Source organism: Streptomyces sp. NPDC048565 (assembly GCF_040650935.1).
Taxonomy (GTDB): domain Bacteria; phylum Actinomycetota; class Actinomycetes; order Streptomycetales; family Streptomycetaceae; genus Streptomyces.
The window spans coordinates 171,857-228,969 of record NZ_JBEZIH010000003.1; the positions used below are offsets into that span (position 1 = coordinate 171,857).

The window sequence follows — 57,113 nt, forward strand, 5'->3', positions numbered from 1 at the left end:
GCCGTACAGCGACAGCGCCTCCACCGCCGCCAGCCAGTTGTCCAGCCCGGGGCCCCCGCCCCGCAGCGCCCGGACGGCCAGCTCCTCGAACGGTGCCCGCACGCCGAGCTCGCCCTCCAGGAGCGTCGCTATCGCGGCGTGCCCCGTCTGCAGGTCCTGAGAGGCGAACGGCTCCCCGCCCCGCAGCAGTTCGACCGTGACGGTCACCCCGCCGTCCACCGGTGCGCGGCGCACCGCGCTCTCGTGGCCCTCGTCCCCGTACATCCGGCGCAGCGCCGCCAGCAGCTCCTGCTCCACGTCCAGCGTGAGCATGCGTCCGGCCTCCTCCAGCGCGGGAGACAGATCACGGGCGCCGTGCCGCAGCAGGGCCCGGACGGTGCGCAGCGACCCCCGCCTCGCCGCGACCACCAGCGGGACCTCGCCCTGCGGTCCTGGCTGGTCCGGGTCGGCGCCGTGCGCCAGGAGGACCTCCGCGACCCGCGCGTGGCCGAGGCCCGCCGCCCAGCGCAGCGCGGTGAAACCGAACTCCTCGCTCAGATCCGGCCCGGCCCCCGCGGACAGGAGCGCCCCGACGACCTCGGCGTGACCCCCGCACGCCGCCCCGCACAGCGGCAGATCGCCCGCCTCGGGGCCGCTCGCCCGGTTCGGGTCCGCGCCCGTGGCCAGGAGCAGCCGGACCGCGCCGGGCAGGTCCTGCACGGACGCCAGATACAGCGCGGTCGTCCCCTCCGTGTCGCTCGACTCGGCGGACGCGCCCGCGCGAAGCGCCCGTACGACGGCGTCCTCATCGTCGTGCAACGCCTCGAAGAGGGCCCTGGCGCCCTCCGTCGGACCATGCGTCATACACCGACTCTACGACTTTCCCGGTCCGGGACGGTTTGTCAGGTGTCGCACTCCAGGACCGTGCGGCACAGACCGCACCTGGCCCTGGTCCGGCCCTTGACCGGGACCCGGACGCGCTGGTGGCAGACGGGGCAGGCGAAGGAGACCCGCAGCCCGTCCGCCCCGCCCTCGAAGGCGTACGGAAGGGACGGGTCGCGGGCGGCGCCCGGGTGGTCGCCCGCGTAACGGCGGTCCTTGGCGTAACGGCGCCTGCCCGCCCACCCCGCGGCCGTCAACGGCGGCCGTTGCAGATCGCGCAGGGCCTCGGCCCGCCCCTTGGTGTACGCCGTGTACGCCTGGGGGCTGGTGAACCACACCGAGGGGTCCTCGTCGAAAACCAGTGCGCGCTTGGCGAGCACGTAACCGAACTCCTCGGGCGTGAGATAGCCGAGCTTCTGGCTGGACACCGCGTCCTGACGGAAGGCGTCCAGCAGCAGCCAGCCCGCGCCGAGGTAGGCCGTCACCGTGTCAGTGAGGATCTCGTTGTCGCGGGTACCGGGGAGCTCCAGGCCCAGCCGGTGCAGCAGCACATGGGTGATCTCGTGCGCGAGGGCGGCGCCGATGTCCCTGCGGTGCGTACGGAAACGGTCGTTGAGCTCGATGAAGTACTCGGGCCCTGCGGTGAGTTCGACGCTCGCGGCGTGTTCCATCCGCCGGAAGCCGACGACGATACGGGCCTGCGGCAGACGCAGGTGCTGCACCAGGGCTCCGGCCACGCGCTGGGCGCCGAGATGCAGATCGTCCACGTCGGAGAACGCGGCGTCGACCGGAGCGAGGCTCGTGGCGTAGGCGTGCACACCGTCGGGGGAGACCCGCCGGTAGAGCGAGGTGATCGCCGAACGGACGGCGTCGAGGTGCGGGAACCCATGCACGACCGGGCCGCCGTCGCTGCCGTTACCGCCCCTGCTGCCGTTGCCGCCGTCGCTCACGTCCGAACCCCCATCGATGACGCTCAACGAGACCTCACTCTAACGACCTGGTGCGCGATAGCGAGCGGATCAGGTCGTAAGGGCTGTCCGAGCGGGACCGGCCGATTCAGGCGCGATGATCTTGGCCGAAAACCATGCCTTGTGTGAGCGGTGATCGTTTCCCGATAATCGGATCGTTCTTGTCGCGGGCATGCCGAGAGTGGTCGGTCGGTGCCCCTGACCAGGACAACGCATGCCTGCACACGGCCACCCCCCACACCAACGGCCACCCCCCACATCACCCCCCCCACGAAAGCAGACACTCCTGTGAAGCAGCTTCTGCGCACGCTCAAGAGATGTTCCGTCATAGCCGCGGTGGCCCTCGCCACCTTCAGCCTCCAGCCGTCGAACGCCTCCGCCGCCCCCGCCCCCATCGTCGGCGGCACCCGCGCGGCCCAGGGCGAATTCCCCTTCATGGTCCGGCTCTCCATGGGCTGCGGCGGCGCGCTCTACGCCCAGGACATCGTCCTGACCGCCGCGCACTGCGTGGACGGCTCCGGCAAGGACACCTCGATCACCGCCACCGGCGGCACCGTCGACCTCCAGTCGTCCTCCGCCGTCACGGTCCGCTCCACCGAGGTCCTCCAGGCGCCCGGCTACGACGGCGCCGGCAAGGACTGGGCGCTGATCAAGCTCGCCGAGCCCATCGACCAGCCCACCCTGAAGATCGCCGACTCCACCGCCTACGACACCGGCACCTTCACCATCGCGGGCTGGGGCGCCGCCACCGAAGGCGGCGGCCAGCAGCGCTACCTGCTGAAGGCCACCGTCCCCTTCGTCTCCGACGCCACCTGCCAGCAGGCCTACGGCGGCGACCTCGTACCCGGTGAGGAGATCTGCGCCGGAAACGTCAGCGCCGGCGGCGTGGACTCCTGCCAGGGCGACTCCGGCGGCCCCATGTTCCGCAAGGACGACGCAGGCGCCTGGATCCAGGTCGGCATCGTCAGCTGGGGCGAGGGCTGCGCACGGCCCGGCTACCCCGGCGTCTACACCCAGGTGTCGGCCTTCGCCTCCGACATCGCCTCGGCCGCGTCGAACCTCTGACCCGGCTCACCCCGCACCACCCCCTGGGGGCACCCGTCCTGACGGGTGCCCCCAGGGCCGTCCCACGAACGGGCCCCGCCGTCGATCACCCCATGCGCCGTACCCTCTAAGCTCGCTGACCATGACCACGAGCGACATCGACGAGTACGTCACCACCGAACTGAACCGGCTGCGCGAGAGCATCGACAACATCGATGCCGCTGTCGTCCACATGCTCGCCGAGCGATTCAAGGCCACCCAGCAGGTGGGTCACCTCAAGGCCGAACACCACCTGCCGCCCGCCGACCCCGCCCGCGAGGCCCGCCAGATCGCCCGCCTGCGACAGCTCGCCGAGAACGCCAAGCTGGACCCGGCCTTCGCCGAGAAGCTGCTGAACTTCATCGTGGCCGAGGTCATCCGCCACCACGAGCGCATCGCCGAAGAATCCGCGGGCCCCAACGCCTGACCCCACCACGAGGGCCGGCCCCGGCCCGCGTGCGGACACCCCGGCCCCCGTGCAGACATCCCGGCTTCGCGCCCGGCCCCCGGTCCCGGCACTTCGCGCCCCCTCGCGCCCCCGCCGTGCCGCCTCGTCGTCAGCCCTGCGAGAACCTCACTGCACAGCCCCGGACCCGTACGGCAGCATGGGCCCATGTCCGTACTGACGCGCAACGAAGCGCAGACCCGCGCCCAACTCCTCGACGTACACCGGTACACGGTCGACCTCGACCTCACCACCGGCGACGAGACCTTCGACTCCAGGACCGCCATCCGGTTCACCGCCCACGCGGCCGGAGACACCTTCGTCGAGATCAAGCCGGACACCCTGCGCTCGATCAGCCTCGACGGACACCCCCTGGACCCCCAGCGCCTCGACCGGAACCGCTACCCCCTGGACCGCCTCACCCCCGGCCCCCACGAACTCACCGTCGACGCCACCATGCACTACTCCCGCACCGGCGAAGGCATGCACCGCTTCACCGACCCGGCCGACGGCGAGACCTACGTCTACACCCAGCTCTTCCTGGACGACGCCCCACGCGTCTTCGCCGCCTTCGACCAGCCCGACCTCAAGTCCGTGTTCGACGTCACCGTCACCGCCCCCACCGGCTGGACGGTCCTCGGCAACGGCACCACCACCCAGGCAGGCGAAGGCCGCTGGACCATCGCCCCCACCCCGCCCATCTCCACCTACCTCGCGGCCGTCGCCGCGGGCCCCTGGCACTCCGTCACCACCCACCACGCCGGCCTCCCCTTCGGCATCCACTGCCGCCGCTCCCTCGCACCCCATCTGGACGCCGACGCCGACGAGATCCTCGGCATCACCCGCGCCTGCTACGACCGCTACCACGAGAAGTTCGACGAGCCCTACCCCTTCGACTCCTACGACCAGGCCTTCGTCCCCGAATTCAACGCAGGCGCCATGGAGAACCCCGGACTCGTCACCTTCCGCGACGAATACATCTACCGCTCCGCCGTCACCGACACCGAACGCCAGACCCGCGCCGTCACCATCGCCCACGAGATGGCCCATATGTGGTTCGGCGACCTCGTCACCCTCACCTGGTGGGACGACATCTGGCTCAACGAGTCCTTCGCCGAGTACATGGGCTACCAGACCCTCACCGAAGCCACCTTTCCCCGAGCCCTCAACTCCGTCCGACCAGGGGAGACCCCGTTCCCCGGCACCTGGACCGACTTCGGCGTCGCACGCAAGGGCTGGGGCTACGACGCCGACCAACGCCCCACCACCCACCCCGTGGCGCCCGACCCCCACGCCGTGCCCGACACCGCGTCCGCCCTCCTCAACTTCGACGGCATCTCCTACGCCAAGGGCGCCTCCGCACTCCGCCAACTCGTCACCTGGCTCGGCGAGAAGGACTTCCTCGCCGGCATCAACACCCACTTCGCACGCCATAAATTCGCCAACGCCACCCTCGACGACTTCATCGACAACCTCGCCGGCGCCACCGACCGCGACGTCCACGCCTGGGCCGCCACCTGGCTCCGCACCACCGGCATCGACACCCTCACCGCCCACGTCGAAAACGCCGGCAACAGCTGGAACCTCACCGTCGACCGCGCCGGCAACCGCCCCCACCGCATCACCGTCGGCACCTACGACCACAGCCTCGACACCCAGACCGGCGCCGACCAGCTGACTCCACGCAACCGCTTCGAACTCGACATCCCCCAGGACCACACCGCCACCACCCGGCCCGGCCACCGCCCCGACCTCATCGTCCTCAACGACCAGGACCTCACCTACGCCAAGATCCGCCTCGACCCCGACTCCTGGAACACCGCCCTCACCCACCTCTCCGGCATCCCCGACGCCCTCACCCGCGCCGTCATCTGGAACACCGCACGCGACATGGTCCGCGACGGAGACCTCCACCCCACCGTCCACCTCACAGCAGCCCGCACCCACCTGCCCTACGAAACCGACCTCGCCCTCGTCCAAGGCGTCCTCGGCTTCGCCACCACCCACATCGCCGACCGCTACCTCACACCCCAGGACCGGCCCACCGCCCTCGCCACCCTCACCTCCCTCAGCCGTGACCTCCTCCGCCGCACCGAAGGACTCACCGCCAAGGACTGGGAACAAGGCCCCGGCACCACCACACCCGGCACCCCCGACCCCGGCCTCCGCCTCACCGCCGTACGCCACTTCATCAACGCCGCCACCCAGCCCGACACCATCCAGGACTGGCTCCGCGAAGGCACCGCCCCCGGCGGACCCGAACTCGACCCCGAACTCCGCTGGCGCATCCTCACCCGCCTCGCCGTCCTCGGCGCCATCGACGAGACCGCCATCGCCCACGAACTCGACAAGGACCCCAGCGCAACCGGCCAGGAAGGCGCAGCCCGCTGCCACGCCGCCCTCCCCACCGACCAAGCCAAAAAAGCCGCCTGGAAAGCGATGTTCAGCGACGACAGCCTCTCCAACTACCTCTTCACCGCCACCGCCCAAGGCTTCTGGCAGCCCGAACAGACCGAACTCCTCCACCCCTACGTCGCCCGCTACTACCCCGACGCCATCGAACTCGCCGCCCGCCGCGGCCCCGCCATCGCCGACGCCGCCGGACGCCACGCCTTCCCCGCCCACGCCATCGACCCCGACAGCATCCACCTCGGCGAACAGGCCCTCCACAACCCCGCACTCACCCCCGCACTACGCCGCAAACTCACCGACCAACTCGACGACGCCCGCCGCGCCCTCGCCGTACGCAACGCCCACTGAACCCGGCCCGCCCCACCCCACAGCACCACGACAGGCCCGGCCCTCAGCCCTCCAGAGGAGCCGGGCACAGCCATACGGACAACGAACACCGACACCAGCCCCCCGACCCCCAACACCCCCGCACCAGGCCGCAGTACCCCTTTCGGGCCGAAATCGTTGGGCTCTTCGGCCGCCCCCTCCGCAACCCGGACACGCCGGTGCCTGCCGAGGCACCAGTGCTCCCGCGCACCCGAAGGACCACACCACCCATGCCCACCCCGCCCCTCGCCGGAGGCACCGCAGGCCCCGCCCACCTGCGCCCCCTCATCGACACCGTCCTCACCGCACTCCACGACGGCGCCACCCGCCGCAACGGCCCCCTCCCCGCCGGCGGCCCCGACACCGTCACCGAAAACCTCCACCGCACCACCGGCCCCCTCATCCCCGACCACGGCACCGGCGCCCACCACGCCCTGCGCACCCTCGTCACCGCACTCACCGAAGGCGCCGCAGACCCCGCCCACCCCCACTGCGCCGCCCACCTCCACACCCCGCCACTCGCCCTCGCCGCGGCGGCCGACCTCGCCGCCTCAGCCCTCAACCCCTCCATGGACTCCTGGGACCAGGCCCCCGCGGCCTCCGCCCTCGAAACCGCCCTCACCACCGCACTCGCCGCCGAGATCTACCCCCACACCCCCCGACCCGACGCCCTCATCACCACCGGCGGCACCGAAGCCAACCAACTCGCCCTGCTCCTCGCCCGCGAACGCCACGGACCCGTACAGACCATCTGCGCCGCCAACGCCCACCACAGCATCACCCGCGCCGCCTGGCTCCTCGGCCTGCCCCGACCCATCGTCATCCCCGCCCCCACCGGCGTCATGAACCCCACCGCACTCCACGACGCCCTCACCCACCACCACGGCCCCCTCCTCGTCACCGCCACCGCAGGCACCACCGACACCGGCCAGATCGACCCCCTCACCGAAATCGCCGACCTCACCACCACCCACCGCGCCGACCTCCACATCGACGCCGCCTACGGCGGACCCCTCCTCTTCAGCCCCACCCACCGCCACACCCTCCGCAGCCTCCACCGCGCCGACAGCGTCACCCTCGACCTCCACAAACTCGGCTGGCAACCCGCATCAGCCGGCATCCTCGCCGTCCCCCACCACCACCAACTCGACCCCCTCCACCACCACGCCCCCTACCTCAACGCCGACGACGACACCGACGCAGGCCTCCCCGACCTCCTCGGCCGCTCCCTGCGCACCACCCGCAGGCCCGACGCCCTCAAAATCGCCGTCACCCTCCAGGCACTCGGCCGCGACGGACTCGCCGACCTCATCGACCGCACCATCACCGCCGCCCACCACCTCGCCGACCTCATCGAAAAAGACCCCGCACTCGAGCTCTACGACCGCCCCACCATCAGCACCGTCCTCTTCCGCCCCACCCACACCGACGACACCACCGTCGCCACCATCCGCCGCACCCTCCTCAACCAAGGACACGCCGTACTCGGCCGCGCCCGCACCCACGACCGCCTCTGGCTCAAAGCCACCCTCCTCAACCCCCACACCACCCCCGACGACCTGCAACAGCTCCTCACCCTCATCACCCACGCCCACACCCGCACCACGGAAGGCAGCACCCCCCGATGACCGACCGGACCACCCCCGAAGGCCACCGGACCCACGACCTCATCGGCATCGGACTCGGCCCCTTCAACCTCTCCCTGGCCGCACTCGCCGACGGCATCCCCACCGCCCCCGGCACCACCCCCCTCGCCACCGCCTTCTACGAACAACGCCCCGCCTTCAACTGGCACCCCGGCCTCCTCATCGACGGCGCCACCCTCCAAGTCCCCTTCATCGCCGACCTCACCACCCTCGCCGACCCCACCAGCCCCTGGACCTTCCTCAACTACCTCCGCACCCGCGACCGCCTCTACCCCTTCTACTTCGCCGAGCAATTCCACATCCACCGCGCCGAATACGACGCCTACTGCCGCTGGGTCAGCGAACAACTCCCCACCACCCACTTCAACCACCAGGTCGACGCCATCCACTGGAACGCCGACCACGCCCACTACGAGGTCGACTACACCCGCATCGACCCCGACGGCGAAGCCCACACCACCGGCCGCGCCCACACCCGCCACATCGCACTCGGCGTCGGAACCGCCCCCTACATCCCCGAACCCCTCCGCCCCCTCGCCGAAGCCCCGGACGCCCCCGTCCTCCACTCCGCCGACTACCTCCACCACCGCGAAGAACTCCTCCGCGCCGACCACATCACCGTCATCGGCTCCGGCCAGTCAGGCGCCGAGATCTTCCTCGACCTCCTCCGCGCCCGCCCCCACGGCACCGAGAAGATCCACTGGCTCGCCCGCACCCAGGCCTTCGCCCCCATGGAGTACTCGAAGCTCGGCCTCGAACACTTCACCCCCGACTACACCCGGTACTTCCACGCACTCCCCGAACACGTACGCGACACACTCGTCCCCCAGCAATGGCAGCTCCACAAAGGCATCGACACCGACACCATCGCCGCCATCCACGACGAGCTCTACCGACGCACCCTCCACGGAGGCTGGCCCGACGCCACCCTCACCCCCGGCGTCAGCGTCCGCACCGCAGGCCGCCTCTCCGGCGCAGGCACCCGCATCGAACTCCACCTCGAACACACCCAGCAGGCCACCCGCAGCCGCCTCACCACCGACGCAGTCGTCCTCGCCACCGGCTACCGCGAACGACCCCTCGACACCCTCCTCACCGGCATCGCCCCCCACATCCGCCGCGACACCCAAGGACGCCCCCGCATCCACGACGACTTCCGCCTCGACCTCGACCCCGCCCTCACCGGCAACATCTACGTACAGAACGCCGAACGCCACACCCACGGAGTCGGCGCCCCCGACCTCGGACTCGCCGCCTGGCGCAGCGCCACCATCCTCAACAACCTCACCGGCACCAACCCCTACCCCCTCCCACAACGCACCGCCTTCACCACCTTCGGCCTCACCCCCCACCCCACCCCGGCCGTCCCCGGACAGAGCGGCCCACCCACGCCCCTCACACACGAACGCTGACCACCGGCCAGCCAGCCACCGACCACACGAAAAGGCGGCCGCCCCCCGAAAGGAGAACGGCCGCCCCGCACCGACCAGCAGAAGCCAGGTCAGAACACCGGCTCACCATCGCGCGTCAGACGCCAGTCAACCGAAGCGAACTCCGCCGGATCCACCGAACCCTTCTCCTGAACCCACTCGATGATCGTGTTCCGGATCTCGTCCGAATTCGCCCACAACTGCTTCGCACCCGGCACATGCGGGAAGTTACCGCCACCGCTGGCCCGATAATTGTTCACCGCGAACACGAACTCCGCCGCCGGATCCACCGGCGCACCATCAAACGAAAGATCCACAATCCGCGAACCCGCCGGCTGCGCGATATCGATGTCGTACGTCACACCCGACACCACATCATAGTTGTAATCCGGAATATCCTCCGCGTTCGTCAGCTTCGACGTATCCACAGGACCACCCGCAGCCGTCTGCACGTAATACCGCGCCGAATACTCCAGATACTCCTTCAACTGGGCACCCGTCAGAAGCCGCGCCTCCAGCGTGTTCTCGAACGGATAAAGACCCGCCGCATCCTTGATCGTCACATCGCCCGCAGGAATCACCGCAGTACGCGAGAAACACGCCGCCTGCGACAACACCGGCAACTCCGCGTACTCACCACCCGCCAACGCCGCCCCGACCGTCTCCGCCTGCACCAGATTGATCAGATCGATGACCGGCTCGTCCTTCCACGGCGCATCCGCCGTCGACATCGCCACCACCGACGTACCGATCACCTGATTCACATACGCCACCACCTTCGCGTGCTCATCCCCGAGCAGCGACGTGATCCGCGGGTCCTCCTCCACCGTGTTCGAGTTCAGCACCGAAGCACCGGCCCTCTCGACCACCCAGCGCCCCTTCTCCCACACCAGATCGAAATCGAACAAAGTCAGCCGCTGCCCCCACATCAACGGCTCCGAGAGAACAACCCGCTTCCCCGTCTCCTTGTTCGTCACGAACTGCTCAGGAATCTCCTGATGCGCATGACCCACCAGAATCGCGTCGATCCCCGGCACCTGCTCAGCCACCAGAGCCGCCGCATTCTCGACATACGGCAACTGATCCCCGTACGACGACGTACCCGACGCACCCGAATGCGCCGAAACGATCACCACATCCGCACCCATCGAACGAAGCTTCGGCACCCACTTCGCCGCCTGCTCCTCAAGACCCGGGAACACCAACTTCCCGCCCACATTCACCTTGTCCCAAATCGCGACACCAGGATTCGTCAACCCCAGCACCGCCACCCGCACATCACGACCGAACGGCGTACGCACCCGCTTGATCACATACGGAGCGAACGCCGGCCGCAACGACTTCGCATCCAGCGCATTCGCACCCAGCAGCGGAAAATCACACTGCTCCTCGAACTTCCGCAACACCGGAATGCCGTAGTTGAACTCATGATTCCCGAGCGCCGCCGCGTCATAGCCGATCTTGTTCATCGCCTGCGCCATCGGATGCACCGGACCACGCTTCGCCGTGATCGGATCGATCTTCGCGTAGTAGTACGACAGCTGAGTGCCCTGGATCGTGTCACCCGCATCGATCAACAACGTGTTCCGACGGCCACGGTCCGCACGGATCTGATCCACCAGCGTCGAGATCTTCGCCAGCCCCACATCGTTGCCGGCCGCGTCGTCGAACTCCTGATCCGTGAAGTAGTCCCAGTTGAAGACGTTCCCATGCAGGTCCGTCGTCCCCATCACCGTGAACGAGTACCGCTTCGACGGGCGCCCATGACCGTGCCCCCTGGCCGCCTCCGAGGCCGCCGCGGGGCCCACCCCGACGCCTCCCTCCAGGGCCACACCCGCACCGGCGGCAGCCGAACTGCCCAGAAAGGTCCTACGGTTCAACGGCATCCTTGACTCCTTGTTCGAGCGAACAACGCGCGTAGATTCTGGCCCAGCCGACCCTGGCCGCAACACCCCCAACAGGTTTCGATCTGGTGACCAGCCGCCACACCCCACCCCGCACACGCTCATCGGAGCGCCCTGCCGCACAATTCAACAGTTAGCAATAACCCTTCACCCAAAGGCTGTTGCACAGTCATACAGAGACAATTACCTACCCACAGGTAAGGTCTAGGCTCGAACCATGCGCCGAGCAAAAATCGTTTGTACCCTGGGACCCGCAACCGACACATACGAGCAGATCAAGGCACTCGTCGAAGCGGGAATGGACATCGCCCGCCTCAACCTCAGCCACGGCACCTACACCGAACACGAAGAGCGATACCGCCACGTACGCAAAGCATCCGAAGAAACCGGCCGCAGCGTAGGAATCCTCGCCGACCTTCAAGGCCCGAAGATCCGCCTCGGCCGCTTCGCCGAAGGACCCGTACTCCTTGAACGCGGCGACGACTTCACCATCACCGTCGAACCCAAGGAAGGCGACCGCACCACCTGCGGCACCACCTACGACGGCCTCGCCACAGACGTCACCGCCGGCGAACGCATCCTCATCGACGACGGCCGCGTCACCCTCGAAGTCACCGAAGTCGAAGGCCCCCGCGTCCACACCACCGTCATCGAAGGCGGCATGGTCTCCGACCACAAGGGACTCAACCTCCCCGGCGTCGCCGTCTCCGTCCCCGCACTCTCCGAAAAAGACATCGAAGACCTCCGCTGGGCCCTCCGCACCGGCACCGACATCATCGCCCTCTCCTTCGTACGCAGCGGACACGACATCGACGACGTCCACCGCATCATGGACGAGGAGAGCCGCCACCTCCCCGTCATCGCCAAGGTCGAGAAGCCCCAGGCCGTCGACAACATCGACGACATCGTCGCCGCCTTCGACGGCATCATGGTCGCCCGCGGCGACCTCGGCGTCGAAATGCCCCTGGAACAGGTCCCCATCGTCCAGAAGCGCGCCATCAAGCTCGCCAAGCGCAACGCCAAGCCGGTCATCGTCGCCACCCAGATGCTCGACTCGATGATCGACAACTCCCGCCCCACCCGCGCCGAAGCCTCCGACGTCGCCAACGCCGTCATCGACGGCACCGACGCCGTGATGCTCTCCGGCGAGACCAGCGTCGGCAAATACCCCGTCGAAACCGTCCGCACCATGGCACGCATCGTCGAAGCGGCCGAGGAGGACATCCTCGCCAAGGGCCTCCCGCCCCTCACCGACCGCAACAAGCCCCGCACCCAGGGCGGCGCGGTCGCCCGCGCGGCAGCCGAGATGGGCGACTTCCTCGGCGCCAAGTTCCTGGTGGCCTTCACACAGAGCGGCGACACGGTCAAGCGCCTCTCCCGCTACCGCTCCCCGATCCCGCTCCTCGCCTTCACCCCGGACACGGCCACCCGCGCCCAGCTGAACCTGACGTGGGGCGTCGAGACGTTCCTCGGGCCGCACGTGGAGTCGACGGACGCGATGGTGGCGCAGGTGGACGAGGAACTGCTGCGGATCGGCCGCTGCCAGAAGGGCGACACCGTGGTCATCACGGCCGGCTCCCCGCCCGGGGTCGCGGGCTCCACGAACCTGGTACGGGTGCACCACATCGGCGAGGACGACAGCCCGAAGTGAGGGTCGTCAGTACTTCGGCCCGACGTGAGCGTCCATGAGGGCGACGGACGCGCGTCGGGCTACGGAGATGTTGAACGGGTCGCTGCCACGAGCGAGGGTGGTCCACTCGACGCCTACGGCGGTGAGCGTGTCGCTGAAGAGCTTGCGGATGTCGTCCGACTTGTTGGTGAAGAAGTACCGGGGGTACTCGTAACGCTTGCGCTCGCCACGGACGAGGCGAGTGGTCCAGCTGGTGATGCGGCAGCCGTCGGAGTGGATGAGACCGCGGATGAAGTCCCAGGGGTGGGCGTTCACGATCTGTTGTTGCCACGGTTCGAGCGTGATCGCGCGGTTGTGCTTCTTGCCCGGCCCATGTTGAGGAAAGAAGCAGGGCCAGTGCTTGCTGAAGCTTGTGACGTACTGGCAGCCCTGACTCTGCACTCGACAGACTTTGTTGACGGGCCGCGTGATCTGTACGGCCCGGACGCAGGCGTCGATGAGCCCCGGCCACGCGTCGGCGCACGCGATGCGAAGGGAGTACACGCCCCGCTTGGCGGAGCTGACACATCCGTCGCCCAGGTAGAGGCCGAGCAGGTACGAGTACGCGGCAGGGTCATCCGGGAGTCTCGGGGTGTCACTGCACCGAGGGCACTCGGTGCCCCGGTTGTACCCGAGGGGCTCTATTCGCTTCAACCAGGAACGGATGGCAGCTCGAGAGATCCCCATCTGCTGGCTGACGGAGTTTTGGCTGAAGCCCTGAGCGACCAGTGCCAGGGCGCGCTTGCGAGTGTCGAGGTCGTACACGCTCTCGACTTTGACGCACAGTGCTGGAGCGGTGACACGAATCCGGGAAGGTGATCACCTGATCGCGTGAAGTCGCCGCAATGTGCTGTGGCTTTAGAATCGAAGGAAAAGTGCCCCAGGTGGGATTCGAACCCACACTGTCCGCTGTTTGAGAGCGGCCTCTCTAACCATTGGAGTACTGGGGCCTTAGAAAGGAAGGTGCATCGCTGCCCTGCGCGTCACTACCTTACAGGAGCTAGGTAGGCTCGTGGGAGCAGTATCTGCCCCATACCGAGGAGCCCCGTGACCACCCCCGAGTCGCCCCAGCCCGAAGACGCCGTCGACGACGACAAGTCGCACGTCCCGCCGCTGACGACCCGCGTCGTCATCGCCGAGGACGAGGCGCTCATCCGTCTCGACCTCAAAGAGATGCTGGAGGAAGAGGGCTACTCGGTCGTCGGCGAGGCCGGTGACGGGCAGCAGGCCATCGAGCTGGCGCGGGAGCACCGGCCCGACCTCGTGATCCTGGATGTGAAGATGCCGGTGCTCGACGGGATCTCCGCCGCCGAGAAGATCACCGAGGAGTCCATCGCCCCGGTCCTGATGCTGACGGCGTTCTCGCAGCGGGATCTGGTCGAGCGGGCCAGGGACGCCGGGGCGATGGCGTATCTGGTGAAGCCGTTCAGCAAGAGCGATGTGGTGCCGGCCATCGAGATGGCCGTGTCCAGGTTCGCGGAGCTGAAGGCGCTGGAGAGCGAGATCGCGGACCTCTCGCAGCGGCTGGAGACCCGGAAGCTGGTGGACCGGGCGAAGAGCATCCTGCAGACTGATTACGGGCTCTCCGAGCCGGCCGCGTTCCGCTGGATCCAGAAGACGTCGATGGACCGCCGGATGTCGATGCAGCAGCTGGCGGAGGCGTTGATCGAGGACGCCGAGGAGAAGAAGAAGTCGGCGGAGTAGTGGCGTAACGCGTATACGAAGAAGGGCCCGCCGCCGGAAGACATCCGGCGGCGGGCCCTTCCCGTGTGCGGGCTGTTCAGTCCTCGCCGAGGTAGGCCTTGCGGACCGACTCGTCGTGGAGGAGGTCGGCGCCGGTGCCTGAGAGGACGACCTTGCCGACCTCCATGACGTGGCCCTGGTCCGCGAGGGAGAGGGCTGCCTGGGCGTTCTGCTCGACGAGCAGGATCGTGGTGCCTGAGGCCTTGAGTTCCACGATGGTTTCCATGATCTTCTGCATCATGATCGGGGAGAGGCCCATGGAGGGCTCGTCGAGCATGAGCAGTTTGGGCTGGGACATGAGCGCGCGTCCCATGGCGAGCATCTGCTGTTCCCCGCCGGAGAGGGTTCCCGCGGCCTGCTTCCGGCGTTCTCCGAGGATGGGGAAGAGGTCGTAGGAGCGCTGGACGTCCTTCTCGATGCCTGCCTTGTCGTTGCGGAGGTAGGCGCCGAGGAGGAGGTTCTCGGCGATCGTCAGCCGGGGGAAGATGTGGCGTCCCTCGGGGGAGTGGGCGATGCCCAGGGAGACGATCTTGTGTGCGGGGATGCCGGTGAGGGGTTTGCCGTCGAAGAGGATGCGGCCGCCGGAGGGCTTGAGGAGCCCGGAGAGGGTGCGCAGGGTGGTGGTCTTGCCCGCGCCGTTGGTGCCGATGAGGGTGACGACCTGGCCGGCTTCGACGGTGAAGGAGATCCCCTTGACGGCTTCGATCTTGCCGTAGGCGACGTGGAGGTCTTCGACCTCGAGCAGTGCGGTCATCGGGTGTCCTCCTCCTCGGTGGCGGTTGCGGTTGCGGTGGCTTCGGCGGCTTCGACCTCGGCGGCTTCTTCGGCGCCGGGGGCGCCTTCGAAGGGGGTGCCGAGGTAGGCGGCGACGACGCGTTCGTCGCTCTGGACGACCGGGGCGGTGCCTTCGACGAGTTTTTCGCCTTGGACGAGGACGGCGACCCGGTCGCAGAGGTTGAAGATGAACCGCATGTCGTGCTCGATGACGAGTACGGCGGTGCCCTGGTCCCGGATGGCGAAGATGAGCTCTTCGGTGACGCGGGTTTCCTGGGGGTTCATGCCGGCGGTGGGTTCGTCCAGGAGGAGGAGGCCGGGGTCGCTGGCGAGGGCGCGGGCGATCTCCAGCTTGCGCTGGTCTCCGTAGGGGAGGTTGCGCGCGAGGTGGTCGGCCTTGTCGGCGAGGCCGATGAACTCGAGGAGTTCCATGCAGCGTTCGCGGCTGGCGTTCTCGGCCTTGTTGTAGCCGGGGAGGCGCAGGAGGGCGGACCAGAGGCCTTCTTTGGTCCTGGTGTGGCGTCCGACGAGGACGTTTTCCAGGACGGTCATGTTGGCGAAGAGCCGGATGTTCTGGAAGGTGCGGGCGATGCCTGCCTGGGTGACGAGGTGGGGCTTGGGCGGCAGGACGGTGCCCTTGTAGCTGACCTTGCCCTCGGTGGGGACGTAGAGGCCGGTGAGGCAGTTGAAGAAGGTGGTTTTGCCGGCGCCGTTGGGTCCGATGAGGCCGACGATTTCGCCGGCGTTGACGGTGAGGTCGACGCCTCGTACGGCGGTGAGGCCGCCGAAGCGCATGGTGACGCCGCTGGCGTCGAGGACCGTGGTGCCGGTGGGTGTGGCTGTGGTGGTCATGGTGGTCACGCCCCCGCCTTCGTGGTGCCGGCGGCTGTGTCGGTGAGTGGTGTGTCGGGTGGTACGTCGAGTTGGCCGGTCTCGTGGAATTCGAGCTGCTTCCTGCGGTCGGCGACGAGCCCTTCGGGGCGGAAGCGCATCAGGAGGATGAGTGCGAGTCCGAAGAGGAAGAGCTGGTAGTCCTGCATGAACTGCAGTTTGGCCGGGATGAGGTAGAGCAGTGCGGCGCCGACGAGGGGTCCGCTGAGGGTTCCCATGCCGCCGAGGATGACGGCGGCGAGGAGGAAGGCGGAGTTGGGTGGTACGGATCCGGCGAACTGGTACTGCTCGGGGGTGACGGTGTAGGAGACGTGTGCCTGCACGGTTCCGGCGAGGCCGGCGAGGGTGGCGCCGAGGGCGAAGGCGAGGAGCTTGAGCCGGAAGGCGTTGATGCCCATGGCGGTGGCCGCGGTCTCGTCCTCGCGGATGGCGACCCAGGCGCGGCCGATGCGGGATTCTCCGGAGCGTCGGAATACGAGGACGACGACGGCGGTGAAGACGAGCATCAGCAGGTAGTAGTTGGCCGACCTGCCGAGGGTGAAGCCGCCGATGTCGTGGCTGATTCCGAAGTCGAAGCCGAGGAGTTGGAGGTCGGGGATGCTGGGGATGCCTTGGGACCCGTTGGTGAGGTCGGGGCCGCTGACGCCGTTGAGGGCGTTGACGGTGAGGCGGAAGATCTCTCCGAATCCGAGGGTGACGATGGCGAGGTAGTCGCCGCGGAGGCGGAGTGTCGGGGCGCCGATGACGACGCCGAAGACGAGTGAGGCGGCGGCTCCGGTGAGGACGGCGGCCCAGAAGGGGAACTGGACGCCGATGGGGGAGAGGGGGCTGCCGGAGACGAGTGCGGCGGCGTAGGCGCCGACGCCGAGGAAGGCGACGTATCCGAGGTCAAGGAGGCCGGCGAGGCCGACGACGACGTTGAGGCCGAGTGCGACGGTCGCGAAGATGAGGATGTTGGCGCCGATGAGGGCGTATTCCTCGTTCTGCTGGGTGAAGGGGAAGCAGAAGGCGGCGACGAGTGCGGCGCACAGGGTGATGTTGCGGTGCTTGGCGGTGAGGGTGGTGACGCGGGCGATGATTCCGGCCCGGTTGAGCGCGGTGAAGCCGAAGGCGATGGCGATGACGTAGCCGATGAAGAGTTCGGCGTACTCGGTGTCGATGCCGTAGGCGAAGACGTAGAGCGCGATGCCGAAGGCCGCGGCGATGATGAGGATCTCGGCCCAGGAGGGGAGTGCCTTGGCGCGGGTGGGTGCCGGTGCGCGGAGGCTGCCTAGGAATCGCTTGAACACACCGGCGGTGTCGTCGTTCGGCTGGTCGTTGGGGAGGCCGAGGGCCGCGACGGTGGCGATGAGCGCGCCGACGAGGCTGATCCAGGCTCCGGGTTCGAGTTCGACCAGTCCGAGGAGGTTGCCGTTGTCGTCCTTGGTGAGGATGACGGCGATGACGGTGTAGGCGGTGGCGATGAAGGTGCCGATGGCGAGCAGCCGGGTGGGGCTGTTGGTGCCGCCGGGGGTGAGCCAGCGCAGGCCCTTGATGCCGTATCCGGAGAGGGCGTAGAGGAGGGTGAGTGCCGCGCTGATGAGGACGAGGACCTGGAGTCCGCCCGGGTATCCGGTGACGGTGAGGTTGCCGGGGAAGGTGCTGGTGTAGGTCCAGGCGAGGAAGGTGCCGATGAGGGCGAGTGCGGCGCCGGTGGTGGTGGCGGCGCGGGCTGCCGTGGTGGGCAGGGGGAGGAGGGCGCTGTGCGCGGCGGGGGTCGTGGTGGTCATGGGTATCACGCCCTGTCCGCGACGCGTTCGCCCAGCAGGCCTTGCGGGCGTATGAGGAGTACGAGGATGAGGAGTGCGAAGGCCCATACGTCCTTCCAGGCGCCGCCTCCGAAGAGTTCCATGCCGGGGATGTCGCCCATGTAGCCGGTGGCGAGTGCTTCTGCGACGCCGAGGACGATTCCGCCGAGCATGGCGCCGTAGATGTTGCCGATGCCGCCGAGTACGGCTGCGGTGAAGGCCTTGAGGCCCATGATGAAGCCCATGCGGAAGCCGATCTGGCCGTTCTTGAGCCCGTAGGCGACGGCTGCGACGGCTGCGAACGCGGCGCCGATGGCGAAGGCCATGACGATGATGCGGTCGGTGTTGATGCCCATGAGCTTGGCGGTGTCGGGGTCCTGGGAGGTCGCCTGCATGCCGCGGCCGGCGCGGGTCTTGGAGACGAAGAGGCCGAGGGCGAACATGCAGACGGGTGCGGCGATGAGGACGAAGATGTCGCCGCGCTGGATGTGGGCGCCGAAGATGTCGATCGCTTCGCCCTTGAACTGGGGGAAGGAGCGGTCCTTGGTGGCGTTGGGGTACCACATCCAGATGGCCTGCTGGAGTGCGAGTGCGAGGCCGATGGCGGTGATGAGGGGGGCGAGGCGTGGTCCGCCGCGCAGGGGTCGGTAGGCGAAGCGTTCGGCTGCGACGCTGATGGCGACGGAGCAGACGACTCCTCCGACGATCATGAGGGGTATCGCGGCGAGCAGCGAGAATCCGGACGGAAGCCCGAGGTAGACCGTGAGGGCTCCGAAGCCCCCGATCATGAAGATCTCGCCGTGTGCGAAGTTGATGAGCTGGATGATTCCGTAGACCATCGTGTAACCGATCGCGATGAGACCGTACATCGCGCCGAGGATGAGTCCATTGGCCAGCTGTTGCGGCAGTTCGTGCACCGCAGGGCCTCCGTGGGGTGGTTCGGATATGGCACCGCGCGGGAGCGCTCGTAGCGCTCCCGCGCGGTGTTGTGTGCGTGCGCTGTGGCCGTGGGTCCTGGGGTGGACCTACTTGACGGCTTCGCTGAGCTTGGAGGCCCACTTGCCGCTGGTGACCTGGTAGGCGGTCATCATGGTGTTGGTGGTGTCGCCGTACTCGTCGAAGGAGACGGGGCCGGTGACGCCGTCGAACTTGACCTTGCTCATGGCGTCGAGGACCTTGGCGCGGGCGTCGTCGGGGAGCTTGCCGTCGTTCTCGGCGGCGACGGCCTTGACGGCTTCGATGATGGACCAGGTGGCGTCGTAGGTGCCGCCGCCGTAGGCCTCGTAGGCGTCCTTGTATCCGGCGGTCTTGTAGTCCGCGATGAACTTCTTGGCGGAGTCGAGCTCTTCGACGGGCTTGCCGACGGAGGTGGCGATGTCGCCTTCGGCCTTCTTGTTGAGGCTGATGAAGTCGGCGCTGTACATGCCGTCGCCGCCCATGAGGGGGATCTTCACGCTGTCCTTGAGCTGCTGGCTCAGGGGGGCGCCGGCGGGGTATTCGCCGCCGTAGTAGACGGCCTTGGCACCGGAGCTCTTGACCTTGGTGACGACGGAGTTGAAGTCGCGGTCATCGGGGTTGATGTGGTCGGTGCCGGCGATCTTGCCGCCGAGTTCGGTGAAGGTCGCCTTGAAGGAGGCGGCGAGGCCTGCTCCGTAGGGCTTCTGGTCGTCGATGAGGTAGACCTGCTTGACCTTGGCCTTGTCGAAGAGGTAGTTCGCGGCGAAGGCGCCCTGGATCGCGTCCGTGGTGGAGGTACGGAAGTAGGTCTTGTACGGGCGCTTCTTGTCGCCGGTCTTCCAGTCGTTGCCCTGGGTCAGCTCGGTGCCGGTGTTGGCGGGGGAGACCTGGGTGAGGCCGGCGTCGTTGAGCGGCTTCTGCATCGACTGGGCGACGCCGGAGTTCAGCGGGCCGACGACGCCGAGGACGTCCTTGTTGCCGATGAACTTGGTGGAGTTCTGCTGGCCGACGGAGGGCTGGGCCTGGTCGTCGAGTGCCTGGAGTTCGAATTTGATGCCGGGGGCCGTCTTGTCGGCGTTGGCGGTCTTGACGGCGAGGTCGGCGGAGTTCTTGATGCCGAGGCCGAGGGCGGAGAGGTCGCCGGTCAGGGGTGCGTCGACACCGATGACGACGGTCTGGGTGTCGCCGCCGCCGCTGCTCTGGCTGTCGTCGTCGCGCGAGCCGCAGGCGGTGAGCGTGAGAGCGCCTGTGGTGAGCACTGTGGTGAGTATGAGCAAAGAACGGTGTCGCACGAAAGGTCCTTTCCCTGGCGCGGCCTCCTCTGCTGAGGTGCCGTGACGATCGCCGGGCCCTACTGGTCGACACAGGTCCGTGCAGCAGACGCGCCCGGCGGCGCGGTGACTGGCCGTGACTCTATGGGCAGGTGGGGGGGTGCGGGATGGGTCCGGTGATGATGTGACTGTCTTGTTATGCCGTGGGGAAGGCTTGTTGGCCGCAGTGTGGAGATGTACGGCTTTTGCCCGGGCGGCGGGATGACCGCATGGTGAGAACCCGCAGCTCTGCTAAGGGGCTTGGGGTGATCTTGGTGCTGTCATGTGTGCCGGTGCGCGACGGGTGCGGGGGGAAGTCGGCGGGGCGCGCGGGGGGCGGGGGTGCGCCCTTTTTCGCGTATTGCATGGATGTTACGGAGTGTTACATCTGTGGGATGTGTTTGAGGTGCGGCTGGGGTGGGTGGCTGTTGAAGTGGGCCGTGGAACGCGTGTGGCGGTCAAGGGTGTTGACCGTGCGTGTCCGTCAACTTCCGGTACAAGATCCGGATATGACTCTGCCCGGTCCGGAATGCGGTGTGCATTTCGGACCGGGCAGGGGCGCTGAGGGGGAGAGGTCCTGGGTCAGCCGGCGGCCGGGCCGGGTGCGTCGCGGAGCAGGCAGGTGAGGCGGGCGGTGCAGACCCGCTTGTCGTGGTCGTCGGTGATGACGATCTCGTACGTGGCGGTGGAGCGGCCGCGGTGGACGGGGGTGGCGACGCCGGTCACGAGGCCGCTGCGGGCGCCGCGGTGGTGTGTGCAGTTCAGGTCGACGCCGACGGCGAGCTTGGTCGAGCCGCCGTGGAGCATGGAGCCGACGGAGCCGAGCGTCTCGGCGAGTACGGCGGAGGCGCCGCCGTGGAGCAGTCCGTAGGGCTGGGTGTTGCCCTCGACGGGCATCGTGCCCACGACGCGTTCGGCGGAGGCCTCGACGATCGTGACGCCCATGCGCTCGCCGAGGTGGCCGGCGGAGAAGAGGGCGGGGAGGTCGACGCCGAGTGCGGCGTACTCGTCGATGATCTCCTGGGGGAACGTGGGTGCGGTGTGCTCGCCCATGGGGTCCTGCTCCGATCGTGTGCGTCTCACGTTGCTGTGTGCACTGTTCTTATCAGACGGCTGAGCGTGCGCTTAGGGCCTGTCGTTCGGATCAGGCCCTAAGCGCGCGGTCGTCCGGCTGTCTCGAAGCGGATGACGACGGACTTGCTCGCCGGGGTGTTGCTGGTGTCGGCGGTGGAGCCGAGGGGGACGAGCACGTTGGTCTCGGGGTAGTACGCGGCGGCGCAGCCGCGGGCGGTGGGGTAGTGCACGACGCGGAAGCCGGGGGCGCGGCGTTCGACGCCGTCCTTCCATTCGCTGACGAGGTCGGTGTAGGCGCCGTCGGTGAGTCCGAGGGCGTGGGCGTCCTCGGGGTTGACCATGACGATGCGACGGCCGCCCTTGATGCCGCGGTAGCGGTCGTCGAGGCCGTAGATCGTGGTGTTGTACTGGTCGTGGGAGCGCAGGGTCTGGAGGAGCAGCCGGCCTTCGGGGATTTCGGGGTATTCGACGGGTGCCGCGGTGAAGTTGGCCTTGCCGGTGGCGGTGGGGAAGCGGCGTTCGTCGCGGGGGCCGTGCGGGAGGCTGAAGCCGCCGGGCCGGGCGACGCGGGTGTTGAAGTCCTCGAAGCCGGGGACCACGCGGGAGATGCGGTCGCGGATCGTGCCGTAGTCCTTCTCGAAGCCCTCCCAGGGGGTGGGGGAGGCGGCGCCGAGGACGGCGCGGGCGAGGCGGGCGATGATGGCGGGCTCGGAGAGCAGGTGGGGGCTCGCGGGGGTGAGGTTGCCGCGTGAGGCGTGGACCATGCCCATGGAGTCCTCGACGGTGACGATCTGCTTGCGGCCGGCCTGGATGTCCTTGTCGGTGCGGCCGAGGGTGGGCAGGATCAGGGCGCGGGTCCCGGTGACGGCGTGCGAGCGGTTGAGCTTGGTCGAGACGTGGACGGTGAGCCGGGCGCGGCGCATGGCGGCTTCGGTGACGGTGGTGTCGGGGGTGGCGGCTATGAAGTTGCCGCCCATCGCGAAGAAGACCTTGGCGTCGCCGTCGCGGAGTGCCTGGATGGCGCGTACGACGTCGTAGCCGTGGTGCCGGGGTGAGGTGATGCCGAATTCCTGGTCGAGGGCGTCGAGGAAGGCGGCGGACGGCCGTTCGAAGATGCCCATGGTGCGGTCGCCCTGGACGTTGGAGTGGCCGCGTACGGGGCAGACGCCGGCGCCCGGCCTGCCGATGTTGCCGCGCAGGAGGAGGAGGTTGACGACCTCGCGGATGGTCGGCACGGAGTGCTTGTGCTGGGTGAGGCCCATGGCCCAGCAGACGATGGTGCGTTCCGAGGCGAGGATCATGGCGAGCGCCTGCTCGATGGCGTCGCGGTCGAGGCCGGTGGCGGCAAGGGTCTCGTCCCAGTCGGCGGCGCCGGCGGCCCGGGTGAACTCTTCGTAGCCGTGGGTGTGTTCAGCGATGAAGTCGGTGTCGACCGCGCCGTCGGCCTCGATGATCATTTTGTTCAGGAGGCGGAAGAGCGCCTGGTCGCCGCCGATGCGGATCTGGAGGAAGAGATCGGTGAGGGCGGTGCCCTTGAGCATGCCGAGGGGGGTCTGGGGGTTCTTGAACCGTTCGAGGCCGGCCTCGGGCAGCGGGTTCACCGAGATGATCTTCGCGCCGGCGGCCTTGGCCTGTTCGAGGGCGGAGAGCATCCGGGGGTGGTTGGTGCCGGGGTTCTGTCCGGCCACGATGATCAGGTCGGCCTGGTGGAGGTCCTCCAGGCTGACGCTGCCCTTGCCGATCCCGATGGTCTCGGTGAGGGCGGAGCCGGACGACTCGTGGCACATGTTGGAGCAGTCGGGCAGGTTGTTGGTGCCGAATTCGCGCGCGAAGAGCTGGAGGAGGAACGCGGCCTCGTTGCTGGTGCGCCCCGAGGTGTAGAAGAGGGCCTCGTCGGGTGAGGAGAGCGCGGTCAGCTCCTCGGCGATGATCTCGAAGGCGCGCTCCCAGGTCACGGCCTCGTACCGGTCGCCGCCCTCGGGCAGATACACAGGCTGCGTGATGCGCCCCTGCTGGCCGAGCCAGTAGCCGCTGCGGGTGGCCAGGTCGGCGACGGGGTGGGCGGCGAGGAAGTCGGGGGTGACGCGGCGCAGGGTCGCTTCCTCGGCGACCGCCTTGGCGCCGTTCTCGCAGAATTCGGCGGTGTGGCGCTTGTCGCCCTCCGGCCAGGCGCACCCGGGGCAGTCGAAGCCGTCCTTCTGGTTGACCTTGAGGAGGGTCTGCGCGGTGCGCCGGACGCCCATCTGCTGCTGGGCGATGCGCAGGGTGTGGGCGATGGCGGGCAGCCCCGCTGCGGCGTGCTTGACCTCGTCGATCTGCGGGGCGTCCTGGACCGGGTCACCGGTCGGGGGCTTCGTGGCCATGGTGCTCCCCTTCGAGCCGTCGGTCGTCCTCTTACGTCTTGCCGGTTCTTCGATCCTGTCATGCACGCGCGCCGCGGTGCTCCTCGGGAAGCGGGCAGGCGCGGAGGGCGCCCGGGGGGCGTGGTGAAGGGGCGGGGGTGGAGCGCGGCCGGTGCCGGGGTGGAGCGCGGGCCCCGAGGCCGGCGGACGGTCCCGGATTGTCAGTGGTCCGTGGCAGGATCGGGGGCGTGGCTGAGACGGCATCGAAGAAGACGGCAGACAACCGACCGCGCCTGCTCCTGATGGACGGGCACTCCCTGGCGTACCGGGCGTTCTTCGCCCTGCCCGCGGAGAATTTCACGACGGCGACGGGGCAGCCGACGAATGCCGTGTACGGCTTCATGTCGATGCTGGCGAACACGCTGCGCGACGAGGCGCCCACGCATTTCGCGGTGGCGTTCGACGTGTCCCGCAAGACCTGGCGTGCGCAGGAGTTCCCTGAGTACAAGGCGAATCGTTCCAAGACCCCCGACGAGTTCAAGGGGCAGGTCGAGCTGATCGGCGAGCTTCTGGACGCGATGCACGCGGACCGGTTCGCGGTGGACGGCTTCGAGGCCGACGACGTCATCGCGACGCTGGCCACGCAGGCCGAGGCGGCGGGCTTCGAGGTGCTGATCGTCACGGGTGACCGGGACTCGTTCCAGCTGATCACGGACCGGGTGACGGTCCTCTATCCGACGAAGGGCGTCTCGGAGCTGACGCGTTTCACCCCGGAGAAGGTCCAGGAGAAGTACGGGCTCACGCCCGCCCAGTATCCGGACTTCGCCGCGCTGCGGGGCGACCCGTCGGACAACCTTCCGGGGATCCCCGGTGTGGGTGAGAAGACGGCGGCGAAGTGGATCAACCAGTTCGGTTCGTTCGACGAGCTGATCGGGCGGGCCGACGAGGTCAAGGGCAAGGCGGGCCAGAATTTCCGGGACCACCTGGACGCGGTGAAGATGAACCGTGTGCTGACCGAGATGGTCCGTGACGTGGAGCTGCCGAAGGTCCCGGCCGAGCTGGAGCGCGCCCCGTACGACCGCACGGCGGTCACGGGGGTGCTGGACATCCTGGAGATCCGTAACCCGAGCCTGCGCGAGCGGCTGCTGGCCGTCGATCCGGGTGCCGAGGAGGCCGGCCCGCCGGAGCCCGCGGCCGGTGTCGAGCTGGACGGCGCGGTGCTGGGCGCGGGCGAGGTCGCCCCCTGGCTGGAGGCCCACGGCGGACAGCCGCTCGGTGTGATGACCGTCGACACCTGGTCGCTGGGCGTCGGCACGGTCACGGAGATCGCGCTCGCCGCTGCCGGCGGTGCCGCCGCCTGGCTGGACCCTGCCGAGCTCGACGAGGCCGACGAGCGTGCACTCGCCGCATGGCTCGCGGACCCGGAGCGCCCCAAGGTCCTGCACAACGCCAAGAACGCCCTGCGGGTCCTGCCCGAGCAGGGCTGGCGTCTCGAGGGCATCACCATGGACACGGCGCTCGCCGCCTATCTCGTCAAGCCGGGCCGTCGTTCCTTCGCCCTGGACGCACTGGCCGTGGAGTATCTCGGCCGTGAGCTTGCCCCGGCCCCCGCGTCCGACGGACAGCTGGCCTTCGGCGCGGAGGACCGCGCGGAGGCCGACGCCCTGATGGCGCAGGCCCGTGCGGTGCTGGACCTCGGGGACGCGTTCACCGCGCGCCTGAAGGAGGTCGGCGCCACCGGGCTGCTGCACGACATGGAGCTGCCCACCTCGATCATGCTGGCCGGGCTGGAGCGGCACGGCATCGCCGCCGACCGGGCGCATCTGGAGAGCATGGAGCAGCAGTTCGCCGGAGCGGTGCAGCAGGCGGTGAAGGAGGCGCACGCCGCGGTGGGCCGTGAGTTCAACCTCGGCTCGCCCAAGCAGCTCCAGGAGGTGCTCTTCGGTGAGCTGGCGCTGCCGAAGACGAAGAAGACGAAGACGGGCTACACCACCGACGCGGACGCGCTGGCTTGGCTGGCGGCGCAGACCGAGCACGAGCTGCCGGTCATCATGCTGCGCCACCGGGAGCAGGCGAAGCTGCGGGTCACGGTGGAGGGACTGATCAAGACGATCGGTGCCGACGGCCGGATCCACACCACGTTCAACCAGACGGTCGCGGCGACGGGCCGGCTCTCCTCCACCGACCCCAATCTGCAGAACATCCCCGTCCGCACGGACGAGGGGCGGGCGATCCGCCGGGGGTTCGTCGTCGGCGAGGGCTTCGAGACGCTGATGACGGCCGACTACAGCCAGATCGAGCTGCGGGTGATGGCGCACCTCTCCGAGGACGCCGGTCTGATCGAGGCGTTCACCTCGGGGGAGGACCTGCACACGACGGTCGCCTCGCAGGTGTTCGGCGTCGAGAAGTCCGCCGTGGACGCGGAGATGCGCCGCAAGATCAAGGCCATGTCGTACGGCCTGGCCTACGGGCTGTCCGCGTTCGGCCTCTCCCAGCAGCTGAACATCGAGGCCGGCGAGGCGCGCGGGCTGATGGACACCTACTTCCTGCGGTTCGGCGGGGTGCGTGACTATCTCCACCGGGTCGTCGAGGAGGCCAGGTCCACCGGGTACACGGAGACGATCCTCGGCCGCCGCCGCTATCTCCCGGACCTGAACAGCGACAACCGGCAGAGGCGCGAGGCCGCCGAGCGGATGGCGCTCAACGCTCCGATCCAGGGGACGGCCGCCGACATCGTGAAGGTCGCGATGCTGCATGTGGACCGGGCGTTGAGGCAGGCGCGGCTGACGTCACGGATGCTGCTCCAGGTCCACGACGAAATCGTTCTGGAGATCGCCGAGGGCGAGCGGGAGCAGGTCGAGGAGATCCTGCGCCGGGAGATGTCCACGGCGGTCGAGCTCCGTGCGCCGCTGGACGTCTCGGTGGGTGTCGGTGCGGACTGGGAGACGGCCGCGCACTGAGGCCCCGCCCTTCAGGAGCGGGTCAGCCGGCGTCCCGGCCGGCCGGGCGGGTCCGTGCGGTGTCCGCACGGGGCCCTTCCGGCGGCCGGGGCCCCTCCGGCGCGGTGGGCCGAGGCTCTGACGGGTTACGCCGCAGCCGCATCCACGCCCCGTAGAGCACCAGGCCGGCCGCCAGGCCCGCGCCGGCGCCGAAGCACGCGGTCGGGATGATGTCGAGGGGCGTGTCGATGTGCCCGAAGTAGGCGTACCAACGGGCGCATCGGTGGACGACGCCCAGCAGCAGGCACAGCGCGAGGAGCGCACCGGCCCATCGGCGTCCGGCCCGTCCCAGCACCGGCACGGACTCCGGGACCGGGGCAGGCCCGGTGCGCCGCAGACCCGTGTACATGAACCACCCCATGACGACCAGGGCCACGGCCGACGTGCCGTACTGGGCGATCTGGAACACCGGGTGGCCACCGACGCTCCGGCCGAGGACGGGGATCAGCTCGGTGCCCCACCGGCCGTGGTGGGTGAAGGCGTCCCACACGACATGGGTTCCCGATCCGATGACGGCGGACAGGGCGAACCACGCCGTCTCGGAGAGGGCAAGGCCGCCCGGCTCACGGCGCCGGCCCCGTACGAAACTGTGCACACGCCCCTGCGCGGCCCACGGCAGCAATGCCACGAGGGGTTCGCGCAGCATCAGCCACAGTGCCACCAGGGCCCCGGTGATGAGGACATCCACGGTGAACACTCCCCACACGGCGTGTGTCACCTCGCCGAACTCCATGGCTCCCGGCACGACCGTGTCCGCGTAGTAGGTGGTGTCCGGTGCGAACGATCCGGCGACCAGCGCCGAGGCGATGAGCGGCCCACGGCCCGCACCGGACCTGCGGATTGCCGGGAGCACGGCTGCGGCGTGGCTGAGGGTGAACGGCATGGCGGCAAGTATGCGTGAGGCCGCGTCACCCGCCGTGGGCTCCTGATGGGGTGACAGCCGGGAAGCTGAGAAAGGCGTGAGAACCCGTCGGGGCCATGTCCGGGCGCCGGGAGTTGTCGTAGGGTCGCCTGAGTCCTCGCGCGGGGAGCGCGGACAGCCGTCGACGGGGAGGGACCAGATCGCATGGCAGCGCAATTCGGCCGCAGACTGCGCAGGGGGGCCACCACAACGGCGGTGGCAGCCGCTGCCGTAGCCGCACTCTCCGCCTCCCAGGCTCCCGCCACACCCCAGGCCGGCAGTGCCGCGGACGACCGGACGGCGGCCGGCGGGACCACGACCGACGACAGCGCGGCCACGGGCAACTCGCCGTACTACACGGACCTTCCGCCGCTCGACACCCCCGACAAGCCCGGCACGTCGGTGGATCTGCCGGTGACCGGCAGCGCCGAGGCGGGCATACCCGCCTCCGTCCTGGCCGCGTACAAGAAGGCCGAGCAGGACCTCGCGCGCACCGACGCCGCGTGCCGACTGCCGTGGCAACTCCTCGCGGCGATCGGCAAGGTCGAGTCCGGCCAGGCCCGCGGCGGGAAGGTCGACGCGAACGGCACGACCCTGACCCCGATCCTCGGCCCGGTGCTCAACGGCCAGGGCTTCGCCCTGATCAAGGACACCGACGGCGGGGCGTACGACGGCGACGCGACCCATGACCGCGCGGTCGGCCCGATGCAGTTCATCCCCTCCACCTGGGCGACCTGGGGCCAGGACGGCAACGGCGACGGGCGCAAGGACCCCAACAACGTCTACGACGCGTCGCTGGCCGCCGGGCGCTACCTCTGCGCCGGTGAGCGCGACCTGTCGCTCGCCACCGACCTCGACGGGGCGGTGCTGAGCTACAACCACTCGACGGAGTATCTGCGCACGGTGCGCTCCTGGTTCGACTACTACAAGCGCGGCACCCACGAGGTTCCGGACGGCACCGGCGTCCTCCCGGCCGGCACGGGCGGCACGGGCAGCGGCGGCACGTCCTCCCCGTCGCCCACCCCCAGCGGGACCCCCACGCCGGGCAGCTCGTCGTCGCCCACGCCGCCGGCGACCACCGAGCCGGCCACTCCGCCGTCCACGACGCCGCCGCCCACCGAGCCGACGACGCCGCCCACCACACCCCCGACCACGCCCGATCCCGCCGAGACCTTCGCCACCCTGGAGAACGCGGGCACCGGCACCCTCACTGCCACGGCCGGCGAGGCGTTCACCGAGCGCGTCACGGTCCGGGCGAAGAACACGCTCGGTGACCCGCTCGCCAAGACCCCCGTCACCTTCACCGTCGTAGGCGGGACGGACACCCGTTTCACCGGGGGCAAGAGCACCGTGACCCTCAGGACCGGAGCCGACGGGACCGTCACCGCCCCCGTCCTGACAGCCGGTGAGAAGACGGGCGACTTCAAGGTGACGGCCGTCGCCGGCACCACCGAGCCGCGCACCCTGACCTACGAGGCGAGCGTCACGGCCCGGGTGGCGGACACCATCGCCCGGACCGACGACAAGGACCTCACGGCCGTCCCCGGCGCCGAGTTCGCCGACCGGGTCGAGGTCAGGACGACGTACAAGGACGCGGGGGTGGCGGACACGGCCGTCACCGCCACGATGATCACCGATGCGGAGAAGCCCGCCGAGAACGACAAGGGCCCGTACTTCGAGGACGAGAACGGCGAGCCGGTCCGCACCCTGGACCTGACGACGGGCGACGACGGGCTCCTGAAGCTCCCGAAGATCTACGCCGATGACACGGAGGGCACCTACACGCTGCGTCTCACCACCGCGGGCGGAGCCACCCTGACCATCGAGCTGAAGATCCAGGCGCCCGAGGCCGAGTAGCCACCGACGGCCTCGGTCGCGGCAGTTACGGACGGCCTGGGTCGCGGCGCAGCCGCGCCGAGGTGAAGCGGGTCGCCCGCGTCGTCGTCGGGTCGTCGGGCCACGGGTGCTTCGGGTAGCGGCCGCGCAGTTCCGCGCGTACGCCCCGGTACCCGTCCCGCCAGAACGACGCCAGGTCCGCTGTCACCGCCGCCGGGCGCCCGGCGGGGGACAGCAGGTGGACCAGGACGGGCACCCCCGCGACCCGGGGCGTCTCGGTCAGCCCGAAGAGCTCCTGGAGCTTCACCGCGAGCACGGGCTGCTCGCCGCCGTAGTCCACCCGGACCCTCGACCCGCTCGGCACCTCGATCCGCTCCGGGGCGAGCTCGTCGAGCCGGGCCGCGTCGCCCGTCGCCCACGGCAGCAGCCGCCGCACCGCCTGCCCCGCGTCGATCCTGGCCAGATCCGCGCGGCGGCCGGCGCGTGACAGCTCGGGCTCCAGCCACTCGTCGGCGCGGGCCAGCAGCGCGTCGTCCGAGACGTCGGGCCACGGCGCCCCCAGCACCCGGTGCAGGAACGCGAGCCGCAGCCGCAGCTGTTCGCTGTCCCGGGTCCATCGCAGCAGCCCGGGCCCCTCGCGGCGCAGCCCTTCCAGCAACGCCCCGCGCACCAGCTCGGGGGCCGGCCGCCGCAGCGCGCGCACCGACAGCTCGACGGCCCCGAGGCGCTCCACGGAACGGGCCACCACATCGCCGCCGGCCCACCGGACCTCATCGCCGGAGAACGCCAGATGCCCGGCGGCCAGCCGTGCCGTGTCCTCGTCGACGACGGCCGCCAGCCGCACCCGGGCGGACGCGGCATGGGCGGGCCGGTCGGCGACCGCGACCGCGAGCCACGGCGCGCTGCGCAGCCGTGAGCCCTCCCGCAGCTCGGCGCCCGTGCCCGACACCATGAGGAACGCCCCCTCGCCCCTGGCCCGCGCCACCCGCTCAGGGAACGCCAGCGCCGCCACAAGCCCCACAGCCGCGTCGTCCGGGCCCGTGCCGCTGCCCGTGCCGCCGCCGTCCCTCGTGGAGCCGAGCGCCCGGGAGAGCCGCCGCACCTCCTGCCGCCAGCGCGCCGCGTAACCGTCACCGCCGCGCCGAGCCGTACGCAGCGCGTGCGCCAGGTCGTCGCCGTAATCCCGTGGCGGCTCCTCGCCGATCAGCGCCACCACCTCCGCGGCCCGCCGCCCGCCGACCTCGTCCGCGCCGTCCAGGAGGGCACGGGCCAGGCGGGGGTGCAGACCGAGCCGGGACATCCGTACGCCCCGGTCCGTCGCGCGCCCCGCCCCGTCCACCGCGCCGACCGCCGTCAGTACCTCCCGGGCCGCGCCCATGGCGCCGGCGGGCGGCGGGTCCAGGAGCGCGAGCCCCGAGGCGTCCGGATCGCCCCAGCACGCGGCCTGCAGCGCGAACGCCGCGAGGTCGGCCACCCTGATCTCGGGGGAGGGGAACGCGGCGAGGCGCCCGTCCTCGGCCTCCTCCCAGCAGCGGTACACCGCGCCCGGGGCCTCACGCCCCGCACGGCCCGCGCGCTGGCGCCCCGCAGCCCTCGACGCCCGTACGGTCGTCAGGGCGGCAAGACCGCGCGCGTGGTCGGTACGCGGCTCCCTGGCGAGGCCTGAATCCACCACGACCCGTACGCCGGGCACCGTCAGGGACGACTCCGCAACCGACGTCGCGAGCACCACCCGGCGCCCGCCCGACGCCCCGGCCAGCACCGCGTCCTGCACCGCGGCCGGTGCGCGCCCGTGCACCTGGAGCACCTCCGCGCCGATGCCCTGGAGCTGTCCGGCCACCCGGCCGATCTCGCCGACGCCGGGCAGGAAGCACAGGACGTCACCGTCGCGCTCGGCGAGCGCACGGCGCACCACCGCTGCCACATGCGTCAGCAGCGCCGGGTCCACCCTCATGCCGTGCGGCGGCCGGACAGGGCCTGCGGGCGGCGCCCACACGACCTCGACCGGATGCGAGACACCCTGCGCCTCGACCACCGGGGCATCGCCCAGCAGCCGCGCCCAGCCCGCCGCGTCCGTCGTCGCGGATGCCGCCACCAGCCGCAGATCGGGCCTGATCGTCCCCCGTACGTCCAGGAGGAAGGCGGCGGCGGTGTCCGCGTCCAGATGACGCTCGTGGCACTCGTCGATGATCACGACGTCGGTCCCGGCCAGCTCCTGGTCGCGCTGGAGCCGCTGGAGCAGCACCCCGGTGGTCACGACCTCCACCACCGTGTCGGGCCCCACCTCACGCTCGCCGCGCACCGTGAACCCGACCCGGCCACCGGTCCGCTCCCCGAGCAGCCACGCCATCCGCCGCGCGGCGGCGCGGGCCGCGATCCGGCGCGGCTCGGCGACGAGCACCCGGCGCGCCGGGCCGCCGCCGGTCAGCCCGGCGAGCACCAGAGGCACGAGGGTCGTCTTGCCGGTCCCGGGCGGCGCGCACAGCACCGCGGTACCGCGCTCGTCGAGTGCGCGCTCCAGGGCGGGCACAGCGGTGCGTACGGGCAACTGGTCCAGGGCGTCGGTACGGATCACGCCCTCAGTCTCGTACGGCCGGCGCCCGCACCCCGCACCGGCCGGTGCCGGGCGCCCGCACCCCGCACCGGCCGGTGCCTCAGTCCCGCTCGCAGACGAAGATCGCCGTCCCGGGGATCAGGTGGCCGCGCAGCGGGGACCAGCCTCCCCACTCCTGGCTGTTCCAGTCCGGCCACTCCGGCTCCACGAGGTCGACCAGCCGGAAGCCGCCCGCCACCACGTCCCGCACGCGGTCGCCCAGCGTCCTGTGATGCTCCACGTACACCGCGTCGCCGCCCTCGTCCTGTTCCACGTAGGGCACGCGGTCGAAGTAGGAGGCGGAGACGGAGAGGCCCTCGGGGCCCGGCTCGTCGGGGAACGCCCAGCGGATCGGGTGCGTCACCGAGAAGACCCAGCGGCCCCCGGGCCGCAGCACCCGGTGCACCTCGCGGAACACCTGGACCGGGTCGGCGACGAAGGGCACCGCGCCGTAGGCGGAACAGGCCAGGTCGAAGGAGCCGTCCCGGAAGGGGAGCCGCCCGGCGTCCGCCTCGACGAGGGGAACACCACCGCCGATCCGCAGGGCGTGCTGGAGCTGGCGGTGGGAGAGGTCGAGGGCCACCGGGCGTGCGCCCCGGGCGGCCAGCCAGCGCGAGCACTGCGCGGCGCCGGCCCCGATCTCCAGGACGTCCAGGCCCTTCAGGTCCTCCGCCGGGCCCAGCAGGGCGGCCCCGGCCTCGTCCAGCCCCTCCGGACCCCAGATGAAGCGGTCGTCCCCGAGGAACGCCCCGTGGTCGCTCTGGTACTCGTCGGCGTTTCGGTCCCACCAGCCGCGGCTCGCCCGGCTGCTCTCCGCCTCACCGGCCGCACGCCGGGTCGCTTCAGGTTCGGACTCGTAGGTCTCTTGGCTCATCGTGCCCGTCGTTGTAGTTTGCCTTCACCCGCTGCACGCGGGTGCCTCCCGGGCCGTACGGGTGAGTACGCCCGTGTGCGCGCGACACACCCATGTGGCCTCGGCGAACGTGAGTCGTGCCGGGATTGGGGCGTTGTGCCCCGGGTGTGCGCCTTCGCGCATTGACCCTGTCCGGCTGCCCCCGTATGCTACAAGTTGCGCTGCGAGCCTGCGCGCTTCAGACCTAGCAGGCCGCGCTCGCTCTGTTGCATGTCCCCTCGGTTGTCGAGGCGCCCCTCCGGATGACGGATCGGTGCTTTCCAGGCTGTCCGGCTTCTGCAGAGGCGATACGGGCTCTCGGCGTAGCAGTACCTACGACTCACTGTCCGTACCGGAGCCCTTTCCCACATGACGAGCAGCACCGAGACCACCGCCACCACTCCGCAGGTTGCGGTCAACGACATCGGCGACGCGGACGCGTTCCTCGCGGCGATCGACGAGACGATCAAGTACTTCAACGACGGCGACATCGTTGACGGCGTCATCGTCAAGGTTGACCGGGACGAGGTTCTCCTCGACATCGGTTACAAGACCGAAGGCGTCATCCCGAGCCGCGAGCTCTCGATCAAGCACGACGTCGACCCGAACGAGGTCGTCAAGGTCGGCGACGAGATCGAGGCCCTTGTTCTCCAGAAGGAGGACAAGGAAGGCCGCCTGATCCTCTCGAAGAAGCGCGCCCAGTACGAGCGTGCCTGGGGCACCATCGAGAAGATCAAGGAAGAAGACGGCATCGTCACGGGTACCGTCATCGAGGTCGTCAAGGGTGGTCTCATCCTCGACATCGGCCTCCGTGGCTTCCTCCCGGCGTCGCTCGTCGAGATGCGTCGTGTCCGCGACCTCCAGCCCTACGTGGGCAAGGAGCTCGAGGCCAAGATCATCGAGCTGGACAAGAACCGCAACAACGTGGTCCTGTCCCGCCGTGCCTGGCTCGAGCAGACGCAGTCCGAGGTCCGCCAGACGTTCCTCACGACCCTGCAGAAGGGTCAGGTCCGCTCCGGCGTCGTCTCCTCCATCGTCAACTTCGGTGCCTTCGTGGACCTGGGTGGCGTCGACGGTCTCGTGCACGTCTCCGAGCTCTCCTGGAAGCACATCGACCACCCCTCCGAGGTTGTCGAGGTCGGCCAGGAAGTCACCGTCGAGGTCCTCGACGTCGACATGGACCGCGAGCGCGTGTCGCTGTCGCTCAAGGCGACGCAGGAAGACCCGTGGCAGCAGTTCGCCCGTACGCACCAGATCGGGCAGGTCGTTCCCGGTAAGGTCACCAAGCTCGTTCCGTTCGGTGCGTTCGTGCGCGTCGACGAGGGCATCGAGGGCCTGGTCCACATCTCCGAGCTGGCCGAGCGCCACGTGGAGATCCCGGAGCAGGTCGTCCAGGTCAACGACGAGATCTTCGTCAAGGTCATCGACATCGACCTCGAGCGCCGTCGCATCAGCCTCTCGCTGAAGCAGGCCAACGAGGCGTTCGGTGGCGACCCGGCCTCGGTCGAGTTCGACCCGACGCTGTACGGCATGGCCGCGTCGTACGACGACCAGGGCAACTACATCTACCCCGAGGGCTTCGACCCCGAGACCAACGACTGGCTCGAGGGCTTCGAGGCTCAGCGCGAGGTCTGGGAGACGCAGTACGCCGAGGCGCAGCAGCGCTTCGAGCAGCACCAGGCTCAGGTCATCAAGTCCCGCGAGGCCGACGAGGCTGCCGCTGCCGAGGGCGCTGCTGCCCCGGCCGGCGCTGCTGCCCCGGCTGCCTCCGGCGGCAGTGGTGGCGGCGGCGGTTCGTACTCCTCGGAGTCGACGGACAACTCCGGCGCCCTGGCGTCGGACGAGGCCCTGGCCGCCCTGCGCGAGAAGCTGGCCGGTGGCCAGAGCTGACGCTCTGACCCCAGCCGCTCATCGACAGCGGTAGCTGTGGAGCTGTAGGTGAGGCCCGTCCCCTCCGGGGGGCGGGCCTCACCCATGTCCGGACACGGAAGCCCGGGGCATCGCCACCGGGCAGAGGAAACGTATGGCATACACGAGTGGCTGACGGCTCGTAACACCCGCTTGCCAGGATCGTCCTGGCACTCGCTGTACGGCGGGCCCGACGCCGCCGCCTCCGCGCCGCTCAACACCGCTGCCGGACATGCGTACTTCGCCGGCGACCATCTCAGCCACACCGACGCCTGGCAGCACGGGGCGTTCACCTCGGCGCGGAAGGCGGTCACGGCGCTGCACAGCCGCGTGCCGGCATGACCGGCGAGTGAATCAGGCGCGGGCGGGAATGCCGTGGCCGGGCGGGGCGTTCTTGTCCAGGAACACGAGGAGGAGCGGTAACCGTGCCTGATCCGCAGAGTTTGTACGAATGGGAGCCGAAGGGCCTGGCCGTCGTCGACATGGCGCTGGCCCAGGAGTCGGCCGGCCTGGTCATGCTCTACCACTTCGACGGATACATCGACGCGGGTGAGACCGGCGAGCAGATCGTCGACGGCCTGCTCGAGACACTGCCGCACCAGAGCGTGGTCCGCTTCGACCACGACCGGCTCGTCGACTACCGGGCGCGCCGCCCGCTGCTGACCTTCAGGCGCGACCGGTACACGGCGTTCGAGGCGCCGACCCTGGAGGTGAAGGTCGTCCAGGACGCCACGGGCGCCCCCTTCCTGCTCCTGTGCGGGCCGGAGCCCGACGTCGAGTGGGAGCGGTTCGCCGCGGCCGTGGAACAGATCGTGGAGCGGCTCGGCGTGCGTCTCGCGGTCAGCGTCCACGGCATTCCCATGGGCGTCCCGCACACCCGCCCCGTCGGCCTCACCCCGCACGGAAACCGCACCGACCTGATGCCCGGGCACCGCAGCCCCTTCGACGAGGCGCAGGTCCCCGGTTCCGCCGAGGCGCTCGTGGAGCACCGGCTGATGGAGGCCGGGCACGACGTCCTGGGCGTCGCAGCCCATGTACCGCACTACGTCGCCAGGTCCGCCTACCCCGACGCCGCGCTCACCGCCCTGGAGGCGGTCACAGCGGCGACCGGACTGGTCCTGCCGTCGGTCGCGCACACCCTGCGCACGGAGGCGCACCGCACCCAGACCGAGATCGACCGCCAGGTCGGCCAGGGCGACGAGGAGCTCGTCTCGCTGGTCGAAGGGCTGGAGCATCAGTACGACGCGGTGGCCGGGTCCGAGACCCGGGGCAACCTCGTCGCTGAGCCCGCCGACCTGCCGTCGGCGGACGAGATCGGCCGCGAATTCGAACGCTTCCTCGCGGAACGTGAGGGCGATTCCTGAGGCAGCCTCCGGCCGGAGGCTGTCCGGGCACTAGGCTCGGCGCATGCTGAAAGTGGGCCTGACCGGCGGGATCGGCGCCGGCAAGAGTGAAGTGTCACGGCTGCTCGCGGGGTACGGAGCCGTACTCGTCGATGCCGACCGGATCGCCCGCGAGGTCGTCGAGCCCGGCACCCCCGGGCTCACCGCCGTCGTCGAGGCCTTCGGTCCCGGAATCCTCCGCCCCGACGGCTCCCTGGACCGGCCGGCGCTCGGTTCGATCGTGTTCGCCGACCCCGCGCGCCTGGCCACCCTCAACGCCATCGTGCACCCGTTGGTCGGGGCCCGTTCCGCGGAGCTGGAGCGGGCCGCGGGGCCAGGCGCGGTCGTCGTCCACGATGTCCCGCTGCTCACGGAGAACGGCCTCGCCCCGCTCTACGACCTGGTCGTGGTCGTCGACGCGAAGCCCGACACCCAGCTCGACCGGCTCGTACGGCTGCGCGGGATGACGGAGTCCGACGCCCGCGCCCGCATGGCGGCCCAGGCCACCCGCGAGGAGCGGCTGGCCGTCGCCGATCTCGTCGTCGACAACGACGGCTCGCTGGAGGACCTGGAACCCCAGGTCCGCACGGTCTGGTCGGAGCTCACCGCGCGTGCCGCCGCCGGCTGACCCGGCGCCGGGGCGGAATACGCACACCGGGCCCGATGTTGAAGAGCGGCAGGCGAGGGGAAGGACAGGTCCGTGCCCGAGAACAACCCGGAAACGCATGTCATCGACTTCCGCGCGGCGGAGCAGCTGCTCGCGGCGCGTGACCCGAGGGGTGCGGTCAAGCTGCTCGACTCGGTGATAGCCGCCCACCCGGAGAACACCGCGGCCCGGCTGCTGCGCGCCAGGGCCTTCTTCGCCGGGGCCCAACTGCGCCCGGCCGAGCTTGAATTCGAGCTGGTCCTGGAGCGTGAGCCGGACAACGCCTTCGCGCACTTCGCCCTGGCCCGCACCTTCCAGCGCGCCAACCGCCCCGGACAGGCCACGCGTCACTTCAGGCTGGCCGCCGCGCTCGACCCGAATCCGGAGTACCTGCGGGCGGCCCGCTTCGACGAGCGCCCCTGACGGTGCGCGGCCCGGCTCAGCGCCGGCCCCGGCTCCGGCCGGGTTCGTACGGGGGGACGTCGCGGTCCGGCTGGTAGCGCGAGCCCTGCCGGATCCGGCGGACGACGAAGCAGAGGTCCGTGACCGCGACGACCAGCAGCACACCGCAGGCCGTCGCCCAGCCGGCACGCCCGGTGACCACGAAGGCCACCAGGCCGGCCACGGCCCAGACCATGCCCCACAGACTCAGCCAGAGTCGCATCCGCAGGGCGCTGCGGGCGGTGGACGGTTCACTTCCGGTACGCATCGGCATCGCCTCTCCCCTCCAGCATGACCCCGTGCCGGGTCGTAGGAAAACCGGCGTACGAGGTTTCGCGGGAACGCGGTGCGCGGGAACGCGGAGGGAACGCGGTGCCGGGGAACGCCGCCGCGCGACGGTCCGTTGTGGCGGGTATGAGCGGACAACTGGTACGTGAGGGACACACAGGGACGGGACCCGGTGCGATCACACCGGACGGCTGTGCGGTCGAGCTGTACGCCCGCCTGTCCGTCGGCAGCGAACCCGAGGTGATCGCCTCGGTCCTGCCACCGGGGGCGAGCGTCCTCGAACTGGGATGTGGGGCGGGCCGGGTGACGCATCCCCTGGTGGCGCTCGGCTTCGACGTGACCGCGGTGGACGAGTCGGCGCAGATGCTGGAGCGGGTCGGCGGCGCCCGCACGGTCCGAAGCCCCATCGAGGCGCTGGATCTCGGTGAGGAGCGGTTCGACGCCGTGGTGCTGGGGTCGTTCCTGGTGCACACGAGTGATCACCGGGTCAGGGAAGGACTGCTGGCGACCTGCCGTAGGCATGTGAAGGACGACGGGGTCGTCCTCATCCAGCGGGAGGGCGCCGACTACCACTCGAATCTGCCCCGGGAGAGGGAGGACACGGCCGCGGGCTGCGTCATCCGGATGCTCTCGGCGGAACCCGTCGGCGACGGCGTGGACGAGGTGCGCGCGGAGTACGTCTTCGATGACGCCCGCTGGACCCAGACCTTCCGGTCGCGGCAGCTGTCCGTGGAGCAGTTCGAGGCGTATCTGGGTGAAGCCGGGCTCGGCGTCGACCGCTACCTCACCCCGGACGGCATCTGGGCCCTGGCCCGCCCCGTGCGGACGTGAGTCGCGCCGGTCAGTGGACGAACCGGTAGCTGCGCCAGGGCAGGGCGCGCGGGGCGTTCGTGTCGGAGAACGTGGTCGCCACATAGGCGCTCGCGGGTCCGGTGCAGTCCTTGGTGGTGTAGAGGATCAGGTCGACCAGGGTCCGGTTGTCGATCTTGCCCGCGCCGGCGGGGTCCATCGTGTGGCAGCCCTTCACCGACGGGCTGTGCACGGTGACGACCTTGGCCTGGTCCTTCTCGGCGCTGTAGGACACCGGCCCCACGGCCGTGCGCCCGAGGCCGGAACATCCCGTGACGGTCAGGGTGAGCAGAGCCGCACCTGCGGCGATGCCGGCACGTCGGCGGAGAACGGTGGGGGGCACGGTGACGGCCATGGGCGGGTCCTCGTCTGCTCGTCCGGCTGCTCATCGGTACGTACGTCACAAAGACGCTGGCGCTGGCCACCCTGCCCCGTCCCCCGGGTGCCGGCATCCGGTGCTCGGCCGGCCGGGGCCACAGGCACCCGTACGGAGGTTCGAGGGTGGGTGAATCGGGCATATCGTGTTAAGAGGGCCTGATGAACGAGTGGGTGCGATGGCGCATCCCCGAGGCAGGGGGCCGTGATGGTCCAGGATCTGTTGATCGCATTGGTGGTGCTGCTCGCGGGCGGCCTGGTGTACACCATGGCCGCTGCCCGGGTGGTCAAGCAGTACGAACGGGGCGTGGTGCTCCGGCTCGGCCGGCTCCACGACGCGGTGCGACGGCCGGGCTTCACCATGGTCGTCCCGGGGGTCGACCGGCTCCGTAAGGTGAACATGCAGATCGTGACGATGCCTGTGCCCTCCCAGGACGGGATCACGCGGGACAACGTCACGGTGCGGGTGGACGCCGTCATCTACTTCAAGGTCGTGGACCCGACGAGCGCGGTCATCCAGGTGGAGGACTACCAGTTCGCGGTCTCCCAGATGGCGCAGACCTCTCTCAGGTCGATCATCGGTAAGAGCGATCTGGACGATCTGCTGTCCAACCGCGAGAAGCTGAACCAGGGACTGGAAGTCATGATCGACAGCCCCGCGGTGGGCTGGGGTGTGCAGATCGACCGGGTCGAGATCAAGGACGTATCGCTGCCGGAGACGATGAAGCGGTCGATGGCCCGGCAGGCCGAGGCCGACCGTGAGCGGCGTGCGCGGGTCATCAACGCCGACGCGGAGCTGCAGGCGTCGAAGAAGCTCGCACAGGCCGCGCAGCAGATGTCGACCCAGCCGGCGGCGCTGCAGCTGCGGCTGCTGCAGACGGTGGTCGCGGTCGCGGCCGAGAAGAACTCCACGCTGGTCCTGCCCTTCCCGGTGGAGCTGCTCCGCTTCCTGGAGCGCGCGCAGGGGCAGCAGCCGGCCCCGGAGCAGCCCACGCGGACGCCCGCGGCGGACCCCTCGGCCGGAGACCCGGGCGTCGTGGATCCGGCCGTCGTGGAGGCGGCGGGTGCGGATGTGTCCGGTGCGGACGTGCCCGGTGCGGCGGGTGCGGATCCGGTCGTGGAGCAGACCTTCACGGACCAGCCGCTCACGGACACCTCGCTCGAAAGCGCGGTGCCGGAGCCGGGCGTGGTGCCGGAGTCCGATCCGGACGTGCTCCCGGAGTTCGAGCCGGAGGAGTCGCAGGACGAGTCGTCGCAGGAGTCGTCCGACCGCCCCCGCGGTGGTCGCCTCAGCAGGGGTCGCCTCAGCCGTCACTGAGGTCGTGTCCGCGCCGGACGACGACGCCCCCGCCGGCCGTTGTTCCGTGGGTTCCGAAGGCGTCCACCGTGGTGGACGCCTTCGGAACGCATCCCGCCAGGCCACGCACATGATCATTTGAAGGCACCGCCTAGACTCGCGTGGAGCGGGAGGAAGCAGCACCGGCGGACCGAGGCGGGAGGGGGCGGTGGACATGGCGGGTCAGGACCAGGACGTCACCGAAGGCCGGCTGCTGCGGTGCGCCGCGGTCTTCCTGCCGGCCGCGCTGCCCCGCGAGGGCAGGATCGCCTTCTGGGACCCCGAAGGCGGCGCGGTGTTCCCCGCCGCAGGTGCGGACCACACCGTCACCGAGCTCACGGTCGTCGGCGCGCACGGCGGGGACGTCCGCACCCGCACCGTGCCCGCCGTGGTGCTCCCCGTCGAGGAGGCCGTGCCCCTGCTCGCGCGCGCCCGGCACCGTGCCACGGCCCACCCCGCCACCCGTGCCTGGGGTGCCGCCGCTCTGCACGCCCTGACCCTCGTGGCGCGCGGCAGGCTGCTTCCCGGGCTGACGGCCGACGATCACGACGCCTGGCGTGCGGGACCGCGTGACGCCGAGGACATCGCCCATCTGCGGGCCGTCGCCGCCTCCATGCCGCCCGAGGGGTACGCCGTCCCGCTGGAGGGCGCACCCCTGCGCGTTCCCGAACCCCGTGCCCTGCTCGGCGCGTTCCTCGACGCGGTCGCCGACACGCTGCCCCGCACGCCCGCCGCCGCCCACGCCATGGGCGCTCCGTTCGCGGCCCGCGAGGCACAGCATCTGCCCGACGCCCGGGCCTGGGCCGTCGATGTGGCCGCCGGACTCGACGCGGGGGTACGCATCTCGCTGCGGCTCGACCTCTCGGCGTACGACCTCTTCGACTCCGCCGCCACCGGGGAGGACGGCACGTCCGGCGCCGCGGCTGCGACGCGCCATGCCGCCGCCGCGATCACCCAGGTGCACAGCCTGGCCGATCCGACGTACGTCACCGACGCGGCCACACTGTGGAGCGGCGGTGCGGGTGAGCCCTTCGGGCCCAGGGCCCGGATCGACGCCGTCCTCGCGCTGCGCCGCGCGGCCCGTGTCTGGCCGCCGCTCGAGCAGCTGCTGGACCAGCCCGTGCCCGACGTGCTCGCCGTCACCGAGGACGAGCTCCACGAGCTGATCGGCGTGGCCGGAGCGCGGCTCGCCGAGGCCGGGGTGGCCCTCCACTGGCCCCGGGAGCTCGCCCGCTCGCTCAGCGCGGCGGCCGTCGTCCGTCCGGCGCCAGGGTCGGCCACCGACGGCACGTCCTTCTTCGACGCCGAGCAGCTCTTCGCGTTCGACTGGCAGCTCTCCCTGGGCGACGACCAGCTCACCGAGGCGGAGATGGACACCCTGGCCGAGGCGCACCGGCCGGTGGTGCGCCTGCGCGACCAGTGGGTCGTCGTGGACCCCGCGCTCGTCCGCAAGGCACGTAAGCGGGAGCTCGGGCTCCTGGACCCGGTGGACGCGCTCGCCGTCGCCCTCACCGGCAGCGCCGAGGTCGACGGCGAGCAGGTCGAAGCAGTGCCGGCCGGAACCCTCGCCGCACTCCGCGCGCGCATCCTGGACGAGGACGCCACCCTCCCGGCGCCGCCCGGTCTGGACGCCACCCTCCGCGACTACCAGCTTCGCGGCCTGGCCTGGCTGGACCGCATGACCTCGCTCGGCCTGGGCGGCTGCCTCGCCGACGACATGGGCCTCGGCAAGACGATCACCGTCATCGCGCTCCATCTGCACCGCGACCTCGCCGCACCCACCCTGGTGGTCTGCCCCGCGTCCCTCCTCGGCAACTGGCACCGGGAGATCAACCGCTTCGCACCCGGGGTCCCCGTGCGGCGCTTCCACGGCGCCGAACGCACCCTGGACGGCTCCGACGGCGGTTTCGTCCTCACCACCTACGGCACCATGCGCTCCAGCGCGGAGCAGCTCGCCGGGCACACCTGGGGACTGGTCGTCGCCGACGAGGCGCAGCACGTGAAGAATCCGCACTCATCGACGGCCAGGGCGTTGCGGACCATCCCCGCCCCGGCCCGTGTGGCGCTGACCGGCACCCCCGTCGAGAACAACCTCTCCGAGCTGTGGGCGCTGCTCGACTGGACCACACCCGGCCTGCTCGGCCCGCTCAAGGCGTTCCGCTCCCGGCACGCCAGGATCGTCGAGAACACCGGAACCGCCGCCGGCCTGGGCAACGAGGAGGCCGTCGAGCGGCTCTCCCGGCTGGTGCGCCCCTTCCTGCTGCGCCGCAAGAAGTCCGACCCGGGCATCGCGCCCGAGCTCCCGCCCAAGACCGAGACCGACCACCCGGTCTTCCTCACCCGGGAGCAGGCCACGCTCTACGAGGCGGCCGTCCGCGAGACGATGGCCTTCATCGAGCAGTCGGAGGGCATCGCGAGGCGCGGCCTGATCATGAAGCTGCTGGGCTCGCTCAAGCAGATCTGCAACCACCCCGCGCAGTATCTGAAGGAGCAGCCGACCCGGCTCGCGGGCCGCTCCGGCAAGCTCGCCCTGCTCGACGAGCTCCTCGACACCATCCTGTCCGAGGACGGCTCGGTCCTGATCTTCACCCAGTACGTGTCGATGGCCAGGCTCCTCGCCGCCCATCTCGCCTCCCGTGCGATCCCCTCCCAGCTGCTGCACGGTGGCACGCCGGTGCCCGAGCGCGAGCGGATGGTGGACGGCTTCCAGTCCGGCGAGGTCCCCGTCTTCCTGCTCTCCCTCAAGGCGGCCGGCACGGGGCTGAATCTCACCCGGGCCGCCCATGTCATCCACTACGACCGGTGGTGGAACCCGGCGGTCGAGGAGCAGGCCACCGACCGCGCGTACCGCATCGGCCAGACCCAGCCCGTGCAGGTGCACCGGCTGATCGCCGAGGGCACCGTCGAGGACCGGATCAGCGAGCTGCTCCAGTCCAAGCGTGCTCTCGCCGACGCGGTGCTCGGTACGGGCGAGACCGCCCTGACCGAGCTCAGCGACCGTGATCTGGCCGACCTCGTCTCGCTCCGGAGGACGTCATGAGCCCCGGTGGTAGCCCTGCGGCCCGCCCGGGCCCCGACGACCTGCGGCGCACCTTCGAAGCGGTGCCCGCCCGCGCGTCGGACGTCGGGGGGTCCTTCGCGGACAGCTGGTGGGGCCGGGCCTGGGTGGGCGCCCTGGAGTCCCTGTCGATGGACGAGGGCCGCCTCGCCCGCGGCCGTACGTACGCCGACGGCGGCCATGTCGCCGCGGTCACCGTCACCCCAGGACGGGTCATCGCCTACGTCCACGGCAGCCGCCCCCGTCCCTACCGCGCGGAGCTGCGCCTGCGTACGTTCTCGGCGTCCGACTGGGACACCTTCCTGGACGCCGTCGCCGCCAGGCCGGGGCATCTGTCCGCGCTCCTCGACAAGGAGATGCCGCACTCCCTGGTCGACACGGCGGGGGAGACCGGCATCCGGCTGCTGCCCTCCGCCGGTGACCTGGACCCGGACTGCTCGTGCCCGGACCGGGGCTGGCCCTGCAAACATGTGGCGGCGCTCTGCTTCCAGACGGCCAGGCTCCTGGACAGTGACCCGTTCGTCCTCCTGCTGATGCGCGGCCGGGGCGAGCGAGAGCTCCTCGACGAGCTGGGCCGCCGTAACGCCGAGCACTCCGCGCGCGAACGCCCCGAGACCCCGGCGATGCCCTCGCTCCCGGCCCAGGAGGCTCTCGCAGGCCGCTTCCTGCCACCGCTGCCCGCGCCGCTGCCCGTCCCGGCCCACCCCGGAGAGCCGCCGGCCTACCCCGAGCTCCCCGGCGCCCGCGACCCGCTCGGCCTCGACCACCTCGCCACGGACGCGGCGGCCCGCGCCCATGCGATGCTCACCACGGGCGACGACCCGCTCGGCGGGCTCAGTGCCTGGCAGGACGCCGTCCGGATCGCCGCGTCCCGGCCCACCGCAGGGCTCACCGCCACGACCCGGGCGCTCTACCGCGAGCTGGCCTTCGCCACCGGCCGCAGTACGACGGAGCTGGCCCGTGCCGTCGCCGCCTGGCGGCAGGGCGGCGCCGAGGGACTGGCGGTCCTGGAGACGCCTTGGGATCCGCCGGCCGGCCCGTTCGACCGGGCGAGGCCCGCCCTCGCCGCGGCCGACCACCCGCGCTTCCAGCCCTGGCGCAACCACCTGACCAACGCCGCGGGCACCCTCCAGCTCCGCTTCGGCCACGACAGCCGCTGGTACGGCTACGAATCCGACCCGGGCGAGGACGACTGGTGGCCCCGTGCCACACCGGACCCCGACCCGGTCACCGCGCTCACGTCGCTGCGGGGCTGACCTCCGGCGCGTACGTCAGCCTGCCAAGAACAACACCAGCAGGGCGATGACCAGGACCGCGCACAGTGGGAGCGCCACCCGACGCCCCTTACGGAGGGACCCGCTCTCCTGTGCGGCCCGTCCACGGGAGGCGTCGTGGGACTCGGTCAGATGCTCCCAGGCCATGGGGTCGAGCCTCCGCATGGTCAGCAGGGACGGAGACCACAGCCCCTTCTCGGGACCGTCCTGGCCGGGTTCGGGCTGCACGGAGCGGTTCACCTCGCCCAGTCAGCGGCGTACCGCGGCTGCACCCCGGGTGTCGTCACCGCCCCGCTGGTCGTCATCCCGTACCAGGCCTGGGCCGTTCGGCGGCTTGCGGCGCTACGGGCCTGTTGCCGTGGAGCCGGGGAGGGAGACCCCACGGCCCGCGAAGAAGCGCTCGAAGACCGGCAGCGGAACGCAGGCCGCACGGGTCGCGGCCGTCGTCCCCGACGGGTTGTGGAAGTGGACACCGGCTCCGTCCGCCGTCCGGGAGGTCAGCAGCACCAGATGGCCACCGCGCCCCGGAGGGGGCACTTCCGGGTGCCGGATCCCGTAGTGCACGGAGGCCATCACCGTGCGGCCCTCGTCCAGCAGGTCCAGGATCCCGGTGGGCGAGAGGTGCCGGTGGACGACCGCGTCGAGGCCGTGGACCTCGGAGACGTACCGGGCGAAGGGGGCGTAGACCAGCCCCTTGATCACCCCGTCGGCGTCCTCCGTGTACGCGTCGTACTTCAACGCACCGTCCCGCAGGGCGAACAGGGACGGCGCCCCGGTGCCGAGCGCCATGCGCAGGCAGGTCATACCGCACAGATGACCTGCCCAGCGCGCGTACTCGGCGGGCGATGACGCACCCGAGTCCGCCCAGCCCGGGTCCTCGGCCGGATCGAGCCCTCCTTCCACGATCGCTCCCACCAGGCCGGGCGAGGCGAACTGTGTGAGCACAGGGGTCCGGCAGGTCCGGCAGGTCGTCACTGGCGGTATCCGTTCAGGAAGCGGCCGATGCGGCTGATCGCCGCGTCCAGGTCGTCGGCGTGCGGGAGGGTGAGGATGCGGAAGTGGTCAGGGCGCGGCCAGTTGAAGCCGGTGCCCTGCACCACCTGGATCTTCTCCCGTAGCAGCAGGTCGAGGACGAACCGCTCGTCGTCGACGATGGGGTGGACCTTCGGGTCGATGCGCGGGAAGGCGTAGAGCGCGCCCTTCGGCTTCACGCAGGACACCCCCGGGATCTCGTTCAGCCGCTCCCAGGCCCGGTCGCGCTGCTCGTGGAGCCTGCCGCCAGGGGCGACCAGCTCCCGGATCGACTGCCGGCCGCCGAGCGCCGCCTGGATCGCGTACTGCGCGGGGGCGTTGGGACACAGCCTCATGGAGGCGAGCATGGTGAGCCCCTCCAGATAGCTGCGGGCGTGCTGCTGCGGGCCCGACACCACCATCCAGCCCGAGCGGAATCCCGCGACGCGGTACGTCTTGGACAGTCCGCTGAAGGTGAGGCAGAGCAGGTCGGGAGCCAGCACCGCCACGCTGTGGTGCTCGGCGCCGTCGTACAGGATCTGGTCGTAGATCTCGTCGGCGAACACCATCAGCCCGTGCCTGCGCGCCAGGTCGAGCATCCCGTCGAGGACCTCGCGGGAGTAGACGGCGCCCGTCGGGTTGTTCGGGTTGATGATCACCATGGCCCGGGTGCGGTCGGTGATCTTGGAGGCCATGTCGGCCAGGTCGGGGTTCCAGTCCGCGCCCTCGTCGCAGGTGTAGTGCACGGCCTTCCCGCCCGCGAGCGTGGTGACGGCGGTCCACAGCGGATAGTCGGGGGACGGGATCAGGATCTCGTCGCCGTCCTCCAGAAGCCCCTGCACGGCCATCGAGATCAGCTCGGACACCCCGTTGCCGAGGAAGATGTCGTCCACGTCGACATCGGCGAGTCCCATCGCCTGGTAGCGCTGCGCGACGGCGCGGCGGGCGGACAGGATGCCGCGCGAGTCGGTGTAGCCGTGTGCCTGAGGGAGCATCCGGATCATGTCCTGGACGATCTCCTCCGGCGCCTCGAAGCCGAAGAGCGCCGGATTGCCCGTGTTGAGACGGAGCACACTGTGGCCCGCCTCCTCCAGGGCGTTGGCCTGCTCGATGACCGGGCCCCGGATCTCGTAACAGACCTCGTTGAGCTTGCTGGACTGCCGGAACTCCATGCGGTGCCTCCCCGACCCGAATTGCGTTACTTGGTTTTACCAAGCTCGGGCTTGGAAAGTCCAACAACATGTCTAGACTGCGTCGCATGCCACGTCAGCAGCAGCCCGCACGCCCCACCCGCCGCCGGAGCTACGACCAGTTCTGCGCCACTGCCCGTGCTCTCGACTCCGTCGGTGACCGGTGGACGCTGCTGATCGTCCGTGAACTGCTGGCCGGCCCCCGCAGGTACACGGATCTGCACGCCGATCTGCCCGGCGTCAGCACGGATGTGCTGGCCTCCCGGCTCAAGGACATGGAGCACGGCGGCCTGGTGGAGCGCCGTCGCCTGCCGCCCCCCGCCGCCGCCGCGGTCTACGAACTGACCGAGCACGGCCGGGGGCTGCTCCCGGTCCTCACCGCGCTCGCCCGGTGGGGCGGGCCCGCGCTCGGTGTGCGCCGCCCCACGGACGCGGTCAGGGCCCACTGGTTCGCCCTGCCGCTGCTGCGGGCCCTGGACGGCCTCAGCCACGGCGGGGTCGTCGAAGTCAGGCTCGCCGAGGGCGAGTTCCACATCCGTACCGGCATGGAGGCGGCGACAGGCGATCCGTACGGATACGGACCCGCCGAACACCCGGACGCGTGCCTCGTGCTGGACGCGGAGGCCGTCCTCGCGCTCGGGCGCGGTGAGTGCACCCTCGCGCAGGCCGTGGAGGAGGGCAGGGCGGAGGTGCTCGGCGAAGGGCCGCTGGCCGACGAACTGCGCGGGTCCGATACCCGCGCCCTCGGCGCGTCCCGACCAACTCGCCGGTAGCGTAGGCATCTTCACGGGGCGCTCACTGGACGGATGCTGAGGAGTCGGTCATGGGGTTCGGCGGCGTGGTCGGTGCGAAGAGTGCGAAGAGCGCGAAGAGCGCCGAGATTGAGCACGGCCCGGGGCGTGCGGGCGGCGTGAAACGGCGGGGGGCGGTGCGCAAGGCTCTGCTCGTGGGCGTCGGCGTGGCAGCCCTTGGCCTCCTGCCGGCGGCAGCCGTCGCCACCCCCGGCAGCGGAGTGACCGGCACGGTCGTCGCCGAGGGCACCTCCGAGGGCAAGCTTGAGGTCAAGACCCCTCCAGGGCGTACGGACGTCACCTTCCGGAAGATCACCGTGGAGCCCGGCGGTTCCACCGGCTGGCACACCCACGAAGGGCAGCTGATCGCCGTCGTCAAGGCCGGGACGCTCACCCGGACCCTCGACGACTGCACGGTCGAGGTGTCACCCGCCGGCACGACGTTCATCGAGCCGTCAGGGGCCGACCACCGGCACATCGGCCGCAATCTGGGCACCGGGCCCGTGGTGCTGTGGGTGACCTATCTGCTTCCCGAGGGAAGTGAACTCTCCGACGACGCCGACGCGGTGGAGTGTCCGGCGGCCGGATGAGGGACGGCGGGGGCGTCCGGCCTGCGATGGTCGCCCCCGCGTACGCCCGACGCTGGTCGCCCGAGCGCGCCCCGGGCGTGCGTCAGACGGCGGCCGTCTCCCCGTACGCCCCGAAGCCGGAGGCGACCAGCCCGTCGCGGAAGGTCAGCACCTCGTACACCCGGCCGCCGATCTGGTTGCGGTAGTCGATGACCAGCGCGTCGACGCCCGCCCGCACATCCATCACCTCGAACTCCAGGTCGGGGATCTTCTCCAGCCCGGCGGCCCAGTACGCGCGGAGCGCCGCCTTGCCGTGCAACGTCCCGGCAGGGGAGCCCGTCAGCCGGGCGATCATCGGCGAACTGAAGGTCACGTCCTCGTGGTAGTGGGCGAGGATGCGGTCCAGGTCGTGGGAGTTCCAGTCGTCCTGCCACCGGGACGCGAACCGGCGGGCGCATGCGAGATCCATAGGGAGCATGATGCGCCAGGGCCCGGCCGTACGGGTGATCCGGGTCAGGCCGAGGTGATTCCCGGTCAGAAGGCCGCGCTCGCCACCGCCGCCCCCGCGAACGAGAGCCCGAGCCCCGCACCGACGCTGAGCAGCAGATAGCCACCGGCCACCACGAGCCTCCGGGCGGAGGTGAGCGTCAGGAGCTCGTAGGAGAAGGTCGACCACGTCGACAGTGCGCCGCAGAAGCCGGTGGCCAGCAGCATCTGGAGCCGTGTCCCCAGAGCGCCGTCCGTGACCCCCTGGGCGACGAAACCCAGTACCAGGCAGGCCGCCGCGTTGGCCGCGAGCGTGCCCCAGGGGAAGGAGCCGCCGAGACGGTACTTGGCGTCGATCCCGAGCAGATAGCGCACCGGCGCCCCGACGAGTGCCCCGGCGAGCACGAGCAGCCAGTCGATCATCGGGCACCTCCCTCGGTGCGGTAGTCGCCGCCGAACACCGCGTGGGCGAGCAGGGCGCCCGCCGTCACTCCGGCGAGAGCCGCCGCCACCGTCAGCAGGAGGCTGCCCGTCGCGTAGCCGGGCCGGTTCGCGTCGAAGAGCTGACGCACCCCGTCCGTGTAGTGCGAGAACGAGGTGAAGCCGCCGAGAACCCCGGTGCCGAGCATCGGGCTGACGAGCCGGGGTGCCGAGGGGAAGCGCAGCTTGAGCGTCACCATGAGGACGCCCATCAGGAAGCAGCCAACCGCGTTGACCAGCAGGATCGTCCAGGGGAAGTCCGTCGGGCCGGTCGGCCAGAGCCGCTCGGCACCGTAACGGGCCGCGGCTCCGGCGGCTCCGCCGACCGCGACGGCAGCCACGACGGAACGTTGGACGCCGGGGTGGTGGTCCGGGTGGGTGCGGGTGTGCAACGCCATCTTCTGGAGCATGCCGTTACGTTATGGGAGGGGATCGGGTGAATTGCGTACGGCGCGGGCGGTGCATGGCGCGAAGCCCGAACGGCTCATCTGAAGTCGTCCGCGTCACGGAAGTGGCATCTCCTTGGCAATGACGCCCCCGGCGCACGCAGATTTCTGTGGAGCCACGGGCCCGACCTGTCCGTGCTCTTCCGAAGGCTGGAGTCCCCCGTGCCCGTCGCCGAACCGGAGATCGTCGGAAGGCTGCAGCGCAGAGAGCCCTCCGGCTTCCTCCTGGCCTCGATCCGCGGAGTCGGCCAGGTCGATCTCCAGCCCCTGCTGTGGACCGGCATCATCATCCTCGCCGCGCTGTGGAGCGCGGGCTGGCAGATCGGTCTCTTCGCGACCCTGGGCACCCTGATCTCCACGGCCACCGCCTACGTGCTGGGCGTGGACCGGTCGAACATCGCCCTCGGCCTCCAGGGGTACTGCGGCTGCCTCACCGGAATCGCCCTGGTCACCTACCTCGGCCACCACCCGGCCACCTATGTGCTGGCCGTCGTCGGTGCGATCATCTGCACCCTCCTCACCGCGACGCTGACCACGCTGCTCGCCTCGTACGGCCTGACCGCGCTCACCGCGCCGTTCTGTCTGGTCTCCGGCGTCATGGTGCTCGGCGCCCCCTCCTTCGCCCGGATCTGGCACGGAGCTCCCAAGGAGGTCTCCAGTCCCACGTCCGGGGACACCGGGATCTCCTGGAGCGATCTGTGGCACGCCTTCTTCACCAACGTGTCGCAGATCTTCCTGGTCGACGAGTGGTACGTCGGGCTCATCATGCTCGTCGGTCTGGCCTTCGCCGGAGTGCGCGTCTTCCTGTTCGCGGTGGCGGGGAGCATCGTGGGCATCGTGGCCGCCTGGGCGCTCGGCGCCCCGACGGCGCAGATCGCCCAGGGCATCTACGGGTACAACGCCGTCCTGGTCGCCATCGCCGTCGGCGCCGTCTTCCTCACCGCCACGGTCCCCAACGGCATCTACGCGCTCTTCGGAGCCGCCGCCACCACCGGCCTCACGGCGTCACTGACCTCCCTGTTCAAACCCTTCGGCGGCCACACCTTCACCTGGCCGTTCATCCTCACCACCTGGGCGCTCATGGCCGCCGTCCCTCTGCTGACGCGCCTTCGCCGGAGCACCTGAACCGCTCGTTGCCCACGCCACACATCCTGAGGAAGGTACCGACGATGAACCTCGCCCCTCGCGAGATCGACAAGCTGTTGGTGTACGTGGTCGCCGACCTGGCCCGCAAACGCCAGGGCCGTGGACTCAAGCTCAACTACAGCGAGTCCGTCGCGCTGATCACCGAGGCCATTCTGGAAGCGGCCCGTGACGGCAGGTCCGTCGCCGACTGCATGGAACTCGGCCGGCAGATCGTCGGCGAGGACGACACCATGCCGGGCGTACGCGAGATGCTCGGGCTGCTGCAGGTCGAGGCGTCCTTCGTGGACGGCACCAAACTCGTCTCCTGCCACGACCCCATCGGGGGCTGAGCCGTGGCCGACCGCCACCGCGTCGTCGCCGTGTACGGCCATGAGGCCGGGGACGGCGAAGCCCTGCGCGACCTCGTGGGTCCTGAGGCGCTCGTCGTCCGGGGCGGGCGCGAACTGATCCGCGCCCTGGCCGGCCTGAGGCGCTCCGGTGACATGGCATGCGTCGTCCCGATGACCCTGGGCAGGGACCCCGAACTCGTCGCGGACACCGCGCGTACGCTGCGCGCGCTGCCCGCAGGGCAGACCACCGGGACCCTGCTCGCGGAGCCCTTCGGCACCGGCGGGCATCTCGTCGCGCGGCTCAGGGCGGCGGCCAACCGCACGCCGGGGACCTCGGCACTGCTGGTCACCGCCCCCACCGGCGGGCTGTTCGACGACGCCGAGCTCTACCGGATCGCACGGCTCGTCCACGGCTACGGCACCCACCGGCTGGTCGAGGTCGCCCTGACCGGCGGTGACCCGGATCCCGCCGAGGGCGTACGGCGCTGCGGACTGCTCGGCGCCTCCCGGGTGACGTTGCTGCCCGCGGCGTTCGCCCTCACGGAGGTCCCGGCTCCCGGCGTGCCGGGCGTCACGGTCACGTCCGCGGGGCCGGTGGTGTCCCGCGCGGCACTGGCCCGGGTCCTCGCCGAGCGGGTGACCGACGCCCGGCTGCGCTGGAACCGGAGCCAGGACGACGGCATCGCGACCGGGCTGACCGCCGCCGACGACCACGGCCACTCCCACACGCACCCGCCGGGCGAGGGACACGGCCACGGCCACTCCCACTCCCACACGCACCCGCCGGGCGAGGAACACGGCCACGGACACGATCACGGACATTCCCACCCGCACCCGCATGCCCACACGCATGTCCGTGGCGCGGGCCACCTCACCAGGAGCACCGCATGACATTCCGCCAGCAGTATCTGTACGGCGATGAACCGGTCGAGATCAACGCCGGCCGCCGCACCACCCGGCTCACCGTCGAGAACACCGGGGACCGGGCGATCCAGGTCGGGTCGCACTACCACTTCTTCGAGGTCAACTCCGCGCTGTCGTTCGACCGGCAGAAGGCGCTGGGCATGCACCTCAACATCCCCGCGGGCACCTCCGTACGCGTCGAACCGGGCGGCACGCGCGAGGTGGAGCTGTGCGAGTACGCCGGCACCGGGCGGCTGGTGGGCTTCAGCGGGCTGCTCAACGGCAGCCTCGTCTCGCACCCCGCCCGGGTCGAGGCCGTACGCAAGGCGATCGAGCGGGGCTTCGCCGGCGCGCAGAGCGCCACGGAAGGCCGGCCGGCCGCGGGGGAGAGCGGCGGGGAGAGCAAGGCCACGCCCAAGAAGCAGAACGACTCGTCCAAGCAGAAGGACTCCAAGCAGAAGAAGGGTTCGCGCTGATGCCCATCCTGCCGCGCAAGCAGTACACCGACATGTTCGGTCCGACGGTCGGCGACCGTTTCCACCTCGGTGACACCAACCTCGTCGTCGAGGTCGAGAAGGACTACAGCGAGGGCCAGTACGGGGACGAGGTCCTCTACGGCGGTGGCAAGACCATGCGCGACGGCATGGCCTCCGACCCGCAGGCCACCAGCGCCCAGGGCGCCCTCGACACCGTCATCACCAATGTCGTGGTCATCGACCCGGTCGTCGGCGTCGTGAAGTGCGACATCGGGATCAAGGACGGCTTCATCGTCGACATCGGCAAGTCCGGCAACCCGCAGACGCAGGACAAGGTCCACGCGGGCCTGATCATCGGTCCGGGTACCGAGGCCATCGCCGGCGAGCACCTCATCGCCACGGCCGGCGCCATCGACACCCACGTCCACCTGATCGCGCCCCAGCAGGCCGAGCAGGCACTCACCAACGGCATCACCACGCTCATCGGCGGCGGCACAGGACCGACCGACGGCTCCAACGGCACCACGTGCACACCCGGCCCGTACAACATCGGCAAGCTGCTCCAGGCCGCCGAAGGCATCCCGGTCAACGTCGGGATCATGGGCAAGGGCAACGGCAGCCTTCCCGAGGCGCTGAACGAGCAGGTCGTCGCCGGAGCCTGCGCCCTGAAGGTCCACGAGGACTGGGGCGCCACCCCCGCGGTGATCGACAACGCCCTGAACGTCGCCGACGCGCACGACGTCCAGGTCGCCATCCACACCGACAGCCTCAACGAGGGCGGATTCTTCGAGGACACCCGCTCGGCCATCGACGGACGCACCATCCACACCTTCCACAGCGAGGGCGCGGGCGGCGGTCACGCCCCGGACATCATGCGGGTGGCGGGCGAGCCGAACGTGCTGCCCTCCTCGACCAACCCGACGCTGCCCTACACGAAGAACTCCGTGGACGAGCTGCTGGACATGGTCATGGTCTGTCACCACCTCAGCCACGACATCCCCGAGGACGTCTCCTTCGCCGACAGCCGCGTCCGCGCCGAGACCATCGCCGCCGAGACGGTGCTGCACGACCTCGGTGTGATCAGCATGTTCTCCTCCGACTCGCAGGCCATGGGCCGGGTCGGTGAATCCGTCACCCGTGCCTTCCAGACCGCCCACCACTGCAAGGACAAGCTCGGCCCGCTGGAGGGCGACTCCGAGCGCAACGACAACCAGCGGGTCCTGCGCTACCTCGCCAAGGTCACCATCAACCCGGCGATCGCCACCGGTATCTCGGACCACGTGGGCTCGATCGAGAAGGGCAAGCTCGCGGACATCGTGCTCTGGCCCATCCACTCCTTCGGGGCCAAGCCGAAGATGGTGATCAAGGGCGGCATCGTGTCCTGGGCGCAGATGGGCGACCCGAACGCCTCGCTGCCGACCCCGCAGCCCGTGATCTACCGCCCGATGTTCGGCCAGTACGGCAAGGCGCAGCAGAACACCCATGTGACGTTCATGTCGCAGGCCGGCATCGCCGCGGGCGTCCCCGCCGAACTCGGCCTGGACCGGACCGTCCTGCCGGTCCTGCGCACCCGGACCATCGGCAAGCACAACATGGTCCGCAACGACGCGCTGCCGGACATCAAGGTCGACCCGGAGACGTTCAAGGTCACCCTCAACGGCAAGGTCGCCACCATCGACCCGGCCGAGAGCCTCCCCCTCAACCACCTGTTCTTCCTGGTCTAGGCAGATGTACCAGGAAGAGAGCGACATCACGGGCGTCGCCCCGGCCCCCGGGGCGGGCTCCGTCCCGGGGGCCGGGGCCATGGCGCCCGGGCTCGGTCAGCTGCTGGTCAGCCTCCAGCTGACCGACTCGGCCTTCCCGAGCGGCTTCTACACGCTGTCGCACAGCCTGGAGGGCTTCGCCCACGCCAAGGCGGTCGACGCCGACACGCTGCCCCGGCTGCTGGAGTCCCTGGTGCTGCACGGCGTCGGCCCGGCCGACGCCACGGCGCTGGCGCTCGCGCACCGTGCCTGCCGGGCGGGGGACCCCGAGGCCGTGGCCGCCGTCGACGAACACCTCTTCGCCACCAAGCTGGGACGGGAGATGCGCCAGGCCGCCACCCGGACCGGACGCCAGCTCCTCGACCTCGCCGGCGAGGTCTTCGACCGGCCGGAGATCGTCGACTACCTCGCCCGTGTCGTACGCCGCGAGGCGCCCGGGACCCAGGCGGTGGCCGCCGGGGTCATCTACGCGGCGACCGGGGTGCCGGTCCGTCAGGCCGTCGCCTCGGACCTCTTCGCCTTCTGCGCGAGCTTCGCGGGAGCCGCGCTCCGGCTGCGGCTGACGGACCACCGCAAGGCGCAGACCCTGCTCCACGGAGCAGCCCCCGTCATCGAGGAAGCCGTCGACGCGGCACTGCGCCGGGAGCTGCCCGACGTCGGTGCCACCGTCTTCGCCTCGGACATCATGTCGGGCCGTCACGAACGGGCCGAGGCCCGGCTCTTCGCCAGCTGATCACATCCCCCCACACACGAGCCAGGGAGCACCATGGACGACAACGTACTGCGGGTCGGTATCGGCGGACCCGTCGGATCGGGCAAGACCGCGCTCATCGAGGCGCTGGTGCCACTGCTGATCAAGGGCGGCAACCGCCCCTCGGTCATCACCAACGACATCTACACACAGGAGGACGCCCAGCACATCCGGCGCACCCTCGACGGCGTACTCGAACCGGAGCGCGTCGTCGGCGTCGAGACGGGAGCCTGTCCGCACACCGCGGTGCGCGACGACCCCACGATGAACCTCGCGGCCGGCGCCGAGATGCTGGAGCGCTTCCCCGACACGGACACGCTCTTCTACGAGTCCGGCGGCGACAACCTCACACTCACGTTCAGTCCGGCCCTCGTCGACGTGTTCGTCTTCGTCCTGGACACCGCCGAGGGCGAGAAGATGCCCCGCAAGCGCGGACCTGGCATCACCGACTCGGACCTGCTCGTCATCAACAAGATCGACATCGCGAAGTACGTACGCACCGACATCGGCGTCATGGAATCCGACGCCCACCGGGTCCGCGAGGACCGTCCGGTGGTCCTGACGGACTGCCTGACCGGAGTAGGTGTCGACGATGTCCTCGGCTTCATCGAATCACGCCGCAAGGTGCTGATCTGACGTGCCGCCCACCCCGATCCGCACCGGAACCGACCGTCTGGACCCCGGTTACTACAGCGCAGTCCGCCTCCCTCCCGAGGTGGCGGCCCTGGCCTCCGTACCGGACACGCTCGCCGCCGGCTCCCCGGCCAAGGTGGGCATCCTCGACCTGACCTTCGCGGTACGGGGTGGGCGCACCGAACTCGTCGAGCGCTACCAGAAGTCGCCCCTGCAGATCATGCGGCCGCTGTGGACCGACCCCGCCATGCCCGGCATGACCTACGTCTGTCTGATGGCGACCGGTGGCGGCGTCGCCCAGGCGGACCGCTACCGGATGGACTTCCGGTGCGGCCCCGGCAGCGAGGTCCACCTCACCACCCAGGCAGCCACCAAGGTCTTCCGGATGGAGCACGACTACGCGAGCCAGCGCGTGCACATCACGGCGGAGGAAGGCTCCTACGTCGAGTACCTCCCGGACCCCGTGATCCCGTTCAAGGACGCGCGGTTCCACCAGCGCACCGAGGTCACGGTCGCCCCCGGCGCCACGGTCCTCGTCGGGGACACCGTCACTGCCGGGCGCCTCGCCCGGGGCGAACGCCACGACTACCGGGTCCTCGCGGCGGATCTGCGCATCGCACGGCCCGACGGCACGCTCCTGGCCATCGACACCCTGCGTCTGGACACGGGCGCGGCGACGAAGGGCCCCGGGGTCACGGGCCCCGGGGTGTTCGCCGGCCACGACCATGTCTCCTCGCTCTTCGTCGTCAGCGACCGGGCCCCGGCCTCCGAGATCGCCGACACCCTGCACACCGCACTGGCAGGACACGGCGTCCTGTACGGGGTGAGCGTGCTGCCGCGCGACTGCGGCGCCTGGCTCCGGCTCCTGGACGACAGCCCCGTACGGGTCGCCGCCGCGCACACCGCCGCCTGGCACGCCGTGCACCGGCTGCTCACCGGCCGGCCGGCGCCGCCCACCCGCAAGCCGTAGCGCGCGCCTCCCCGACCCGACGACACCCACGAGGTACCGCAGATGAACACCGCTCCCGCGCCGATGCCACCCGCGTACGACTCCGGGGACACCGCCTGGCTGCTCGCCTCCACCGCCATGGTGCTGCTGATGACGCCGGGACTGGCGTTCTTCTACGGCGGCATGGTGCGCACCAGGCACGTCCTGATGATGATCAAGATGAGCTTCGCCGCGCTCGCGTTCGGCACGCTCCTGTGGTGGGTGATCGGCTACACGCTGGCGTTCGGCCCCGATGTCGGAGGCGCGGGACTCATCGGCAACCTCGACCACGTGTTCATGCACGACGTCGGTCTGACCTCGCTGACCGGGCACATCCCCACGTACATCTACAGCACGTTCCAGATGGGCTTCGCCATCATCACCGTCGCGCTGATCAGCGGCTCGATCGCCGACCGCGCCACGATGAAGGGCTGGCTCGTCTTCGTCGTGCTGTGGCTGCTGATCGTCTACGTACCGCTCGCGCACTGGGTGTTCGACCAGGACGGCTGGATCGTCAAGCACCTCGGCGCGCTGGACTTCGCGGGCGGTCTGCCTGTGGAGCTCAACTCCGGAGTGGCCGGCCTGGCCGTGGCGCTCGTCCTGCGGGCACCGCGCGACTTCGCCCGCCGCGAGGAGCGGCCCAACAACATCCCGCTCGTCGTGATCGGTGCCGGGCTGCTCTGGTTCGGCTGGTTCGGCTTCAACTCCGGG

General features: G+C 70.3%; 50 protein-coding genes, 1 tRNA gene and 2 pseudogenes (2 of these 53 running past the window's edge). 30 read left to right on the forward strand and 23 right to left on the reverse strand.

The window, feature by feature from the left end:
• Window positions 1-843 carry the 5' portion of an ankyrin repeat domain-containing protein gene (locus AB0C75_RS05155; RefSeq protein WP_362887215.1) on the reverse strand. 249 nt of this gene lie to the left of the window's left edge, so 843 of the gene's 1,092 nt are visible here — the first part of the coding sequence; it begins with the start codon at window positions 841-843; the stop codon falls past the left edge of the window.
• Window positions 844-881: 38 nt separating this feature from the next.
• The gene (locus AB0C75_RS05160; RefSeq protein WP_362887601.1) at window positions 882-1,811 is read right to left on the reverse strand and encodes a hypothetical protein; all 930 of its coding nucleotides are present in this window, start codon (window positions 1,809-1,811) and stop codon (window positions 882-884) included.
• Window positions 1,812-2,117: 306 nt separating this feature from the next.
• On the opposite strand from AB0C75_RS05160, the gene AB0C75_RS05165 reads away from it, so the two are divergent.
• The 5 genes from AB0C75_RS05165 to AB0C75_RS05185 all read left to right on the forward strand — a co-directional run bounded on the left by AB0C75_RS05165 (window position 2,118) and on the right by AB0C75_RS05185 (window position 9,193).
• Window positions 2,118-2,894, forward strand: a complete 777-nt coding sequence (locus AB0C75_RS05165; protein ID WP_362887217.1) for a serine protease — start codon at window positions 2,118-2,120, stop codon at window positions 2,892-2,894.
• Between the two features lie 121 nt (window positions 2,895-3,015).
• Complete coding sequence (locus AB0C75_RS05170) at window positions 3,016-3,339, forward strand: chorismate mutase (protein ID WP_362887219.1); 324 nt, start codon at window positions 3,016-3,018, stop codon at window positions 3,337-3,339.
• Between the two features lie 186 nt (window positions 3,340-3,525).
• Window positions 3,526-6,117: an aminopeptidase N gene (gene pepN / locus AB0C75_RS05175; protein WP_362887221.1), complete on the forward strand. Its 2,592-nt coding sequence runs from the start codon at window positions 3,526-3,528 to the stop codon at window positions 6,115-6,117.
• Between the two features lie 248 nt (window positions 6,118-6,365).
• Window positions 6,366-7,763 carry a pyridoxal-dependent decarboxylase gene (locus AB0C75_RS05180; RefSeq protein ID WP_362887223.1) on the forward strand — a complete coding sequence of 466 codons (1,398 nt, stop codon included), beginning with the start codon at window positions 6,366-6,368 and terminating at the stop codon, window positions 7,761-7,763.
• Complete coding sequence (locus AB0C75_RS05185) at window positions 7,760-9,193, forward strand: SidA/IucD/PvdA family monooxygenase (protein WP_362887225.1); 1,434 nt, start codon at window positions 7,760-7,762, stop codon at window positions 9,191-9,193. The genes AB0C75_RS05180 and AB0C75_RS05185 overlap by 4 nt, the downstream gene beginning before the upstream one ends.
• A gap of 89 nt (window positions 9,194-9,282) precedes the next feature.
• Here the strand turns inward: AB0C75_RS05185 and AB0C75_RS05190 are convergent, their stop codons facing one another.
• Window positions 9,283-11,097: a 5'-nucleotidase C-terminal domain-containing protein gene (locus AB0C75_RS05190; protein WP_362887227.1), complete on the reverse strand. Its 1,815-nt coding sequence runs from the start codon at window positions 11,095-11,097 to the stop codon at window positions 9,283-9,285.
• A gap of 235 nt (window positions 11,098-11,332) precedes the next feature.
• On the opposite strand from AB0C75_RS05190, the gene pyk reads away from it, so the two are divergent.
• Window positions 11,333-12,766, forward strand: a complete 1,434-nt coding sequence (pyk, locus tag AB0C75_RS05195) for a pyruvate kinase (RefSeq protein ID WP_362887229.1) — start codon at window positions 11,333-11,335, stop codon at window positions 12,764-12,766.
• 6 nt (window positions 12,767-12,772) lie between these two features.
• Here the strand turns inward: pyk and AB0C75_RS05200 are convergent, their stop codons facing one another.
• Both AB0C75_RS05200 and AB0C75_RS05205 read right to left on the reverse strand, forming a co-directional pair.
• Entirely contained in the window at window positions 12,773-13,549 is a 777-nt protein-coding gene (locus AB0C75_RS05200) for a helix-turn-helix domain-containing protein (RefSeq protein ID WP_362887231.1), read from the reverse strand.
• Window positions 13,550-13,660: 111 nt separating this feature from the next.
• Window positions 13,661-13,734: transfer RNA gene (locus AB0C75_RS05205), tRNA-Leu, on the reverse strand.
• Between the two features lie 97 nt (window positions 13,735-13,831).
• On the opposite strand from AB0C75_RS05205, the gene AB0C75_RS05210 reads away from it, so the two are divergent.
• Complete coding sequence (locus AB0C75_RS05210; RefSeq protein WP_362887233.1) at window positions 13,832-14,488, forward strand: response regulator; 657 nt, start codon at window positions 13,832-13,834, stop codon at window positions 14,486-14,488.
• A 76-nt stretch (window positions 14,489-14,564) separates the two neighbouring features.
• On the opposite strand, the gene AB0C75_RS05215 is transcribed toward AB0C75_RS05210, so the two are convergent.
• The 7 genes from AB0C75_RS05215 to AB0C75_RS05245 all read right to left on the reverse strand — a co-directional run bounded on the left by AB0C75_RS05215 (window position 14,565) and on the right by AB0C75_RS05245 (window position 23,683).
• Window positions 14,565-15,281, reverse strand: a complete 717-nt coding sequence (locus AB0C75_RS05215) for an ABC transporter ATP-binding protein (RefSeq protein ID WP_362887235.1) — start codon at window positions 15,279-15,281, stop codon at window positions 14,565-14,567.
• On the reverse strand, window positions 15,278-16,153 hold the full coding sequence (locus AB0C75_RS05220; RefSeq protein ID WP_362887603.1) for an ABC transporter ATP-binding protein: 876 nt from the start codon (window positions 16,151-16,153) through the stop codon (window positions 15,278-15,280). Before AB0C75_RS05220 ends, AB0C75_RS05215 begins: the two co-directional genes overlap by 4 nt.
• Window positions 16,154-16,158: 5 nt before the next feature.
• Window positions 16,159-17,961 carry a branched-chain amino acid ABC transporter permease gene (locus AB0C75_RS05225; RefSeq protein ID WP_362887237.1) on the reverse strand — a complete coding sequence of 601 codons (1,803 nt, stop codon included), beginning with the start codon at window positions 17,959-17,961 and terminating at the stop codon, window positions 16,159-16,161.
• A gap of 5 nt (window positions 17,962-17,966) precedes the next feature.
• Window positions 17,967-18,896, reverse strand: a complete 930-nt coding sequence (locus tag AB0C75_RS05230; protein ID WP_362887239.1) for a branched-chain amino acid ABC transporter permease — start codon at window positions 18,894-18,896, stop codon at window positions 17,967-17,969.
• A gap of 108 nt (window positions 18,897-19,004) precedes the next feature.
• Window positions 19,005-20,213: a branched-chain amino acid ABC transporter substrate-binding protein gene (locus AB0C75_RS05235; protein ID WP_362887605.1), complete on the reverse strand. Its 1,209-nt coding sequence runs from the start codon at window positions 20,211-20,213 to the stop codon at window positions 19,005-19,007.
• A 615-nt stretch (window positions 20,214-20,828) separates the two neighbouring features.
• Window positions 20,829-21,299, reverse strand: coding sequence for a hotdog fold thioesterase (locus AB0C75_RS05240; RefSeq protein WP_362887607.1), 471 nt, complete (start codon window positions 21,297-21,299; stop codon window positions 20,829-20,831).
• A gap of 98 nt (window positions 21,300-21,397) precedes the next feature.
• Entirely contained in the window at window positions 21,398-23,683 is a 2,286-nt protein-coding gene (locus tag AB0C75_RS05245) for an FdhF/YdeP family oxidoreductase (RefSeq protein ID WP_362887241.1), read from the reverse strand.
• Between the two features lie 227 nt (window positions 23,684-23,910).
• On the opposite strand from AB0C75_RS05245, the gene polA reads away from it, so the two are divergent.
• Window positions 23,911-26,622 carry a DNA polymerase I gene (gene polA, locus AB0C75_RS05250; protein WP_362887243.1) on the forward strand — a complete coding sequence of 904 codons (2,712 nt, stop codon included), beginning with the start codon at window positions 23,911-23,913 and terminating at the stop codon, window positions 26,620-26,622.
• Window positions 26,623-26,644: 22 nt separating this feature from the next.
• On the opposite strand, the gene AB0C75_RS05255 is transcribed toward polA, so the two are convergent.
• Window positions 26,645-27,544: a DUF4184 family protein gene (locus AB0C75_RS05255; RefSeq protein ID WP_362887245.1), complete on the reverse strand. Its 900-nt coding sequence runs from the start codon at window positions 27,542-27,544 to the stop codon at window positions 26,645-26,647.
• Between the two features lie 183 nt (window positions 27,545-27,727).
• Between AB0C75_RS05255 and AB0C75_RS05260 the strand changes: the two genes are divergently transcribed.
• On the forward strand, window positions 27,728-29,419 hold the full coding sequence (locus AB0C75_RS05260) for a lytic transglycosylase domain-containing protein (protein WP_362887247.1): 1,692 nt from the start codon (window positions 27,728-27,730) through the stop codon (window positions 29,417-29,419).
• 25 nt (window positions 29,420-29,444) lie between these two features.
• Here AB0C75_RS05260 and hrpB read toward each other — a convergent pair whose 3' ends face one another.
• A complete protein-coding gene (gene hrpB / locus AB0C75_RS05265) occupies window positions 29,445-31,973 on the reverse strand; it encodes an ATP-dependent helicase HrpB (RefSeq protein WP_362887249.1) in 2,529 nt (842 codons plus the stop codon).
• A gap of 79 nt (window positions 31,974-32,052) precedes the next feature.
• Entirely contained in the window at window positions 32,053-32,865 is an 813-nt protein-coding gene (locus tag AB0C75_RS05270; RefSeq protein ID WP_362887251.1) for a class I SAM-dependent methyltransferase, read from the reverse strand.
• Between the two features lie 387 nt (window positions 32,866-33,252).
• Here AB0C75_RS05270 and rpsA point away from each other — a divergent pair, with 387 nt between their 5' ends.
• From rpsA to AB0C75_RS05295, 5 genes and pseudogenes are all read left to right on the forward strand, one after another.
• The gene (rpsA, locus tag AB0C75_RS05275) at window positions 33,253-34,773 is read left to right on the forward strand and encodes a 30S ribosomal protein S1 (protein WP_362887253.1); all 1,521 of its coding nucleotides are present in this window, start codon (window positions 33,253-33,255) and stop codon (window positions 34,771-34,773) included.
• Between the two features lie 180 nt (window positions 34,774-34,953).
• Window positions 34,954-35,133: pseudogene (locus AB0C75_RS05280) on the forward strand (amino acid oxidase); the annotation flags it as partial.
• Between the two features lie 83 nt (window positions 35,134-35,216).
• Window positions 35,217-36,155 (forward strand): PAC2 family protein, encoded by a 939-nt coding sequence (locus tag AB0C75_RS05285; protein WP_362887255.1) that lies wholly within the window; start codon window positions 35,217-35,219, stop codon window positions 36,153-36,155.
• Between the two features lie 43 nt (window positions 36,156-36,198).
• The gene (gene coaE, locus AB0C75_RS05290) at window positions 36,199-36,801 is read left to right on the forward strand and encodes a dephospho-CoA kinase (RefSeq protein WP_362887257.1); all 603 of its coding nucleotides are present in this window, start codon (window positions 36,199-36,201) and stop codon (window positions 36,799-36,801) included.
• A 72-nt stretch (window positions 36,802-36,873) separates the two neighbouring features.
• A complete protein-coding gene (locus AB0C75_RS05295) occupies window positions 36,874-37,242 on the forward strand; it encodes a tetratricopeptide repeat protein (RefSeq protein ID WP_362887259.1) in 369 nt (122 codons plus the stop codon).
• 16 nt (window positions 37,243-37,258) lie between these two features.
• Here AB0C75_RS05295 and AB0C75_RS05300 read toward each other — a convergent pair whose 3' ends face one another.
• Window positions 37,259-37,528: a DUF6343 family protein gene (locus tag AB0C75_RS05300; protein WP_362887609.1), complete on the reverse strand. Its 270-nt coding sequence runs from the start codon at window positions 37,526-37,528 to the stop codon at window positions 37,259-37,261.
• 146 nt (window positions 37,529-37,674) lie between these two features.
• Here AB0C75_RS05300 and AB0C75_RS05305 point away from each other — a divergent pair, with 146 nt between their 5' ends.
• Entirely contained in the window at window positions 37,675-38,379 is a 705-nt protein-coding gene (locus AB0C75_RS05305) for a class I SAM-dependent methyltransferase (RefSeq protein ID WP_362887261.1), read from the forward strand.
• 10 nt (window positions 38,380-38,389) lie between these two features.
• On the opposite strand, the gene AB0C75_RS05310 is transcribed toward AB0C75_RS05305, so the two are convergent.
• Window positions 38,390-38,752, reverse strand: coding sequence for a hypothetical protein (locus tag AB0C75_RS05310; RefSeq protein WP_362887263.1), 363 nt, complete (start codon window positions 38,750-38,752; stop codon window positions 38,390-38,392).
• Between the two features lie 228 nt (window positions 38,753-38,980).
• Between AB0C75_RS05310 and AB0C75_RS05315 the strand changes: the two genes are divergently transcribed.
• From AB0C75_RS05315 to AB0C75_RS05325, 3 genes are all read left to right on the forward strand, one after another.
• Entirely contained in the window at window positions 38,981-40,090 is a 1,110-nt protein-coding gene (locus tag AB0C75_RS05315) for a slipin family protein (protein ID WP_362887265.1), read from the forward strand.
• A gap of 193 nt (window positions 40,091-40,283) precedes the next feature.
• The gene (locus AB0C75_RS05320) at window positions 40,284-43,148 is read left to right on the forward strand and encodes a DEAD/DEAH box helicase (RefSeq protein WP_362887267.1); all 2,865 of its coding nucleotides are present in this window, start codon (window positions 40,284-40,286) and stop codon (window positions 43,146-43,148) included.
• The gene (locus AB0C75_RS05325) at window positions 43,145-44,422 is read left to right on the forward strand and encodes an SWIM zinc finger family protein (RefSeq protein WP_362887268.1); all 1,278 of its coding nucleotides are present in this window, start codon (window positions 43,145-43,147) and stop codon (window positions 44,420-44,422) included. The genes AB0C75_RS05320 and AB0C75_RS05325 overlap by 4 nt, the downstream gene beginning before the upstream one ends.
• Before the next feature lie 15 nt (window positions 44,423-44,437).
• Here the strand turns inward: AB0C75_RS05325 and AB0C75_RS05330 are convergent, their stop codons facing one another.
• Complete coding sequence (locus tag AB0C75_RS05330; protein WP_362887269.1) at window positions 44,438-44,668, reverse strand: hypothetical protein; 231 nt, start codon at window positions 44,666-44,668, stop codon at window positions 44,438-44,440.
• On the opposite strand from AB0C75_RS05330, the pseudogene AB0C75_RS05335 reads away from it, so the two are divergent.
• Window positions 44,642-44,776 (forward strand): annotated as a pseudogene (locus AB0C75_RS05335) (HXXEE domain-containing protein); the annotation flags it as partial. The gene AB0C75_RS05330 and the pseudogene AB0C75_RS05335 sit on opposite strands and share 27 nt — an antisense overlap.
• 6 nt (window positions 44,777-44,782) lie before the next feature.
• Here the strand turns inward: AB0C75_RS05335 and AB0C75_RS05340 are convergent.
• Together AB0C75_RS05340 and AB0C75_RS05345 are read right to left on the reverse strand one after the other, a co-directional pair.
• The gene (locus AB0C75_RS05340) at window positions 44,783-45,385 is read right to left on the reverse strand and encodes a peptidase (RefSeq protein ID WP_362887271.1); all 603 of its coding nucleotides are present in this window, start codon (window positions 45,383-45,385) and stop codon (window positions 44,783-44,785) included.
• A gap of 26 nt (window positions 45,386-45,411) precedes the next feature.
• Entirely contained in the window at window positions 45,412-46,623 is a 1,212-nt protein-coding gene (locus AB0C75_RS05345) for a pyridoxal phosphate-dependent aminotransferase (protein ID WP_362887273.1), read from the reverse strand.
• 86 nt (window positions 46,624-46,709) lie between these two features.
• On the opposite strand from AB0C75_RS05345, the gene AB0C75_RS05350 reads away from it, so the two are divergent.
• Window positions 46,710-47,414: a helix-turn-helix domain-containing protein gene (locus AB0C75_RS05350; protein ID WP_362887275.1), complete on the forward strand. Its 705-nt coding sequence runs from the start codon at window positions 46,710-46,712 to the stop codon at window positions 47,412-47,414.
• A gap of 50 nt (window positions 47,415-47,464) precedes the next feature.
• Complete coding sequence (locus AB0C75_RS05355) at window positions 47,465-48,022, forward strand: cupin domain-containing protein (RefSeq protein ID WP_362887277.1); 558 nt, start codon at window positions 47,465-47,467, stop codon at window positions 48,020-48,022.
• An 82-nt stretch (window positions 48,023-48,104) separates the two neighbouring features.
• Here AB0C75_RS05355 and AB0C75_RS05360 read toward each other — a convergent pair whose 3' ends face one another.
• The 3 genes from AB0C75_RS05360 to AB0C75_RS05370 form a co-directional block, all read right to left on the reverse strand.
• Complete coding sequence (locus tag AB0C75_RS05360; protein WP_362887279.1) at window positions 48,105-48,470, reverse strand: nuclear transport factor 2 family protein; 366 nt, start codon at window positions 48,468-48,470, stop codon at window positions 48,105-48,107.
• 65 nt (window positions 48,471-48,535) lie between these two features.
• Window positions 48,536-48,910 carry a CrcB family protein gene (locus AB0C75_RS05365; RefSeq protein WP_362887281.1) on the reverse strand — a complete coding sequence of 125 codons (375 nt, stop codon included), beginning with the start codon at window positions 48,908-48,910 and terminating at the stop codon, window positions 48,536-48,538.
• On the reverse strand, window positions 48,907-49,377 hold the full coding sequence (locus AB0C75_RS05370; protein ID WP_362887282.1) for a CrcB family protein: 471 nt from the start codon (window positions 49,375-49,377) through the stop codon (window positions 48,907-48,909). Before AB0C75_RS05370 ends, AB0C75_RS05365 begins: the two co-directional genes overlap by 4 nt.
• A gap of 198 nt (window positions 49,378-49,575) precedes the next feature.
• Here AB0C75_RS05370 and AB0C75_RS05375 point away from each other — a divergent pair, with 198 nt between their 5' ends.
• The 9 genes in view from AB0C75_RS05375 to AB0C75_RS05415 are tightly spaced (at most 44 nt apart) and all read left to right on the forward strand, a layout consistent with a single transcriptional unit that may run on beyond the window.
• Window positions 49,576-50,538: an urea transporter gene (locus tag AB0C75_RS05375; protein WP_362887284.1), complete on the forward strand. Its 963-nt coding sequence runs from the start codon at window positions 49,576-49,578 to the stop codon at window positions 50,536-50,538.
• Between the two features lie 44 nt (window positions 50,539-50,582).
• Window positions 50,583-50,888, forward strand: a complete 306-nt coding sequence (locus AB0C75_RS05380) for an urease subunit gamma (protein ID WP_014156865.1) — start codon at window positions 50,583-50,585, stop codon at window positions 50,886-50,888.
• Window positions 50,889-50,891: 3 nt separating this feature from the next.
• Entirely contained in the window at window positions 50,892-51,779 is an 888-nt protein-coding gene (locus tag AB0C75_RS05385) for a cobalamin biosynthesis protein CbiX (RefSeq protein WP_362887286.1), read from the forward strand.
• The gene (locus AB0C75_RS05390) at window positions 51,776-52,267 is read left to right on the forward strand and encodes an urease subunit beta (RefSeq protein WP_362887288.1); all 492 of its coding nucleotides are present in this window, start codon (window positions 51,776-51,778) and stop codon (window positions 52,265-52,267) included. The genes AB0C75_RS05385 and AB0C75_RS05390 overlap by 4 nt, the downstream gene beginning before the upstream one ends.
• On the forward strand, window positions 52,267-53,991 hold the full coding sequence (gene ureC / locus AB0C75_RS05395) for an urease subunit alpha (protein WP_362887290.1): 1,725 nt from the start codon (window positions 52,267-52,269) through the stop codon (window positions 53,989-53,991). The genes AB0C75_RS05390 and ureC overlap by 1 nt, the downstream gene beginning before the upstream one ends.
• A 4-nt stretch (window positions 53,992-53,995) precedes the next feature.
• Window positions 53,996-54,763 (forward strand): urease accessory UreF family protein, encoded by a 768-nt coding sequence (locus AB0C75_RS05400; RefSeq protein ID WP_362887292.1) that lies wholly within the window; start codon window positions 53,996-53,998, stop codon window positions 54,761-54,763.
• A gap of 33 nt (window positions 54,764-54,796) precedes the next feature.
• Window positions 54,797-55,417 (forward strand): urease accessory protein UreG, encoded by a 621-nt coding sequence (ureG, locus tag AB0C75_RS05405; protein ID WP_362887294.1) that lies wholly within the window; start codon window positions 54,797-54,799, stop codon window positions 55,415-55,417.
• 1 nt (window position 55,418) lies between these two features.
• Window positions 55,419-56,384 carry an urease accessory protein UreD gene (locus AB0C75_RS05410; RefSeq protein WP_362887296.1) on the forward strand — a complete coding sequence of 322 codons (966 nt, stop codon included), beginning with the start codon at window positions 55,419-55,421 and terminating at the stop codon, window positions 56,382-56,384.
• Window positions 56,385-56,426: 42 nt separating this feature from the next.
• On the forward strand, window positions 56,427-57,113 hold the 5' portion of the coding sequence (locus AB0C75_RS05415; protein ID WP_362887298.1) for an ammonium transporter. 678 nt of this gene lie beyond the right edge of the window; 687 of the gene's 1,365 nt are visible here — the first part of the coding sequence; its start codon is at window positions 56,427-56,429; the stop codon falls past the right edge of the window.

What these genes read in the sequence shown, in the direction of transcription:
- AB0C75_RS05170 (WP_362887219.1), top strand. Translation starts at nt 3,016, where the DNA reads ATGACCACGAGCGACATCGACGAGTACGTCACCACCGAACTGAACCGG.
- pepN (WP_362887221.1), top strand. Translation starts at nt 3,526, where the DNA reads ATGTCCGTACTGACGCGCAACGAAGCGCAGACCCGCGCCCAACTCCTC.
- AB0C75_RS05180 (WP_362887223.1), top strand. Translation starts at nt 6,366, where the DNA reads ATGCCCACCCCGCCCCTCGCCGGAGGCACCGCAGGCCCCGCCCACCTG.
- AB0C75_RS05185 (WP_362887225.1), top strand. Translation starts at nt 7,760, where the DNA reads ATGACCGACCGGACCACCCCCGAAGGCCACCGGACCCACGACCTCATC.
- AB0C75_RS05190 (WP_362887227.1), bottom strand. Translation starts at nt 11,097, where the DNA reads ATGCCGTTGAACCGTAGGACCTTTCTGGGCAGTTCGGCTGCCGCCGGT.
- pyk (WP_362887229.1), top strand. Translation starts at nt 11,333, where the DNA reads ATGCGCCGAGCAAAAATCGTTTGTACCCTGGGACCCGCAACCGACACA.
- AB0C75_RS05215 (WP_362887235.1), bottom strand. Translation starts at nt 15,281, where the DNA reads ATGACCGCACTGCTCGAGGTCGAAGACCTCCACGTCGCCTACGGCAAG.
- AB0C75_RS05220 (WP_362887603.1), bottom strand. Translation starts at nt 16,153, where the DNA reads ATGACCACCACAGCCACACCCACCGGCACCACGGTCCTCGACGCCAGC.
- AB0C75_RS05225 (WP_362887237.1), bottom strand. Translation starts at nt 17,961, where the DNA reads ATGACCACCACGACCCCCGCCGCGCACAGCGCCCTCCTCCCCCTGCCC.
- AB0C75_RS05240 (WP_362887607.1), bottom strand. Translation starts at nt 21,299, where the DNA reads ATGGGCGAGCACACCGCACCCACGTTCCCCCAGGAGATCATCGACGAG.
- AB0C75_RS05245 (WP_362887241.1), bottom strand. Translation starts at nt 23,683, where the DNA reads ATGGCCACGAAGCCCCCGACCGGTGACCCGGTCCAGGACGCCCCGCAG.
- AB0C75_RS05255 (WP_362887245.1), bottom strand. Translation starts at nt 27,544, where the DNA reads ATGCCGTTCACCCTCAGCCACGCCGCAGCCGTGCTCCCGGCAATCCGC.
- AB0C75_RS05260 (WP_362887247.1), top strand. Translation starts at nt 27,728, where the DNA reads ATGGCAGCGCAATTCGGCCGCAGACTGCGCAGGGGGGCCACCACAACG.
- AB0C75_RS05270 (WP_362887251.1), bottom strand. Translation starts at nt 32,865, where the DNA reads ATGAGCCAAGAGACCTACGAGTCCGAACCTGAAGCGACCCGGCGTGCG.
- rpsA (WP_362887253.1), top strand. Translation starts at nt 33,253, where the DNA reads ATGACGAGCAGCACCGAGACCACCGCCACCACTCCGCAGGTTGCGGTC.
- coaE (WP_362887257.1), top strand. Translation starts at nt 36,199, where the DNA reads ATGCTGAAAGTGGGCCTGACCGGCGGGATCGGCGCCGGCAAGAGTGAA.
- AB0C75_RS05300 (WP_362887609.1), bottom strand. Translation starts at nt 37,528, where the DNA reads ATGCGTACCGGAAGTGAACCGTCCACCGCCCGCAGCGCCCTGCGGATG.
- AB0C75_RS05305 (WP_362887261.1), top strand. Translation starts at nt 37,675, where the DNA reads ATGAGCGGACAACTGGTACGTGAGGGACACACAGGGACGGGACCCGGT.
- AB0C75_RS05310 (WP_362887263.1), bottom strand. Translation starts at nt 38,752, where the DNA reads ATGGCCGTCACCGTGCCCCCCACCGTTCTCCGCCGACGTGCCGGCATC.
- AB0C75_RS05315 (WP_362887265.1), top strand. Translation starts at nt 38,981, where the DNA reads ATGGTCCAGGATCTGTTGATCGCATTGGTGGTGCTGCTCGCGGGCGGC.
- AB0C75_RS05320 (WP_362887267.1), top strand. Translation starts at nt 40,284, where the DNA reads ATGGCGGGTCAGGACCAGGACGTCACCGAAGGCCGGCTGCTGCGGTGC.
- AB0C75_RS05325 (WP_362887268.1), top strand. Translation starts at nt 43,145, where the DNA reads ATGAGCCCCGGTGGTAGCCCTGCGGCCCGCCCGGGCCCCGACGACCTG.
- AB0C75_RS05345 (WP_362887273.1), bottom strand. Translation starts at nt 46,623, where the DNA reads ATGGAGTTCCGGCAGTCCAGCAAGCTCAACGAGGTCTGTTACGAGATC.
- AB0C75_RS05350 (WP_362887275.1), top strand. Translation starts at nt 46,710, where the DNA reads ATGCCACGTCAGCAGCAGCCCGCACGCCCCACCCGCCGCCGGAGCTAC.
- AB0C75_RS05355 (WP_362887277.1), top strand. Translation starts at nt 47,465, where the DNA reads ATGGGGTTCGGCGGCGTGGTCGGTGCGAAGAGTGCGAAGAGCGCGAAG.
- AB0C75_RS05360 (WP_362887279.1), bottom strand. Translation starts at nt 48,470, where the DNA reads ATGGATCTCGCATGCGCCCGCCGGTTCGCGTCCCGGTGGCAGGACGAC.
- AB0C75_RS05365 (WP_362887281.1), bottom strand. Translation starts at nt 48,910, where the DNA reads ATGATCGACTGGCTGCTCGTGCTCGCCGGGGCACTCGTCGGGGCGCCG.
- AB0C75_RS05370 (WP_362887282.1), bottom strand. Translation starts at nt 49,377, where the DNA reads ATGCTCCAGAAGATGGCGTTGCACACCCGCACCCACCCGGACCACCAC.
- AB0C75_RS05380 (WP_014156865.1), top strand. Translation starts at nt 50,583, where the DNA reads ATGAACCTCGCCCCTCGCGAGATCGACAAGCTGTTGGTGTACGTGGTC.
- AB0C75_RS05390 (WP_362887288.1), top strand. Translation starts at nt 51,776, where the DNA reads ATGACATTCCGCCAGCAGTATCTGTACGGCGATGAACCGGTCGAGATC.
- ureC (WP_362887290.1), top strand. Translation starts at nt 52,267, where the DNA reads ATGCCCATCCTGCCGCGCAAGCAGTACACCGACATGTTCGGTCCGACG.
- AB0C75_RS05400 (WP_362887292.1), top strand. Translation starts at nt 53,996, where the DNA reads ATGTACCAGGAAGAGAGCGACATCACGGGCGTCGCCCCGGCCCCCGGG.
- ureG (WP_362887294.1), top strand. Translation starts at nt 54,797, where the DNA reads ATGGACGACAACGTACTGCGGGTCGGTATCGGCGGACCCGTCGGATCG.